Below are 53,883 nucleotides of genomic sequence, written 5' to 3'. Positions count from 1 at the left end.
GATCGCCAGCGACCTGACCAAGCTCACCGGAAAAACCGCCCCATGAGTCTGCTGACCACGCTCACCCATGCCCTGCCCCATCGGCTGCTGTCATCGATGGCGCGCTCGCTGGCCTATTCGCGCAACCCGCGCGTCTCGCGCTGGCTGATCGACACGGTGACGCGGAAGTTCGGCGTCAATCTGGCCGAAGCCGCCGACCCGGACCCGCGCAGCTATGCCAGCTTCAATGCCTTCTTCACCCGCTCGCTCGCGCCGGGCGCGCGGGTGGCCGATGCCGACCCGCGCGCGCTGCTGATGCCGGCCGACGGCCGCATCAGCCAGCTGGGCGCGATCGAGGGCGGCCGCATCTTCCAGGCCAAGGGCCAGTCGTTCACCGCCGCCGAACTGCTCGGCGACACGGCGGACGCCGAACCCTTCGCCGATGGCCTGTTCGCCACCGTGTACCTGTCCCCGCGCGACTACCACCGCGTGCACATGCCCTGGACCGGCACCCTGCGCGAGACCGTGCACGTGCCCGGCCGCCTGTTCAGCGTCGGCCCGGCCGCGGTGGCCCACGTGCCGCGCCTGTTCGCCCGCAACGAGCGGCTGGTGTGCCATTTCGACACCGACTTCGGCCCGATGGTGCAGGTGATGGTCGGCGCGCTGCTGGTCAGCGGCGTGGAAACGGTCTGGAGCGGCGAAGAAATCCCCGCCTACGGCGACCGCATCACCCGCAAGGACTGGCGCGGCAAGGGCATCACGCTGGAGAGGTTCGCCGAGATGGCCCGCTTCAACTACGGCAGCACCGTGATCGTGCTGCTGCCGCCGGGCGTGGCCGAGTTCGACCCGGCGTTGAAGGCGGAGAGCCCGGTTAGGCTCGGGCAGATGCTTGCGCGATTGAAGTAGCGCTTTCCAGAGCGGGCCTACGCGCCGCAGGTGGAACGGCAGCGCCAGAAACGAAACAGGAGCGACACGCGTCGCTCCTGTTTCGTTTCCAGTCCACGCTCACTTACGAGCAGTTCACCACTCCGGCTCGCGTTCCGGCAGCAGCGCGCGGATCACCTGCCCGTCGGCGCCGGCGGCGAGCTTTTCGGCTTCGGCGATGGGAATGTCCACCTCGATCAGCCAGCCTTCCTCGTCGGCCTGTTCGCTGCGGATGACTTCCAGCTGGTGCAGGCGCGAACGCAGCCGGCCGGCGCTGGGCGGCAGGCGCACGCGGCCGGTGACGTGCTGCAGGCCCAGGCGCTTGCCCAGCACCGACTGCAGCAGGTCCAGGCCGCGGCCGTCGCGCGCGGAGATCCAGACGCGTTCGCGCCGCGCTTCATCCGGCACGCCGTCCTGCGCGTCATGGCGCACGTCGGCGCCTTCGATGCGGTCGATCTTGTTGAACACCAGCAGCTGCGGAAGCTCGCCTGCCCCCACCGCCTCCAGCACTTCATCCACCTGGGCGATGCGTTCCTCGCGCAGCGGATCGGCTGCATCGACCAGGTGCAGCAGGAAATCGGCCTCGCGCGCCTCGCTCAGGGTGGAGCGGAACGCCGCCACCAGTTCGTGCGGCAGGTCGCGCACGAAACCGACGGTGTCGGCCAGCATCGCGTTGCCGCCGGGCAGCGCGATGCGGCGCACGGTCGGGTCGAGCGTGGCAAACAACTGGTCGGCGGCGTAGGCGCCGGCACCGGTCAGCGCGTTGAACAGGGTCGACTTGCCGGCGTTGGTGTAGCCCACTAGGGCCACGCGCGGCATCTCGCTGCGCACGCGCGCGCGGCGCATCTGGGTGCGCTGCACCTCTACCTTCTCCAGGCGCTTCTGCAGCTGCTCCACGCGCTTCTGCAGCAGGCGGCGGTCGGTTTCCAGCTGGGTTTCGCCAGGGCCGCGCAGGCCGATGGAACCGCCGCGCTGGCGCTCCAGGTGGGTCCAGCCGCGCACCAGGCGCGTGGCCAGGTGGCGCAGCTGCGCCAGTTCCACCTGCAGTTTGCCTTCGTGGCTGTGCGCACGCTGGGCGAAGATGTCCAGGATCAGGCCGGTGCGGTCGATCACGCGCCGCTCCAGGAACCGTTCCAAGTTGCGCTCCTGCACCGGGGTCAGCGCATGGTTGACCAGCACCAGGTCGGCGCCGGTGGCATCGGCCATGGCCTTGACCTCGTCCAGCTTGCCGCTGCCGATCAGGGTGGAGGGATTGGGTCGGTCGATGCGCGCGGTCACGGTGGCCGCGATGCTGGCCCCGGCCGAGCGGGCCAGGTCGGTGAATTCCTCCAGCACATCCTCTTCCAGCCGCCCCGCGTGCGGCTGGATCAACAGCGCGTGTTCGCCTCGTTTCGAACGGTCAAACACGCGCTACGTCCTGCTTATTCGTTGTCGTTGTCGTCATCGCCTGCCTGATTGCTGTCGGCCGATTGCACGTAGCCGCCGCCCGGTCCCACGCGCACGTTGCGCGCCGGCACCACGGTGGAAATGGCGTGCTTGTAGACCATCTGGCTGACCGTATTGCGCAGCAGCACCACGAACTGGTCGAACGATTCGATCGTGCCCTGCAGCTTGATGCCGTTGACCAGGTAGACCGAAACCGGCACGCGCTCGCGGCGCAGCGCGTTCAGGAACGGGTCCTGCAAGGATTGCCCCTTGGACATCTTCAACTCCTCGTTATTGTTCTTATCGACCCGGACCGTGCGGCTTCCCCTGCCTGTCCGGAACCGGGATGTTACACCGCCCGGCGCGCCTTCATCGCCCCAGGAACAGGGAAACCGCGTCCTGCAGGCGGTGCGCGTCGGTGGCCGGGTCGAACCAGCGCGCGTCCAGTTCGCCGCGCAGCCAGGTGAGCTGGCGCTTGGCGAGCTGGCGGGTGGCGAAGACCGCCTTGTCGCGGAAGCCGGCCGCGCTTTCCTGGCCGTCCAGAAACTGCCAGGCCTGGCGGTAGCCCACCGCGCGGATCGCCGGCAGGTCGAGCGGCGCCGGCACCTGCGCCATCTCCGGCAACGCGCGCAGGCGCCGTACTTCGTCGAGGAAGCCGGCTTCCAGCATCAGGTCGAAACGGCGTTCGATGCGGGCGTGCAGCACCGCGCGGTCGGCCGGCGCCAGCACCAGCTTGAGCACGCGCGCCGGCAGGCGAGCGACGCCGGGCAGCGCCTGCCAATGACTGATCGGCTTGCCGGTGAGCCGGTACACCTCCAGCGCGCGCTGGATGCGCTGCGGATCGGTGGCGTGGATGCGCCCGGCCGCGGCCGGGTCGACCTGCGCCAGCTGCGCGTGCAGCGCCGGCCAGCCCATGGCTTCGGCTTCGGCGCTGATCGCCGCGCGGATGGCCGGATCGGCCTCCGGCATCGGCGACAGCCCCTGCAGCAACGCGCGGAAATACAGCCCGGTGCCGCCGGCCAGGATCGGCAGACGGCCGCGCGCGACGATGTCGCGCACCGCGGCGGCGGCGTCGGTGGCGAACTCGGCGGCCGAATAGCTCTGCCAGGGATCGCGCAGGTCCAGCAGATGGTGGGGAACACCGGCACGCTCGGCTTCATCGGGCTTGGCCGCGCCGATCTCCAGCCCGCGGTACACCAGCGCCGAATCGACGCTGACGATCTCGCCGCCATGGCGCCGGGCCAGTTCGATCGCCGCCGCGGTCTTGCCCGACGCGGTGGGCCCCATCAGCGCGATGGCCAGCGGCCGCGTATCGGCCGCCATCAGTCCTCGTCCGGCCAGCGCGGCGCCGCCGGGCGGTCGACGCGCGGGGCCGGCACCGCGTCGAGCGCAGCCAGCACCCTGAGCGCATCGACCGTGGCGGCCACGTCGTGCACGCGCACGATCATCGCGCCGCGCTGCACTGCCAGCAGGTGCGCGGCGACCGAACCGGCCACGCGCCCGGCGGCGATGGCGCGGCCGGTGACTTCGCCGATGCAGCGCTTGCGCGACAGCCCGGCCAGCAGCGGCACGCCCAGCGCCAGCAGTTTTTCCTGCGCCGCCAGCAGCGCGAAATTCTGCGCGGTGTCCTTGTTGAAGCCGTAGCCGGGGTCGATCACCAGCCGGTTGCGGGCGATGCCGGCCATCTCCGCGGCGAAGAGGCGCTCGGCGAGGAAGCGCTGCACGTCGCCGGCGACGTCGTCGCTATGCCACGCCACGCCGGCATCGTGCGGGCCGCCGACCGCGTGCATCAGCACCACGGCCGCGCCGGAACCGGCCACCGCTTCCAGCGCGCCGGGCTGGCGCAGGGCCTGCACGTCGTTGACCATGCCGGCGCCGGCGGCCAATGCCGCGCGCATCACCTCGGGCTTGCAGGTATCGACGCTGACCGGCACCGGCACGCGCGCCACCAGCGCTTCGATCACCGGCGCCACGCGCTCGATCTCTTCCTGCGCCGACACCTGCGCGGCGCCGGGCCGGGTGGATTCGCCGCCGACATCGAGCAGGTCCGCACCCTGCTCCGCCAGCGCCAGGCCGTGAGCGATGGCCGCGGCGGTGTCGAAATGCTGCCCGCCATCGGAAAACGAATCCGGGGTGACGTTGACGATGCCCATCACCCGCGGGCGCTCCAGCCGCAACGGCCGGCCGGCGCAGTCCAGTATCGGCGAGGTGTCGAACATCAGCGCCGGCTCCTTGCGCGGACCCGGCTGCCTATCGCGCTGAGCGCCACGCCCAGCACGATGCCGATGAAGATGCCGGTCAGGTACTGGCCGGTCTTCACGCCGAAGGCGACGCCGGCCACGGTGGCGATGACCATTTCGGGGATGTGCCCCGGTGTGTTTGGGGAAGTTTCGTTCATGAGTACCTATAGTACGGCCGCATTTCCGATGGATGGAGCCGGAGTTAAAACCCCTCTCCCTGCGGGGCGAGACCGCACGGCCTGCGCGTCACGGCACGCGTGCGGTGGAGCGCCCACGACGCTGGCGTGGGCCGGGGCGCGGAGCGGGGGTTGGTGAAGGCAACGTAGCCCAGAGGGTCACCCCTCATGGAACACGTTCGTCCCTCATCCGCCTTTCGGGCACCTGCATTCGGCACATCCCTGTGCCTCACCCTTTGCGCGACTTCCCCGTGCAGCTGGCAATCCTGCCGAGCTGTCTCCCGGAGGGAGAAGGGCCATACACCAAAAACAAACGGGCCGGAAAAAACCGGCCCGTTCGTCCAACGCTGCATGCAGATGCCGGACTCAGTGCTGCCCCGCCGGATCGCTAATCGGCGCCACCGGGCGCTCGTCGCCGCCCTGGTCGCCGTCCGAGGGATCGCTCTTGCCCTTGTCCACCCAGCCGGCCGGCGGCGAGGGCTTGCGGCCTTCCATGATCGCCTTGACCTGCTCGGCGTCGATGGTCTCCCAGTCCAGCAGCGCGGCGGTCATGGCTTCGACGATATCGCGCTTCTCCTCCAGGATGCGGCGCGCCACGCTGTACTGCTCGTCGAGGATGCGGCGGATCTCCGCGTCCACCTTCTGCTGGGTGGCCTCGGAAATGGTCTTGCTGTGCATGCCGTAGCCGGCTTCCTCGTCGGCGTAGACCATGGTGCCCATCACGTCGGACATGCCGTACTTGGTGACCATGCCGCGGGCCAGCTTGGTGGCGCGCTCGAAGTCGTTGGAAGCGCCGGTGGACATTTCGCCGACGAAGATCTCCTCGGCGATGCGGCCGCCGAACAGGATCGCCAGTTCTTCCAGCATGCGGTCCTTGTACTTGCTGATGTGGTCGTGCTCGGGCAGCTGCCAGGTCACGCCCAGCGCCCAGCCGCGCGGCATGATGGTGACCTTGTGCACCGGATCGGCCTTGGGCAGCGACATGGCGACCACCGCGTGGCCCGACTCGTGATAGGCCGTGTTGCGGCGCTCGTCCTCGCGCATGACCATGCTGCGGCGCTCCGGACCCATGTAGATCTTGTCCTTGGCGTCCTCGAAATCCTGCATGCTGACTTCCTGCTTGCCGCGGCGCGCGGCGAACAGGGCGCCCTCGTTGACCAGGTTGGCCAGGTCCGCGCCGGAGAAGCCGGGAGTACCGCGCGCCAGCACTTCCGGGCGCACGTCGTCGGCGGCCGGCACCTTGCGCAGGTGCACGCGCAGGATCTGCTCGCGGCCCTTGATGTCGGGCAGGCCGACCATGACCTGGCGGTCGAAACGGCCCGGGCGCAGCAGCGCCTTGTCGAGCACGTCCGGACGGTTGGTGGCGGCGATCACGATCACGCCCTCGCCACCCTCGAAGCCGTCCATCTCGACCAGCATCTGGTTCAGGGTCTGCTCGCGCTCGTCATGGCCACCGCCCATGCCGGAGCCGCGGTGGCGGCCCACGGCGTCGATCTCGTCGATGAAGATGATGCACGGCGCATGCTTCTTGGCCTGCTCGAACATGTCGCGCACGCGGCTGGCGCCGACGCCGACGAACATCTCCACGAAGTCCGAGCCGGAGATGCTGAAGAACGGCACCTTGGCCTCGCCGGCGATGGCGCGCGCCAGCAGGGTCTTGCCGGTGCCCGGCGGGCCGACCATCAGCACGCCGCGCGGGATCTTGCCGCCGAGCTTGGTGAACTTGGACGGGTCGCGCAGGAACTCGACCAGTTCGCCGACCTCCTCCTTGGCCTCGTCGCAGCCGGCCACGTCGGCGAAGGTCACCTTGATCTGGTCCTCGCCCTGCAGCTTGGCGCGCGACTTGCCGAAGGACATCGCGCCCTTGGCGCCGCCGCCACCGCCCTGCATCTGCCGCATCATGAAGATCCAGAAGCCGATCAGCAGCAGCACCGGCAGGAACTGCAGCAGGATCGACCAGAAGCTCAGGCCGGTCTCCGGCTTCATGCGGACCACGTCCACGCCCTTCTGGTAGAGCTGGTCGATCAGCTTGCTGTCGCTGGGGCCGTACAGCGCGCCCTCGCTGCCGTCGGCGCGCTTGAAGCGGATGGCGTTGGCGGTGAGCGTGGTCTCGTTGGTGATCTCCACCGACTTGATCCGCCCGGCATCCACGTCGCGCAGGAACTGGGTATAGGTGTTGGCGTCGGTCGTCGGCGACGTGCCGCCGCGCGGGGCGAAGCTCTGGAACACCACCATCAGCACGACGGCGACAACCACCCATAGCAGGAGGTTCTTGGTCAGGTCGTTCATCCTCATCGGCTCCGGCGTTCCTCTAATTTCTGACGCGTTTCGTATGGTGTCGAGCTTACTTGATCTGCGTGCGCTTGCCCTGGCCCAGGGCATAGACCTCGGGCGAGCGCTTGCGCGAGGCTTCCGGCTTGCGGATCACGACCTTGTCGTAACGGCGGCGCATTTCCCGCACGTAGTCGTCAAAGCCGACGCCCTGGAACAGCTTGATCAGGAACGCCCCACCCGGCTTGAGATGGTTGTCGGCGAAATCCATCGCCAGTTCCGCCAGGTGCATCATCCGCGGCTGGTCCACCGCATCCATGCCACTCTTATTGGGGGCCATATCCGACAGGACAAGGTCCACCGGCTGGTCCCCGAGCATGGCTTCGAACTGGGATAGGACGGTTTCTTCCCTGAAGTCACCGTGAAGGAACTCCACCCCGGCCAGCGGCGGCATCTCCAGGATGTCCAGCGCCAGTACCCGGCCGCTGTCGCCCATCTGTCTCCGCACCTGCTGCGACCAACCGCCCGGCGCGGCGCCGAGGTCGACCACCACCATGTCCGACTTCAGCAGGCGGTCGCGCTTGAGCAGCTCCTCCAGCTTGTAGGCGGCGCGCGAACGCATGCCTTCCGACTGCGCCTTCTTCACGAAGGGGTCGGAGAAATGCTCCTTCAACCAGCGTTGACTGCTCTTGCTGCGGGACATCGGAATGGGGCCTGTAGGGGTGGGCATGATACCCTGAACCCCCTTGATAACCCGTAATCCCTGCATGTCCATCGTCCTCACCCCGGCCCAGAACCGATTCCTGCGCGGCATGGCGCACGATCTGAAAGCACTGCTGCAGATCGGCGGCAAGGGAGTCACCCCCGCCTTCCTGGCGGAACTGGACGAGGTGCTGGAACGCCACGAGCTGATCAAGGTGAAGATCGCCGCCGAGGACCGCGAAGCGCGCGACGCCATGGTCGGCGAACTGGTCCAGGCCAGCGGCAGCGCGCTGATCCAGCGCATCGGCCACGTCGCCGTCCTGTACCGCCCGGCCCGGGAAAAGCGCCAGATCGTGCTGCCCCGCGGCTGACCGCCGAGGAGCCGAAGATGTACCTGAGCCGCGAACTGCCCGATTACACCTACACCCTGCGCTCGGCCGACGGCCGCCAGGCCCGGGTCAACGACCGGACGCTGACGCGCAGCTTCATCCTCTCCCCCGACCTGCTGGTCGAGGACTGGGCGGTAAGCGCGGTCGGCCAGCTCGGCGTGGACGACCTGGCGCCCGCGCTGGAACAGAACCCGGCCGTGTTCATCCTCGGCACGGGCGAGCGGCAGGTGTTTCCGCCGGCGGCGGTCATGGCCGCCTGCCTGACCCGCGGCATCGGCATCGAGGTGATGAACAACGCCTCGGCCGCGCGTACCTTCAACGTGCTGGCCGGCGAGAACCGCCGCGTGGTCGCGGCGTTCATCCTGGAGTGACGCTCGGCGTCACGTGCGTGGGAGTGCTCCCGCACGTACCTTCCTGTTTCCTCATGCGGCGCAAGCCCCGCAGTTGCCAGCCGGCGTTCAGCGCAACGGCTCGCCCTTGAGCCAGCAGACGATCAGGACAAGCAGCACGACGCCGACGTTGCAGGCGAAGGAGAGGACCGGATCGGCCGCAGGCGGGAACATCACGAAACCGGCGACCAGCAGCACGGCCGCCGCCGCATAGGTGAGCCATCCCTGCCACGCCAGCGGCCATCCCCAGCCCCATCCCAGTTCCTTGGCGGCGAACCAGTAACGCGATTTCCCCACGCTCTTCCTCCTCGACCGGCACCGGGCCAGCCTATACGTCATGGTCGCGACGCGGCCGGAAACCTCCTGCCCGCGATGCCCCGCACACCGGCGGCGGCTCAGCTGCCTTGCCGCCGCGCCCTGCGCTCCAGCAGGCCGAACAGGTACTGGCCGATCCCGACCATCAGCGCCATCAGCAGGTAACGCGGCGCCACCGCCAGTTCCAGCTGCGCCGCGAGCGCGGCACCGGCCACGCATCCGGCCATGCCCCCCAGCGTGCCCGGCCCCTGCAGGCGACGCCAGCCGAATGTCCAGGCCAGCACGGTCAGTACGACATAAACGGGAAACACGGCGAAACACGCTTCCTTCATGGCGTCGACGAACGGCATCCCTGTCCTCCGTATCCCGATAGGGGGCCGCAGGCGGCGGCCCGGTGTCCGCCGGCTACTTCTGCGGCAGGTACTGCAGCGGATCCACCGGCTTGCCGTTGTAGCGGATCTCGAAGTGCAGCATGTCGCGCGACGTGCCGGTACGGCCCATTTCCGCGATCTGCTCGCCGGCCTTGACGTTCTGCCCTTCGTTGACCAGGCGCTTGCGGTTGTGGCCGTAGGCCGACAGCCATTGGTCGTTGTGCTTGATGATGATCAGTTCGCCATAGCCGACCAGGCCGGCACCGGAATAGACCACCACGCCCGGACCGGCCGCGCGCACCGCCTGGCCGCTGCTGCCGGCGATGTCGATGCCCTGCTTGGTGGTCTCGCCGGCGACGAAGCGCCCGACCAGTGCGCCATCGGCCGGCCAGCGCCAACCGATGCCGCTGTTGGCCGGCGCCGGCGTCGCCGCGGGCGGCGGCGCGGTCGGCCGCGTGGCAGTCCCGCTACCGCTACCGCTGCCGGTGGCGGGACGCGAGGCGGTGGCGCTGCCCGGATACAGCCGCAGCGTCTGCCCCGGATAGATCGCGTTCGGGTTGGACAGGCCGTTCCAGGCCGCCAGGTCGCCGGGCGTGATGTTGTGGATGCGGGCCAGCGCGTACAGCGTGTCGCCGCGACGCACCACCGTGGTCTGGCCCGGCTTGGGCACCGACGTGCGCGGCGTGGCCGCGGCGCGCGATGCGCTGCCCGAAGGCTTGACCACCGTGGCGGTGCCGCAGCCTGCCGCCATCGCCACCAGCAGCAGCGCCGCCATGCCGGCCACCGCCCTGGAAACGCCCTTGACCATCACCTCTGCACTCATGCGAATTTCGTCCTCCATACCAGCCAGCCCACCAGGCCGACGACCAGCGCGGTCGCGATCCAGCCCAGCGGTTCGATCCAGCGCCGCAGCGCCTCGGCCGCGCGCGCGCCACCGAAGCGGATCACCGCGGCCAGCACGTACACACGCTTGCCGCGCCCGACCAGCATGCTCAGCACGTACTGCGGCAGCGGCACGCCGACGATACCGGATGCCCAGGTGAATACCTTCATCGGGATCGGCATGAAGCCGCCCAGCACCAGGAAGGTGAACACCGCCCAGGGCGATTGGACCATCTTCGCCTGCAGCGTGGCGATGCCCGCTTCGATGCCCGGCAGCATGCCCATCGCGGCGAACAGCGGCTTGACCGCCTCGAACGCATAGTGGCCCAGCGCGTAACCGACCATTGCGCCGGCCATCGAGCCGGCCAGGCTCAGGGTGGCAAAGCGCCAGCCCTTGCGCGGCTGCGCCACGCACATCGGCATCAGCATCACCTCCGGCATCACCGGGAAGATGATGGCCTCGATGAAGCTGAGCACCGTCAGGTAGGTGGGCGCACGCGCGTGGCTGGCCCAGTGCAGGGCGCGGTCGTACAGCGGCCCGAATATCTTCATCGTCGCGGGGTTCCCGTGTCAGTCCAGCGTGTTCAGTCCAGCATGCCAGACAGCAGCGGCACGAAGCTGACCGGCGCCAGTTCCTCCTGCACGATGCCGCCGTCGGCCTGCCGGCTGAGTTGCAGCAGCATCTGCCCGCCCGGGCCGCCGACCGGCGCCACCAGGCGGCCGCCGACAGCCAGCTGTTCGACCAGCGCGTCCACCAGCGCCGGCGCGGCGGCGGTGACGACGATGGCGTCGTAGGGGCCATGCTCGGGCCAGCCGATGCGGCCGTCGTCATGCTTGCTGCGCACGTTCATGCCCAGCTGCCGCAGGCGCTTGCGCGCCTGGCGCAGCAGGTCGCCGATGCGTTCGACGGTGAATACCTCCAGCCCCACCGCCGCCAGGATCGCCGCCTGGTAGCCCGAACCGGTGCCCACTTCCAGCACCGTCTTCGGCGCCGTCTGCAGCACCGCTTCGGTCATGCGCGCCACCACCCACGGCTGGGAGATGGTCTGCCCATGGCCGATCGGCAGCGCGGTGTCCTCGTAGGCGCGCGAGGCCAGCGCCTCGTCGATGAACAGGTGCCGCGGCACCACGCGCACCGCGTTGAGCACGCGCTCGTCGCCGATGCCCGCCTCGCGCAGGCGGTCGACCAGCCGGTCGCGCACGCGCTGCGAGGTCATGCCGCTGCCGACCGCTTCGGGGGAAAGACGCAGGCGTGGCGTCATGCCGGGCGCTCCAGCGTCGCCGACAGCCCGCCGACCCAGCTGGCGACCTTCTCCAGCGCCTCATAGCGGGTCAGGTCCACCTGGATCGGGGTGATCGAGATATGGCCGGTGCGCACCGCGTGGAAATCGGTGCCAGGTCCGGCGTCCTGCTCGGAGCCGGCCGGGCCGATCCAGTACACGGTGTTGCCGCGCGGGTCGGTGGCCGGGATGCAGGCCTCGGCGCGGTGGCGGTTGCCCAGCCGCGTCACCTCGAAACCGCGGATCTCCTCCCACGGCAGGTCCGGCACGTTGACGTTGAGGATGGTGTCGGCCGGCAGCGGATCGGCCTTCAGCCGCGCCACGATCTCGATGGCCGCGCGCGCGGCGCTGAGGAAGTTCCTGGCCTCGTGGCGCTGGGTCACCAGCGACACCGCCACCGACGGCAGGCCGAGGAAACGCCCTTCCATCGCCGCCGACACCGTGCCGGAATAGATCACGTCGTCGCCGAGGTTGGCGGCGTTGTTGATGCCCGAGACCACGATGTCCGGCTCGTGCTCGAGCATGCCGGTCAGCGCCAGGTGCACGCAGTCGGTGGGCGTGCCGCTCACCGCGCAGGTGTAGTGGTCGATCCGGCGCAGCCGCACCGGCTGGTCCAGGGTAAGGGAGTTGCTGGCGCCGGAACGGTCGCGGTCCGGCGCCACCACGGTGACCTCATGCCCGGCATTGCGCAGTTCCTCGGCGAGCATCCTGATGCCGGGGGCGTCCACGCCGTCGTCGTTGCTTACAAGTACGCGCATTGAAGACCTGAATCGCTGAATCCATGACGGCGCTCCCGCTGCCTCGCCGTCCACCGCCATCCCGCCGGTGTGCTGCACACCGGCCGGCATGGCCCGATCCGGCATGATACCGGAATGCGTCCGTCGCCTTCCCGTGACGCCCTCCCCATCGCCGCAGCCGTTACGCTATGCGCATGTCGCACCCAGAAGACGAAGACGACGGCGCCCTGTTCCGCTCGGCCATCGGCGAAGTAAAGCCGCTGCGCAAGGTGGAAACGCCGGCCATCACCCGCCCGCGCCCGAAGCCGCGCGCGCGCATGGCCGAACAGGACGAGGCGCAGGCGCTGGGCGAATTCGCCCGGCTACTGCAGTCGGGTGCGCCGCTGGAAGCCGGCGACGTGGCCAGCTACCGCCGCGACACGCTGCCCGCGCGCATGTTCCAGCGGCTCCGGCGCGGCCAGTATTCGGTGCAGGACGAACTGGACCTGCATGGCGCCAACGCGGCCCAGGCCGAGCACCTGCTGCGCAAGTTCCTGCTCGAAGCGCATGCGCACGACCATGGCTGCGTGCGCATCATCCACGGCAAGGGCCTGCAGTCCGATGGCGGCGCGCCGGTGCTGAAGAATCTGGTGGACCGCCTGCTGCGCCAGCGCAACGACGTGCTGGCCTTCCATTCGGCGCCGCCGGCCCAGGGCGGCACCGGCGCGGTGCTGGTGCTGCTGGCGCGGCGCTGAGCGGCCTGCGACTGCCCTGATTCTGCAGGAGCGACGCAGGTCACGAGCGGGACTCTGCCGGCAGAACCCCGGCCGCTTACCTCGCTCCTGCAATGGCGGCATGTCGCTTCCGTAGAGGCGGCGCTTGCCCCGCATGAGCTTTCCCGGTGAAGCCTCGTGCCGGGCAAGCCCGGCACCTACGCGGGAAACCGCGCCGATCCTATGGAGGCGGTGCGCTCCTGCAGGCTCAGGCCTGCGAAGCGTCCTGCACCTCGCCCAGCTCGTGCAGCACCGCGGTGGCATAGCAGCCCGGCGGCAACGCGAAGGAAAGCTCCAGCACGTCGTCCTGCAGCCAAGCGTGCCGCATCAGCGCCGGCCGCAGCCGCAGCGCGCGCCGCTCCTGCTTCAGGGCGGCCTGTTCCAGGCCGGCGCGCAGCGCCAGCGCCTGTTCGTCGGCCAGCGCGGCCTGCTCCAGTTCCAGCGCCGCGCCGGTGGCGCGCAGTTCGCCCGCTCCCCACAACGGCCCGCTGGGATGGATGTCGAAACGCGCCAGCCGTTCGGCCAGCGCCTCGCTCATCGGTTCGGGGCCGAACACCGAGCGGCTGCCGTCGAGCATCCACACCTCGCCGTCCAGCGCGCCGTCCCAGCTGCCCTGCTCCACGCGCGCGGCGAGCACGCGGTTGAACAGCGCCGAGCGCGCCGCCGAGAGGAACATGGAGCGCTGGTCCTTGCGCACCCGGCGGCCGGCGAACATCGCCAGCGCGGCCGGCACGTTGCCGCCGTCGCGGCCGAACCGCTGCTCACCGAACCAGTTGGGCAGGCCGCGCGAGGCGATGGCCTGCAGGCGCTCGCCGATGGCGGTGCGCTCGCCCCGCACCTCGCGCAGCACCAGCGTGAAGCGGTTGCCGGCCAGCGCGCCGCGCTGCAGCTTGCGGTTGTGCCAGGTCGATGCCAGCACATGGACCTCGTCCGATTCCAGCAGCGCCAGGTCGGGGGCCACGCGCCGTGGCAGGTGCACGCTGAAACGCTGCGTGGTCACCGCGTGCCGGTCCTTCTGCCCTGCATAGCTGACGCCCATCTCCGGCACCCCGGCCCACTGCGCCAGTTGCCTGGCCACGGCCACGGTGTTGGCGCCGCGCTTGCGGATGTCCAGCAGCAGGTGCTCGCCCTCGCCGCTCGCCTCGAAGGCAGGCAGTTCGTCGACCTGGAAATCCTCCGGCACGCTGCGCATCAACGCGTTCAGCACCGGTGCGCCATAGGCAAGGGGAAGCGCGGGAATATCGGTCATGTCAGTCCTGTGGAACGATGTCGGGCCCGCATCTTCGTGGGAGCGGCTTCAGCCGCGAAGGGGCTGTCCCGAACAACCTCCCTGCCGGCCGCGGAAAGGCAAGGCTGCGCGAAAGCCCTTCGCGGCTGAAGCCGCTCCTACGAAGATGCGGGCGATGGGTGACGGCGGTTACGCGGCTACGAGCAGCACCGCCGCCTGAGCGGCGATGCCTTCCTCGCGGCCGGTGAAGCCCAGTTTCTCGCTGGTGGTGGCCTTGATGCTGACCCGGTCCAGGCCGATGCCCAGCAGCCCCGCCACCGTTTCGCGCATCGCCAGCGCGTGCGGGCCGACCTTGGGCCGCTCGCAGATCACAGTGATGTCGGCATTGCCCACCTGCCAGCCGCGCGCGCGCAGCAGGCCGTCGCAGTGGCGCACGAACTCGCTGCTGTCCGCACCCTTCCAGCGCTCATCGCTGGGCGGGAAATGCTGGCCGATGTCGCCCAGCGCCAGCGCGCCCAGCATGGCGTCGCACAGCGCATGCAGGATCACGTCGCCGTCGCTGTGGGCGAGCACGCCGCAGCGGTGCGGCACGCGCACACCGCCGAGCATGATGTGGTCGCCTTCGCCGAAGGCGTGCACGTCGTAGCCCTGGCCGATGCGGATGGGAGGAAAGGAAGGAGGATTCATGGCTTCGGACCGGATTGTCGTGTCAGGCCCGGCGTCGCGTCGCCGGACAGGGATTCAGCCGCGCCGCGACAGCTCGAACTCGAAGCGGGCCAGGTCGGCCGGCGTGGTGACCTTGAAGTTGCACTCGTCGCCTTCGACCAGCAGCGGACGCGCGCCCTGGCGCTCCATGGCCATGGCCTCGTCGGTCACTTCGATGCCGGCGCCGGTGGCTTCGGCCAGGGCGCGCGTCAGCTGGTGGCGGCGGAACAGCTGCGGCGTCAGCGCGCGCCACAGCCGCTCGCGCGGTTCGGTGCGGTCGATGCCGCCATCGTCGCCGGCGCGTTTGAGCGTGTCGCGCACCGGTGCGGCGAGGATCGCGCCGACCGGGTCGGCGCGCCCCACTTCCAGCAGGCGGCCCAGGTCGACCGCCGGCAGGTTCGGCCGCGCCGCGTCGTGCACCAGCACGAAATCGTCGGCGCGCACACTCTCCGGCAGCGCCTGCAACCCGGCCAGCACCGAGGCGGCGCGGGTATCGCCGCCGGTGCAGGTCAGCACCGGCTTGCCGGCGAAATCGCTCCAGCCGGGCCAGTCGGCATCGTTCTCGGCGATGGCCACCATCACCCCGGCAACGCCCGGATGCGACAGCAGCGCCGCCAGCGCATGCGCCAGCAGCGGCTCGCCAGCGGCCATCAGGTACTGCTTGGGCACCGGCCCGCCGAAGCGGGTACCGCGGCCGGCGGCGGGCACCACGGCCCAGACCTGGGTGGTCATGGCACGACCTCCTGCGCCGCGTCATGCGCGCCCGCCTGCGCGGCGGCCGCGGCCGGCCGGGCAGCCGGCGCGTTCTCGACCACGCGGTAGAACTTCTCGCCGGGCTTGATCATGCCCAGTTCGCTGCGCGCGCGCTCCTCGATGGCGGCCTCGCCTTCCTTGAGGTCCTTGACCTCGGCGGCGAGCGCGTCGTTGCGCTGCTGCAGGCCTTCGTTGTCGCGCTTCTGGTTGGCGACCTGGGCCTCGAGCATCATCACCTCGCCCGAATTGCCCGGACCGAACCAGAAGCGGTACTGCAGCAGCGCCAGCAGTACCGCGAGCACCAGCAGCAGCCAGCGCCAGTCACGCATCGGCGTCAGCGCTTGAGCGAGACGAACGCGTCACGCCCAGCGTAGCGCGCGTTGCCGCCGAGCGCTTCCTCGATGCGCAGCAGCTGGTTGTACTTCGCCACGCGGTCGCTGCGGCACAGCGAGCCGGTCTTGATCTGGGTGGCGGTGGTGGCCACGGCGATGTCGGCGATGGTGGTGTCCTCGGTCTCGCCCGAGCGGTGCGAGACGATCGCCGCGTAGTGCGCCTTGTCGGCCATGGCGATCGCTTCCAGCGTCTCGGTCAGGGTGCCGATCTGGTTGACCTTGATCAGGATCGCGTTGGCGGTGCCCGACTCGATGCCTTCAGCGAAGATCTTCGGGTTGGTGACGAACAGGTCGTCGCCGACCAGCTGCACCTTGCCGCCGATGCGCTGGGTCAGCAGCTTCCAGCCGGCCCAGTCGTTCTCGGCCAGGCCGTCCTCGATGGTGATGATCGGGTACTGCGCGGTCCAGTCGGCCAGGAAATCGACGAACTGCTCGGAGGTCAGGCGCTTGTTCTCGCCGACCAGGTTGTATTTGCCGTTCTCGTAGAACTCGCTGGACGCCACGTCCAGGCCCAGCAGGATGTCCTCGCCAGCGGTGTAGCCGGCCTTGCCGATGGCTTCCAGGATGGTGTCCAGCGCCTCGACGTTGCTACGGAAGTCCGGGGCGAAGCCGCCTTCGTCGCCGACCGCCGTGCTCAGGCCATGGCCCTTGAGCACCGACTTGAGCGCGTGGAAGATTTCGGTGCCGGCGCGCAGCGATTCGCTGAACGAACCGAAGCCGACCGGCAGCACCATGAACTCCTGGAAGTCCACGTTGTTGTCGGCGTGCGCACCGCCGTTGATGATGTTCATCATCGGCACCGGCAGCGACGGCGTGGCGCCGGTCCTGCCGGCCAGGTACTGCCACAGCGCCTGCTTCTTCGAGGCGGCGGCGGCGTGCGCGGCGGCCATCGAAACGCCCAGCAGCGCGTTGGCGCCCAGGCGGCCCTTGTTCTCGGTGCCGTCCAGGTCGATCAGGCGGCGGTCCAGGCCGGCCTGGTCCCCGGCATCGAAATCCTTCAGCGCCGCGGCGATCGGGCCATTGATGTTGGCCACCGCATCGCGCACGCCCTTGCCCAGGTAACGGGTCTTGTCGCCATCGCGCAGCTCCACCGCTTCCTTGGTGCCGGTGGAGGCACCCGAGGGCACCGCGGCACGACCGAACGCGCCGTCGGCCAGGGTGACTTCGGCTTCCAGCGTGGGGTTGCCACGGCTGTCGAGGATTTCACGTGCGTGGATCTTTGCGATGTTGGTCATGGTTGGGTCGGGTCGGGTCGGGGTGGGAGAGGGAGGATTCCACGGCGGCCAGTTTGGCGGCGTAGCCAGAGGTGTTTTCCAGCAGAAAGGTACCATCCATCGGCACGATGCGGTCGCCCGGCGCAGCTGGTTTCATTGCGAACAATACGTAATCCCGGCCTTCCGCCAGAGTGACCTCGCAACTGGTGGGACCATTGCGGATCAGCGCATCGTCCGGAATCGTGCCCTTGAGCAGACGGCGCACGGTGAAGCGCACCGAGGGGGCGGGCGGCACAACGGGCCCGCCGGATACTGTCGTGAAAAGGCGATGTGTCTCAGCCAGTTCCTCCGCGGTCAAGCGTGCGACATGATCGACATGGATGACGGCCACGATATCGGCGGCTTGCGCGGCTTCGCGAGGTTCCGGAGTGACAAGCCGCGGAAACGTGGAGCAGGCCGCTGCATGACCGGCAGCCAACGCACAGGCCACGGTCAGCGCAATCCGCTTCATGCACCCACCTCCCGCATTGGCTCGCCGCCGGTCATCAGATCGTGGATTCGAGGAACCCGTTCTTCTTGGTGATCGAATCCAGCGCCAGCAGGGTTTCCAGCAGCGCCTCCATCTTGTCCAGCGGCCACGCATTGGGACCATCGGACAGCGCCTTGGATGGATCGGGATGGGTTTCGGCGAACAGGCCGGCCACGCCGACCGCCACCGCCGCGCGCGCCAGCACCGGCACGAACTCGCGCTGGCCGCCGGAACTGCTGCCCTGCCCGCCCGGCAGCTGCACCGAATGGGTCGCGTCGAACACCACCGGGCAGCCGGTATCGCGCATCACGCTCAGCGAGCGCATGTCGCTGACCAGGTTGTTGTAGCCGAAGCTGGCGCCGCGCTCGCAGACCATGATGTCGTTGTTGCCGGTGGACTTGGCCTTCTCCACCACCGGCTTCATGTCCCACGGCGACAGGAACTGGCCCTTCTTGATGTTCACCGGGCGGCCGGCGCTGCACACCTTCCTGATGAAGTCGGTCTGGCGCACCAGGAAGGCCGGGGTCTGCAGCACGTCGACGACCGAGGCCACTTCGTCCATCGGCGTGTACTCGTGCACGTCGGTCAGCACCGGCACGCCGATCTGCTTCTTCACCTCGGCCAGCACCTTCAGGCCCTCTTCCAGGCCCGGGCCGCGGAAGCTGGTGCCGGAGGTGCGGTTGGCCTTGTCGAAGCTGGACTTGAAGATGAAATTCATCCCCAGCCTGTCGGTGATTTCCTTGAGCCTGCCGGCGGTGTCGAGCTGCAGCTGCATCGACTCGATCACGCAGGGGCCGGCGATCAGGAACAGCGGCTGGTCCAGGCCTACTTCAAATCCACAGAGTTTCATGCGGTTTCCCGGTTGATTGAGGCGTCAGGCGGGCCGCATCAGGCCCGCGCTTCCTTCAGCAGCTTGCCGCCGGCCTTCTTCTCGCGCGCGGCGCGGATGAAGCCGATGAACAGCGGGTGCCCGCCGCGCGGTGTGGACAGGAACTCCGGGTGCGCCTGGCAGGCCAGGAACCACGGGTGCACGTCGCGCGGCAGTTCCACCACTTCCACCAGCGTGTCGTCCATCGACTTGCCGGAGATCACCAGGCCGGCGTCCTCCAGCTGGGTGCGGTAGCGGTTGTTGAACTCGTAGCGGTGGCGGTGGCGCTCGGCCACCACGTCCTTGCCGTACAGCTCGCGCGCCAGCGTGCCCGGCTTCAGGCGCTGCTCCTGCAGGCCCAGGCGCATGGTGCCGCCCAGGTCGGACTTCTCGTCGCGCTTCTCGACCTCGCCGCTGGCGGTGCGCCACTCGGTGATCAGGCCGATCACCGGGTTCGGCGACTGGCGGTCATTCTCGGTGCTGTTGGCGCCTTCCAGCCCGGCCACGTGGCGGGCGTAGTCCACCACCGCCGCCTGCATGCCGTAGCAGATGCCGAAGTACGGCAGCCGGTGTTCGCGGGCGTACTGCGAGGTCAGCACCTTGCCCTCGAAACCGCGGTCGCCGAAGCCGCCCGGCACCAGGATGCCGTCCACGCCTTCCAGCGCCGACATGCCGGATTCTTCCAGGTCCTGCGCTTCCAGCCACTTGAGGTTGACGCGGGTGCGCTGGCGCAGGCCACCATGCTTGAGCGCCTCGCCGACCGACTTGTAGGCATCCTGGTGGTCCACGTACTTGCCGACCACGGCGATGGTCACCTCGTCCAGCGGGTGCAGCGCCGCATCCAGCACCGCCTCCCACTCGGAAAGGTCGGCCGGGCCGGCCTTGTCGGCGAGCTTGAGCTGGTTGACCACGATCTCGTCCAGGCCCTGCGCATGCAGGCCCATCGGCACGCGGTACAGCACGTCCACGTCCGGCACGCTGATCACCGCGCGCTCGGAGACGTTGGTGAACAGCGAGATCTTGCGCCGTTCCGAATCGGGGATGGCCTGCTCGGAGCGGCACAGCAGCACGTCCGGCTGGATGCCGATCGAGCGCAGCTCCTTGACCGAATGCTGGGTCGGCTTGGTCTTCAGCTCGCCGGCGGCGCCGATGTACGGCACCAGCGTCAGGTGCATGAACAGCGCCTTCTCCGGGCCGCGTTCGGTGCGCACCTGGCGGATGGCCTCAAGGAACGGCAGCGACTCGATGTCGCCGACGGTGCCGCCGATCTCCACCAGCGCCACGTCGTAGCCCTCGGTGGCCTCGTCGATGCAGCGGCGGATCTCGTCGGTGATGTGCGGGATCACCTGCACGGTCGCGCCGAGGTAGTCGCCGCGGCGCTCCTTGCGGATCACGTTCTCGTAGATGCGCCCGGTGGTGACCGAGTTTTTGCGGCTCAGGCGGGTATGGACGAAGCGCTCGTAATGGCCCAGGTCCAGGTCGGTCTCGGCGCCGTCATCGGTGACGTAGACCTCGCCGTGCTGGAAGGGACTCATGGTGCCCGGATCGACGTTGATGTACGGATCCAGCTTCATCATCGTGACCTTCAGGCCACGCGCCTCGAGGATGGAGGCCAGCGACGCGGCGGCAATGCCCTTGCCAAGCGAGGACACCACACCGCCGGTAACGAAAATAAGGGGGGTCATGGCTCACTTGCCTCCCGGAAAGCCCTAGTTTAAAGGTTGTCGCGCGAACACCCAAGCGCGGCATGCGGCGACATCGAAAAATCCGGCCCGGCGTCACGGCGACCCCGGCCAGGAGCCGTGGCGCCGCGGGGGCTTAACAAAAAAGACGCCCCGGCCTGCGCCGGGGCGTCCATCGACACCGGAAGACCCGCGTCAGCGACGCTTGCGGGCTTCCTCTTCTTCCTCTTCGCGCGGGGCGGACTGCTCGCCCTTGGCTTTTTCCTGGGCGGCGGCCGCGGCGCGGCGCCTGGCCTTCTGCTCGGCCTCGTTCTGCGCCTTGTCCACGGCCGCGTTCTGCGCGGCTTCGCCCGCCTTGCCCTTGTCGGCGGCGCTCTGCGCCATCACCAACGGGACCGCCAGCGCCGCGGCGACCGCAACGGCCAGAACCAGCAATTTCGACGATTTCATCTTCATCCTCCGGAGTTTCCACCGACGCACAGGGGCCGGTTGCGTACTTGTCCAGCCGGTACAGGATACCCCCGCCCGCCTCTCCCCGCACTGAACACCGGCGTGCAAATTCCGCCGGCAGACCGCAAACTTGCCCGTCGCATCAGCGCCTTATCGAGATACATGAACGCCCGCTACAACGCCGCCGACATCGAAGTCCTCTCCGGCCTGGACCCGGTCAAACGCCGCCCCGGCATGTACACCGACACCGCGCGCCCGAACCACCTGGCGCAGGAAGTCATCGACAACTCGGTGGACGAGGCGCTGGCCGGGCACGCCAGAACCGTCGAAGTCGTGCTGTTCAAGGACGGCAGCTGCGAGGTCAGCGACGACGGCCGCGGCATGCCGGTGGACATCCACCCGGAGGAGAAGATCCCCGGCGTCGAGCTGATCCTCACCCGGCTGCACGCCGGCGGCAAGTTCAGCAACCGCAACTACACCTTCTCCGGCGGCCTGCACGGCGTGGGCGTGTCGGTGGTCAACGCGCTGTCCACGCTGGTGGAGATCCACATCAAGCGCGAGGGCAGCGAACACCGCATCAGCTTCCGCGACGGCGACCGCGCCAGCCCGCTGGAAGTGGTCGGCACGGTCGGCCGGAAGAACACCGGCACCCGCCTGCGTTTCTGGCCGGACCCGAAGTATTTCGACACGCCGAAGTTCAACGTGCGCGCGCTGCGCCACCTGCTGCGCGCCAAGGCCGTGCTGTGCCCGGGCCTGACCGTACGGCTGACCGACGAGGCCACCGGCGAGACCGAGACCTGGCATTACGAGGACGGCCTGCGCGACTACCTCAAGGCCGAGCTGGGCGAACGCGAAATGCTGCCGGCCGACCTGTTCGTCGGCGTGCTGAAGAAGGAAACCGAGACGGTGGACTGGGCCGTGGCCTGGCTGCCGGAAGGCGAGCTGGTGCAGGAGAGCTACGTCAACCTGATTCCCACCGCCCAGCACGGCACCCACGTCAACGGCCTGCGCACCGGCCTGACCGAGGCGCTGCGCGAGTTCTGCGACTTCCGCAACCTGCTGCCGCGCGGCGTCAAGCTGGCCCCGGAAGACGTGTGGGACCGGGTGTCGTTCGTGCTGTCGCTGAAGATGACCGATCCGCAGTTCAGCGGCCAGACCAAGGAACGCCTGTCCTCGCGCCAGGCCGCCGGCTTCGTCGAGGGCGCCGCCCACGATGCGTTCAGCCTGCTGCTGAACCAGAACGTGGAGCTGGGCGAGAAGATCGCGCAGATCGCCATCGAGCGCGCCAGCGCGCGCCTGAAGACCGAGAAGCTGGTGGTCCGCAAGAAGGTCACCCAGGGCCCGGCCCTGCCCGGCAAGCTGGCCGACTGCATCAGCCAGGACCTGTCGCGCACCGAGCTGTTCCTGGTGGAAGGCGATTCGGCCGGCGGCAGCGCCAAGCAGGCCCGCGACAAGGATTTCCAGGCGATCCTGCCGCTGCGCGGCAAGATCCTAAACACCTGGGAAGTGGCCTCGGGCAGCGTGCTGGCCTCGGAGGAAGTGCACAACCTGGCCATCGCCATCGGCTGCGATCCGGGCAAGGACGACCTGTCCGGCCTGCGCTACGGCAAGGTTGTGATCCTGGCCGATGCCGACTCCGACGGCCTGCACATCGCCACCCTGCTCGCCGCGCTGTTCCTCAAGCACTTCCCCGCGCTGGTCGCCGCCGGCCACGTGTTCGTGGCGATGCCGCCGCTGTTCCGCGTGGACGTGGGCAAGCAGGTGTTCTACGCGCTGGACGAGGAGGAGAAGCGCTCGCTGCTGGAGAAGATCGAGCGCGAGAAGATCCGCGGCCAGCTCAGCGTCACCCGCTTCAAGGGACTGGGCGAAATGAACCCGGCGCAGCTGCGCGAATCCACCATCCACCCCGACACCCGCCGCCTGGTGCAGCTGACCGTGGACGACGACGAACAGACCCGCTCGCTGATGGACATGCTGCTGGCGAAGAAGCGGGCCGGCGACCGCAAGGGCTGGTTGGAAAGCAAGGGCGACCTGGCGTCGCTGGAAGTCTGATCCCGGCTGTTCACTGCTTCCCGTCGTGGCGACGGCGCGGGCATGCCGACGACGGTCATGCCTGCCAGACGCGGCGGGAAAGCGAGGGCGATCTGGCGTCGCTGGAGGCATGACGGCCCGCGTCATCGCTCGTCCTGCCGACGGACGGCATCTCCCTTCTCCCTGCGGGACGCATCGACAGGATTGTCGATGCGCACGGCGAAGCCGCCCGAAGGGTGAGGTACAAGGATGTGTCGAATGCAGGAGCCCCGCAGGGGCGGATGAGGGTACGTGCGAAGCCTTGCAAATCCGGGCTGCACGAGACTTCCTTCCCTCTCCCCAATCCCTCTCCCGTCGGGAGAGGGGCTTTGAGACGGCGAGACTTCGATAGAGTCCCATCGCGCACGGAAGTGCGCTCCTGCGGTCATGCCCTACATGGCTTTGGGCACATTTGCGCCTTCCTGCACGGGCATAGGATCGAGCGCTCCCTGATCCTGTGGTCGTCCGCATGAAACACCTGCTGTACGTGGCCGCGCTTGGCGCCGGCCTGCTGCTCGCTGCACCCATACCGGCCAAGGCGGATGCCGCCGCCGAAGACAAGGCCGCCACGGCCACGCCCGCACCGCTGCCGGCCGATGCCTCGGTCCGCCAGAGCATGCGCCTGGAAGGCCGCACGCTCGACTACACCGCCACGGTCGGCTCGCTGCCGGTGCGCGATGCGCAGGGCAAAGCCATCGGCGACGTGGTGTTCACCGCCTACACCGTGCCCGGCAAGGACCGCCCGGTCACCTTCGCCCTCAACGGCGGCCCCGGCGCCTCGTCGGTCTACCTGAACCTCGGCGCGGTCGGCCCGAAGGTGGTGGCCTTCGGCAGCGAAGGCGACAGCGCCTCGGCCCCGGCCACGCTGCGCGACAACCCCGGCACCTGGCTGGACTTCACCGACCTGGTGTTCATCGACCCCATCGGCACCGGCTTCAGCCGCTCGCGCATCGCCGACGACGAGGCGAAGAAGCAGTTCTTCACCCCCACCGCCGACGTCGAATACCTGTCGCGCACGATCTACGACTGGCTGCTGAAGAACCAGCGCATGACCTCGCGCAAGTACCTGGCCGGCGAGAGCTACGGCGGCTACCGCGGTCCGCGCATCACCCACTACCTGCAGACCCGCCTGGGCGTGGCGATGAACGGGCTGGTGCTGGTCTCGCCCTACCTGAGCCCGACGCTGGAGGACAACAGCGATGTCTCGCCGATGGCGTGGATCCAGACCCTGCCCTCGATCGCCGCCGCGCACCTGGAACGCCAGGGCCGGCTCACCGACGCGGCCATGCGCGAGGTGGTCGAGTACACCCGCGGCGACTACGCCACCGCGCTGATGAAGGGCCGCTCCGACCCGCAGGCGACCGAGGCGATGCTGCGCCGGGTCGCCGAGCTGACCGGCCTGGACCCGGTGTTCGTGCGCCGCGCCGGCGGCCGCCTGGAAACCCAGGCCTACCTGCGCGAGGTGTTCCGCGACAAGGGCACGCTGGGCAGCCGCTACGACTCCAACGTGACCGCCTTCGACCCGTTCCCGACCGATCCGGAGCAGCGCGCCAACGACCCGCTGCTGGACAGCATCATCGCCCCGACCACCACCGCGATGGTGGACTTCGTCACCCGCGTGGTCGGCTGGAAGGTCGACGCCCGCTACAACGCGCTGAGCTACGAGGTGAACCGCCAGTGGGACCGCAACGGCGACCTGCGCGCCGGCGCGGTCACCCAGCTGCGCCAGGCCGTGGCCATCGACCCGCGCCTGCAGGTGCTGATCGCGCACGGCTGGAACGACCTGTCGTGCCCGTTCATGGGCTCGATCCTGACCGTGGACCAGATGCCGGCCATGGGCAGCGACCCGCAGCGCGTGCAGGTGCGCAGCTACCCGGGCGGGCACATGTTCTACAGCCGCGCCGACAGCCAGGCCGCGTTCCGCCGCGACGTGCGCGCCATGTACCAGCGCAACTGACATCGCCGCCGCGCGCGCAAACGAAAGGCCCGCCGGGAACGGCGGGCCTTTCTTCATCCGTTCGACGGAAGGTTGCGGTCAGTTCCAGCCGAACAGCGCCAGCAGCTTCAGGATCAGGTAGGCGCAGCCGCCGGCCGCCGGGATGGTAAGGATCCACGCCCAGACGATGCGTTCGATCACGCCGATGCGCAGCGACTTGGGGTTCTTGGCGAAACCCACGCCCATGATCGCGGTGGAGATGCTGTGCGTGGTCGACACCGGCATGCCGAAGTGCGCGGCCAGGGTCAGGATGGTGGCCGAGCTGGTCTCCGCGGCGAAGCCGTGGATCGGGTGCAGCTTGACCATCTTGTGGCCCAGGGTCTTGATGATCTTCCAGCCACCGGAGGCGGTACCGGCGGCCATGACCACCGCGCAGGTCAGCACGATCCACATGGCGATGCCGTCGCCGGCATGCGCATCCGGGTGCATGAAGGCCAGCCACGACGGCAGGTCGTCCAGCGCGCCGGTGGCCTCGGCGCCGATCAGGGTCATGGCGATGATGCCCATGGTCTTCTGCGCGTCGTTGTGGCCGTGGGCGAAGCCCATGTAGGCGGCCGAGACGATCTGCGCCTTGCCGAAGAAGGCGTTGACCCAGCGCGGGCGCGCCAGCCGCCGCAGCAGCCCGCCCATGCGCGCCATGCCGGCGATGATCGCCCACAGCAGGCACATCACCACGATGCCGAGCAGGAAGCCGGCGATCGGCGAGGTGATCATCGGCACGAACACCTTCCACAGCAGGCCCTTGTTCTGCGCCCAGTTGCCCACGCTCTGCGACCAGATCAGCGCGTCCCAGTTGTTGTGCGCGGCCGCCAGGCCGGCGCCGCACAGGCCGCCGATCAGCGCGTGCGAGGACGAGGACGGCAGCCCCTTCCACCACGTGATCAGGTTCCAGACGATGCCGCCGAGCAGCGCGCACAGGATCACCTGCGGGGTGACCTCGACCACGTCGGTGTTGAGCAGGCCGTTGGCGATGGTCAGCGCCACCGCGGTGCCGGTCAACGCGCCGATCAGGTTCATGCCCGCGGCCAGCATCACCGCCCAGCCGGGCGAGAGCACCTTGGTCGCCACCACGGTGGCGATGGAGTTGGCGGTGTCGTGGAAGCCGTTGATGAACTCGAAGACGAGGGCTGCCAGGATCACCACCAGTACGAGGGTGAGCATCGACCGTCCCCGTCAGCTGTTCTTCAACACGATCTGGTAGACCACCACGCCGGCCTCGCGGCAGCGGTCGATGGCCTTTTCCAGGATCTCGAAGAACTCCTTGAGCAGGAACATCTGCAGGTTGTCCAGGCGCCCGGAGTAGATTTCCCGGTACAGCTCCAGCATCAGCCGGTCGGCCTCGTTCTCCAGCGCGCGCAGCTTCTCGTTCATCGCCGTCATGCGGTCGATGTTCATGTGGCGCAGGTCCTTGACCATGTCCACCACCACGTCGGCGGCCTGCTCCAGCATCGCCGCGCGCGGGGCGAAGTCGATCTGCGCCAGGTGCTGGGTGGCCAGCGAGTAGCGGTCGGCGAACTTCTCGATCTGCTTGGGAATCTTGTACAGCGCCGAGCCCAGCGCCTCGATGTCCTCGCGCTCGATCGGCGTCATGAAGCTGTCCACCAGCGCCTGGCTGATCTTGTCCGAGGCGGCGCGCTCGCGCAGGCGCGCCAGCTTGAACGCATCCAGAGCCGGCTGCCGGTCGGCCTCGCGCATCATCGCGTGCAGCGCCTTGGCGCTGTCCGCGGCGGCCTGGGCGGCCTCGTCGAGGTAGGTGTAGAACTGCTTGCCGGAGCCGAAAATGGTCTGCAATGAAAACATTGGGAATGCCTGTCCGCCGTCGCGGAAGGGACGGCACCGGGGCGGATTATGACGGCTGGATGACCTCTCGGGTATTCCCGCCGCCCCATCGGCGGTAAAAATGAATGGGCGGTTGCAGGCCCGGCACGCCGGTTTGCTAAGATGCGCCGGCGCCCCTCGGGCGCACCTTATGGACGACGACCCCTATCCCCCGCCGCGGCGCCCGGACACGCTCCAGGGCTCCTGCCGCCACCGCAAGCATCCCGCCCTCCCTGCCATCGACCCGGGGAGCGACCCGTGTTTGAACTGATCCTCATCGTTTTCGCCCTGATCCTGCTCAACGGCTTCTTCGCCATGTCCGAGATGTCGGTCATGACCTCGCGCAAGAGCCGGCTCAAGCAGATGTCGGCCACCAGCAAGCGCGCCGAGCGCGCCCTGGCGCTGGCCGAGAAGCCCGAGAACTTCCTGTCCACCGTGCAGATCGGCATCACGGTGATCGGCGTGCTGACCGGTTTCCTCGGCGGCGAAGCGCTGGGCGAGGCCATCGCCGCGTGGATCCAGGGCCTGATGCCCGGCTTCGCCTATGCCGGCGCGGTGGGCAAGGCGCTGGCGGTCACCCTGATCACCTTCGTCACGCTGATCTTCGGCGAACTGGTGCCCAAGCGGCTGGCGCTGACCCGTTCGGAAGACATCGCCGGCTTGGTGGCGATGCCGATGGGCTGGCTGGCCAGCCTCGCCTTCCCGTTCGTGTGGCTGCTGTCGCGGACCACGCGGCTGGTGCTGCGCCTGCTGGGGCTGGGCAATACCGACTCGGCGTCGGTGACCGAAGAAGAGATCCGCATGCTGGTGGCCGAGAGCCACGAGGCGGGCGTGATCGACGTGCACGAGCGCGACATGATGAACCGCGTCATGCGCCTGGGCGACCGCACCGCCGACAGCCTGATGACGCCGCGCAACCGCATCGCCTGGCTGGACACCACCGCCGAGGCGGAGAAGAACCTGGAGACCATGCACGAGCATGCGTTCTCGCGTTACCCGGTGTACCGCGGCAACGACCAGGACATCGCCGGCATCCTCGAGGTCAAGTCGCTGGTCACCCGGCGCCTGCAGGGCGACGGGCACGCACTGTTCGAGAACCTGCGCGAGACGCTCTATGTCTCCGAGTCCACCCACGCGATGAAGCTGCTGGAAATCTTCCGCGAGGAGCACCAGTCGATGGCGCTGGTGGTGGACGAGTACGGCGAGATCCAGGGCCTGGTGACGATCAGCGACCTGATGGGCGCGGTGGTCGGCCGCCTGCAGGCGCCGGAGAACACCGACGAGGACGCGCTGGTGGTCACCCGCGAGGACGGCTCGCTGCTGGTGGACGGCTCGCTGCCGGTGGACGACCTGCGCGAGCTGATGGGCGGGGTCGAGCTGCCCGACGCCGAGGAAGGCGACTACTACACGCTGGCCGGCATGTGCATGCACTTCTTCGGCCGCATCCCGCACGCCGGCGAGTATTTCGACTGGGCCGGCTGGCGCATCGAGATCGTCGACCTGGACGGCGCGCGCATCGACAAGCTGCTGCTGCGCCGGCTGCCGGAAGAAGACGCAGATGACACCACCGGCTGAGCGGGACAACGACGCCCAGGGCGGCAGTTACCGCAACGAGGGCATCCGCAGCCTGCTGTCGATGTTCGAGCATGGCGACCCCGACGAGCACCAGCCGCTGGGCAAGGTGCTGCAGGGCCTGCAGGAAAGCGCGTTCGGCGTGTTCCTGTTCATCGCCATCCTGCCCTCCTTCATTCCCATCCCCGGCATCGGCGGCGCGGTCAGCGGGCCGCTGGTGCTGCTGATCGGCCTGCAGATGATGGGCGGGCTGTCGCGGCCTTGGGTGCCGGGCTTCATCGCCCGACGCGGGCCGAAGCGCGGCACCATGCACCGTTTCCTCGGCCGCATCGAGCGGCCGCTGCGGCGCCTGGACCGCATGCTCAAGCCGCGCCTGCCGGCGCTGGTGGGGCCGCTGCCGGCGCGGGTGTTCACTGGCCTGCTGCTGGTCCTGGTCGGGCTCCTGCTGTCGCTGCCGATTCCCTTCACCAACTACCTGTTCGGCTTCCAGCTGCTGCTGTTCGCGCTGGCGCTGATCGAACGCGACGGCGCGCTGATGCTGTTCAACTGGGTCGCCGCCGTCGTCGCCGGCCTGTTCTTCGGGCTCGGCTCGGGGCAGCTGGTCGGCCACACCGTCGAGCTGTTCCAGCGCTGGACCAGCTGACCCGCAGGAGCGCACTTCAGTGCGCGATGGAGCTTTCGCTGGGATCTTTCAACACCCCGCCAAAGTCTCTTCGCGGCTGAAGCCGCTCCTGGGTATTTGCGGAGTTCAGTGGCGCGCCTGCCAGGCCTGCATCGCCAGTTCGAACGAACGCAGCCGCGCGGCATGGTCGAAGATGTTGGCGGTGAGCATCATCTCGTCGGGGCGATGGCGCGCGGCGAAAGCCGCCAGCCCTTCGCCGACCTGCGCCGGATCGCCCAGCACCGTGCAGGCCAGCGCCCGCTCCACGCCCGCCTTCTCGTGCGGCTCCCAGAACGCCTCGATGTCGTCGACCGGCGGCGGAATCCGCCCCGGGCGGCCGCGCCGCAGGTTGACGAAGCTCTGCTGCTGGGTGGTGAACAGCCGCCGCGACCGGGCCTCCGACTCGCTGGCCACGACGTTCAGCGCCAGGATCACCCACGGTTCGCGCAGGTGCGCGGAGGGACGGAAATCGCGGCGGTACAGCGCCACCGCCTCGTCCATCGCGTCCGGGGCGAAATGCGAGGCGAAGGCGAACGGCAGCCCCATCGCCGCCGACAACCGCGCGCTGAACAGGCTCGAGCCCAGCAGCCACACCGGCACGTCGATGCCCGCGCCCGGCACCGCCTGCACGGCCTGCCCCGGTTGCGCCGGCTCGAAGTAATGCAGCAGTTCGTTCACGTCCTGCGGGAACTGGTCGGCGCTGTCGAAATAGCGGCGCAGCGCGCGGGCGGTGGCGTGGTCGGTGCCCGGCGCGCGGCCCAGTCCCAGGTCGATGCGCCCCGGATACAGCGAGGCCAGCGTGCCGAACTGCTCGGCCACCTGCAGCGGCGAGTGGTTGGGCAGCATGATGCCGCCGGCGCCGACGCGGATGGTCGAGGTGCCGCCGGCGACATGGCCGATCAGCACCGAGGTCGCCGCGCTGGCGATGCCCGGCATGTTGTGGTGTTCGGCCAGCCAGTAGCGGCGGTAGCCCCAGCGCTCGGCATGCCGTGCGAGATCGAGCATGTTGGCGAAGGCCTGGCCCGGCGTGGCGCCTTCGCAGACGGGGGCCAGATCGAGAACGGAAAGGGGAATCATGCGGCGGCTTCCGGCAGGAGATCCCCAGGACATGGGGGGCGGGACGCGTTTTCCCATGCCTGCGCCGCGCCTGCCTGCCGAACACTGTTTTCCGGCCGATTCCCGCAGGAGCGGCTTCAGCCGTGAAAGGGCCTTGCCGTTGAACCCACCGAACGTGCCTATCCGGACTGCTGCGGCAGGAGCGGGGCGAAGGCCCCTTCGCGGCTGAAGCCGCTCCTGCCGGGGGGAGTGCAGTCAGGCCGCTGCGTCGTCCACCAGCGGCCGCAGCTGCGGGTCCAGCGCCACGCGCTCGTCGAACACGAAGCAGCGCCCGTCGTAGCCGTCGCCACCGACTTCCTCGAAATAGCCGAGGATGCCGCCCTCCAGCTGCAGCACGTTGTCCATGCCGTCGTTGCGCATCCACAGCGCGGCCTTTTCGCAGCGGATGCCGCCGGTGCAGAAGCTGACCACGGTGGCGTCGGCCAGGTCCGCGCGGTGCGGCTCCAGCGCCGCCGGCAGGTCGGTGAAGCGGGCGATCGGCAGGGTCAGCGCGCCGGCGAAGGTGCCGTGCTCGAACTCCTGCGCGTTGCGCGTATCCAGCATCACCACGCGCCTGCCGTCGTCGTCGTGCCCCTGCCGCAGCCAGCGCTGCAGCGTGGCCGGGGCCACGGACGGCGCGCGCGGGTAGTCCAGCGGCTGCCCGTCGTCGCGGCGGAAGCTGATGATCTCCGCCTTGACCTTGGCCTTGAGCCGCGCGAACGGCTGCATGTGGCTGTAGCTGTATTTCACCCGCATGGCGGCGAAGCGCGCATCGGCCTTCAGCGCGGCATAGAACGCGTCGATGCCGCCGCGGTCGCCGGCCAGGAACAGGTTGATGCCCTCCTCCGCCACCAGGATGGTGCCGCGCAGTTCGTGCGCCTGCGCCCGCTCCAGAAGGGTGGCGGCCAGGGCACCGGCATCGGCGACGGGAACGAAGTGGTAGGCGGCGGTATTGGCGATCATCGGCGTATTTTACGGCGTGGCCGGGCGTCAGCCGCGCAGCAGCATGAACGGCAGCAGCACCAGCGCCGCCGCGGCCAGCATGCCCAGCAGCACGGCGGTCACATACAGCGGCCGCCGCCGGAACAGCGAGCCGAACGTCTCGGCGGTGCCGTCGCGCAGCGCCGCCTCGCGCTCGGCGCGCACGCGCTGCGCGCGCCCGGCCTGGTAGTCCGCCATCAGTTCCTTCGCGCGCGCATGGTCCTCGCGGTCGCGCAACCAGATGCCGCCGAAGGAAATGCCCCAGGGGCTGGGTTCGGTGCGGTACCAGGCGATGCCGTGGCGGTCGAGCAGTTCGCCGACCTCGCGGCTTTCGTCCTCGTCGACATTGCGCAGATTGAGCAGCAGTTTCGCCATCGCGCCATGATACCCGCTGGCGATGCGCTACCCTTGCGCATCCGTGTGAGTCCCTCACAAGAGCACCGCACATCCCTGTGCGGGGATTCCACTTCCATGAGTTCCCGCAGAGCGCCGCGCGGAACTCCACTTCCTCCGCCTTCTTCAACCCTCTCATGGATCCCGCGCACCCGCCGGCCGTCCCCAACCTGGAGTCCCCCATGCCTCGCCTGCTCGCCCCGCTGCTGCTGTCCCTGCTCGCCGCCGGCTGTACCCCGCCCGGCCCGCCGCCCGGGGGCAGCATCGCCGCCTTCGAACGCATCGACAGCGTGCCGGGCACCGGCGCCGAGGCGGTCGCGGGCACCAAGGTCACGGTGCACTACACCGGCTGGATCTACGACGAGCGCACCGCCGACAAACACGGCGAGAAGTTCGACAGTTCGCTCGACCGCGGCGAGCCGTTCACCTTCGACCTCGGCGAGAAGCAGGTCATCCGCGGCTGGGACGAGGGCGTGGCCGGCATGAAGGTCGGCGGCAAGCGCACGTTGATGATCCCGGCCGACTACGGCTACGGCAATCGCCGCACCGGCCCCATCCCGCCCGGCTCCTCGCTGGTGTTCGACGTCGAACTGCTCGATGTCCAGCCACGCTGAACCCGGCCCGGCGGCGAAACGCGTCGCGGTGATCGGCGGCGGCCCGGCCGGGCTGTTCGCCGCCGAACGCCTGCGCGCGGCCGGCCTGGCGGTCGACCTGTACGAGGCCAAGGGCTCGCCGGGACGCAAGTTCCTGATCGCCGGCAAGGGCGGCCTGAACCTCACCCATTCCGAACCGCGCCCGCTGTTCGACAGCCGCTACCGCGAACGCACGGCGGAGGTCGCCGGCTGGCTGGACGGCTTCGATGCCGAGGCCCTGCGCCGTTGGGCGCAGGGGCTGGGCGTGGACACCTATGTCGGCAGTTCCGGGCGCGTGTTCCCGCTGGACCGCAAGGCCGCGCCGCTGCTGCGCGGCTGGGTGCGACGGCTGAAGGAACAGGGCGTGCGCTTCCACGTGCAGCATCGCTGGCTGGGCTGGACCGACGACGGCGCGCTGCGCATGCAGACCAGCGATGGCGAGATCGCGGTGAGCGCCGACGCCACCGTACTGGCGCTGGGCGGCGGCAGCTGGCCCGAGCTCGGTTCCGATGGCGCATGGGTGGACACGCTGCGCGCGCGGGACGTGGACGTGGCGTCGCTGCAGCCGGCCAACTGCGGCTTCGACATCGCCTGGAGCGGGCATTTCCGCCAGCGCCATGCCGGCAGCCCGCTCAAGCCGGTCGTCGCGCACTGGCGGGACCTGCACGGCGCCCCGCGGGAACTGCAGGGCGAGTGCGTCGCCAGCGAGTACGGCATCGAAGGCAGCCTGGTCTACGCCATCGCCGCCGACCTGCGCGAAACGATCAACCGCGACGGCCATGCGCTGCTGGAGCTGGACCTGGTGCCCGGCCGCGATGAAACGCGCCTGCGCGCCGACCTGGGGCGCCCGCGCAAGGGGCGCAGCTTCGGCGAGCACCTGCGTCGCGCCAGCGGCATCGACGCGGCCAAGGCCGCGCTGGTGTTCGAGGTGCTCGGCAAGGACGCCGGCAGCGACCTCGACGCGGTGGCGCGCACGCTCAAGCGCCTGCCGCTGCGCCTGCCGCGGCCGCGGCCGATGGCCGAGACCATCAGCACCGCCGGCGGCGTGCGCCTTGAGGCGCTCGACGCGGGACTGATGCTGCCGGCCCTGCCCGGCGTGTTCTGCGCCGGCGAAATGCTGGACTGGGAAGCGCCGACCGGCGGCTACCTGCTCACCGCCTGTTACGCCAGCGCGCTGCGCGCCGCCGAGGGCGTGATCGACTGGCTCGGGTGATCCCCGGCCCGCAGCTGCGGCGTGCGCCCGGCGCGGGGTTCGATGGAATGTACGGGCAAAGCGGATCAGGCTCGAAACGCGTGTGGCCTTGGCGGTGGATGCGTGTTTGCACTGCGCATGGTGCGTTCCCTCACCCCAACCCCTCTCCCGACGGGAGAGGGGCTTCAGGATGCTGGCTCGGGTGAAACCCGTCCGCAGCTGCGGCGTTCGCCCGGCGTGGGGTCAACGGAATGTACGGGTAAAACGGGTCCGGCTCGAAACACGCATAGCCTTCGCGGCGGCGGTGGGTGCGTGCTTGCCCCCGCGCATGGTGCATTCCCTCAACCCAACCCCTCTCCCGACGGGAGAGGGGCTTCAAGCTCAGTGCAGCTTGGTGCCGCGCAGCGTCGCCACGCGCGGCGGCGGCTCGAACGAATCGCTGCGCGCGTCGGCCCAGTACGCGCGGAACACCGCATGGCCCGGCACCTTGTCGAGCAGTTCGCCCGGCACGAGGTAGCGGTACAACCGCGCCATCGACCGGATCTCGATCGGCGATACCCGGCGCAGGATGTGTTCCGGCCCCAGCTCGGATGGATCGTTCAGCCCGGCCGCGCCCAGCAGGTCGCGCAGCGCGCGCAGGGTGTTCTCGTGGAAGTTGCGCACGCGCTCGGCCTTGTCGGTCGGATCGAGGTGGCGCCAGCGGCCCGGGTCCTGGGTGGCGATGCCGGTCGGGCACTTGTCGTTGTGGCAGCTCAGCGACTGGATGCAGCCCAGCGCGAACATGAAACCGCGCCCGGCGTTGCACCAGTCCGCGCCCAGCGCGATGGTGCGCGCGATGTCGAACGCGCTGGTCACCTTGCCGGCCGCGCCGATGCGGATGCGCTCGCGCAGGTTGAGGCCGACCAGCGTGTTGTGCACCAGGATCAGCGCCTCGTTCATCGGCACGCCGACGTGGTCGATGAACTCGGCCGGCGATGCGCCGGTGCCGCCCTCGGCGCCATCGACCACGATGAAGTCCGGCAGCAGCCCGGTCTCGTGCATGGCCTTGGCGATGCCGAACCATTCCCACGGGTGGCCGATGGCCAGCTTGAAGCCGGTCGGCTTGCCGCCGGACAACTCGCGCAGGCGCGCGACGAACTGCAGCAGTTCCACCGGCGTGGAGAACGCCGAGTGCCGCGACGGTGACACGCAGTCCACGCCCATCGGCACGCCGCGGGTGACGGAGATTTCCGCGCTGACCTTGGCCGCGGGCAGCACGCCGCCATGGCCGGGCTTGGCGCCCTGCGACAGCTTGATCTCGATCATCTTGACCTGGTCGTGGTTGGCATTGGCGACGAAGCGCTCCTCGCTGAAACGGCCATGCTCGTCGCGGCAGCCGAAATAGCCCGAGCCGATCTCCCACACCAGGTCGCCGCCGTTCTCGCGGTGGTAGGGCGAAATCGAGCCTTCGCCGGTGTCGTGGTAGAAGCCGCCCAGCTTCGCGCCCTTGTTGAGCGCGCGGATGGCGTTGGCCGACAGCGAGCCGAAGCTCATCGCCGAGATGTTGAACACGCTGGCCGAGTACGGCCGCGCGCAGCCGGCGCCGATCACCACCCGGAAATCGTGGTGCGGGATGCTGGTCGGCGCCATCGAGTGGTTGATCCACTCGTAGTCCACCGCGTAGGTGCTGCGCAGCGTGCCGAACGGCACCACGTCCATAACGTTGCGCGCGCGCTGGTAGACCAGCTGCCGCTGCTGGCGCGAGAACGGCACGTCCTCCAGGTCGCTCTGCACGAAGTACTGGCGGATTTCCGGGCCGATGGACTCGAAGCCGTAGCGGAAGTGCGCCAGCACGGGGTAGTTGCGCCGCAGTACGCTGCGCCGCTGCAGCACGTCCCAGGTGCCGAGCAGCGCCATCGCGCCGAACAGCCCCACGCCCCAGTACCAGGCAGGCCAGCGGTCGGCCAGGGCCAGCGACACGGGCAACAGGACCAGTGCCAGCACGTAGACCAGATAACGATGCATTGCCGTCCTCGCGACCGGTGATGCCGGATTCTACAACCGGTCGTCCACCACGTGCCGCGGCCACACCGACTTGACGTCGTAGACCACCATGTCCGCCACGCCCAGCGCGCGTATGCGCGCGGCGTCGAGTTCGCGGAACTGGCGGTGCGCCACGGCCAGCACCACCGCGTCGTAGTGCGCCTGCGCCGGCGCATCCACCAGCGCCACGCCGGCCTCGCGCTCGGCTTCCGCCGGATCGGCCCACGGGTCGAACGCATCGACCGCCGCGCCCTGCCCGGCCAGCAGCCGCGCCAGGTCCAGCGCGCGGCTGTTGCGCAGGTCCGGGCAGTCCTCCTTGAAGGTCACGCCCAGCACCAGCACCCGCGCGCCGCGCAGCGGCTTGCCCTTGCCTGCCAGCAGCGCGCCGACGCGCGCGACCACGTGCGCGACCACGCGGTTGTTGACCTGGCGCGCGGTGTGGATCAGGTCCGGGTGGTAGCCCACGCTCTCGGACTTGTGCAGCAGGTAATACGGGTCCACGCCGATGCAGTGGCCGCCGACCATGCCCGGCCGGAACGGCAGGAAATTCCACTTGGTACCGGCCGCTTCGAGCACGTCCAGCGTGTCGATGCCGAGCCGGTCGAAGATCAGCGCCAACTCGTTGACCAGGGCGATGTTCACGTCGCGCTGGATGTTCTCCACCACCTTGGCCGCCTCGGCCACACGCAGCGACGGCGCGCGCCAGGTGCCGGCGGCGATGATGCGCCGGTACAGCGCGTCCACCACCTCGGCCGCTTCCGGCGTGGAGCCGGAGGTGATCTTGCGGATGTCCGGCAGGCGCCGCTGGCGGTCACCGGGATTGATCCGCTCCGGGCTGTAGCCGCACCAGAAATCCTGGTTGAAGCGCAGGCCCGAGCCCTGTTCCAGCAGCGGCACGCAGACTTCCTCGGTGGTGCCGGGATAGACGGTGGATTCGTAGATCACCAGGTCGCCGCGCTTGAGCACGCCGGCGATCAGCTGGCTGGCGCCGCGCAGCGGCTGCAGGTCCGGCTGCTCCCAGGCGTCGATGGGCGTCGGCACGGTGACGATGAACACGTTGCACTGCGCCAGCTCCGCCGCATCGGCGCAGTAGCGCAGGCACGCGGCCGCCGACAGCTCGTCCGCGGAAAGCTCGAGCGTACGGTCATGGCCCTCGCGCAGCTCGGCCACGCGCGCGGCGTCGATGTCATAGCCCAGCGTGTCCAGCGTCCGGCCGAATTCGACCGCCAGCGGCAGGCCGACATAGCCCAGGCCGACGATGGCGATGCGCGGCGCGCTGGCTGCGGAAATATCGGCGCTCATCCCATCCCTCGAGGTTGCATGCTGGTGCCCGGAGCCGGAATCGAACCGGCATGGGGTTGCCCCCGGCGGATTTTAAGTCCGATGCGTCTACCAGTTTCGCCATCCGGGCATCGCGATAGCGTGCCTGATCGGCGCGCGCTTGTGAATCCAAGCCAGCCGCCTCGCCCGTAGGAGCGACTTCAGTCGCGAAGGGGGCTTACCCGGCAAATCCTGCTGGGACTCGGGGCTTGGGCGGGCAGCATCGCGCGCGAAAGCCCCTTCGCGACTGAAGTCGCTCCTACGGTTCTGCCATGGGGTGACTGACGCTCAGATCGCCCGCGAGTAGCGCGCCGGCTGCTGCGGCGCCTGCAGGTAACGGTCGAAGCACATGGCGATCAGCCGCAGCAGCGGCCGCCCCTGCCGGGTTGCGGCGACGACGCCGTCGCGGTAGAGGGCCAGGCCGTCGGCGGCCAGGTGCTGCAGCGCGGCCAGTTCGGCGGCGAAGTAGTGCTCGAAATCGATGCCATGGCGCGCGGCCAGGGCGTAACCGTCCACCCGGCCGTGGCACATCAGCTGCTGGATCAGCTCGGCGCGCAGCAGGTCGTCGGCATCCAGTTCCAGCCCGCGCCATACCGGCAGGTCGCCGGCGTCGATGCGCGCTTCCCAGTCCTTCAGGTCGCGCGGGTTCTGGCTGTAGCTGTCGTCGATCCGGCTGATCGCGCTCACGCCCAGCCCCACCAGGTCGGTATCGGCATGGGTGGTGTAGCCCATGAAGTTGCGGTGCAGGCTGCCGGCGCGCTGCGCGCGCGACAGGTCCTCTTCCGGCAGCGCGAAGTGATCCATGCCGATGTACTGGTAGCCGGCCGCCGACAGGCGCTCCACCGCCAGCCCGAGCAGCGCGAGCTTGCGTTCCGCGTCGGGCAGCTCGGCATCGACGATCTGCCGCTGCGCCTTGAACAGGTGCGGCATGTGCGCGTAGCCATAGATCGCCAGCCGGTCCGGGCGCACTGCCAGGACGGTTTCCAGCGTGCGCGCGAAGCCTTCCGGCGTCTGCCTGGGCAGACCGTAGATCAGATCGACGTTGACCGAGCGCAGCCCATGGCGGCGGCAGGCGTCGATGATCGCCAGCGTTTCCTCCACGCCCTGCACGCGGTTGATCGCCCGCTGCACCGCGGGGTCGAAATCCTGCACGCCGAGGCTGGCGCGGTTGAACCCCATTTGCGCCAGCAGGGCGATGTCGGCGGGCGACACCGAGCGCGGATCCAGCTCGATGGAGAAATCGCGGCCGGCCTCGCCGCTGAAACGGAAACGCCGGCGCAACCCTTCGACCAGGCGCGACAGCTGCTCCGGTTCGAGGAAGTTCGGCGTGCCGCCACCGAAATGCAGCTGGGTCACCTCCCGCGCCGGGTCGAACAGCGGCGCCACGCGGTCCGCTTCGGCCAGCACCCGGTCCACGTACGGCGCGCCCTTGTCGCGGTCGCGGCTGATGACGCGGTTGCAGCCGCAGTAGAAGCAGGGGCTGGTGCAGTACGGCACGTGCACGTACAGCGACAGCGGCCGCGCCGACGCATTGCTGCGCGCGATGGCGGTGCGGAACTGCCCGGCGCCATAGCCGTCGTGGAAATGCGGCGCGGTGGGATAGGAGGTGTAGCGCGGCCCCGGCCGGTCGTGGCGGCGCAGGATGTCCGGATCGAAGGTCCAGCCCAGCGGATCGGGAAATGCGGTGGTCGTGTCCATGCGGCGCAGCATGCACCGTGTCACCGGCTGACGCCTTGAGCCAGATCAATGAAGCAGGAGTGAGTGAAGAGAAGTGAGAAGTGAGAGAAGGCAGAGCCATCATCTCCGCGCAGGCGGAGATCGCTCTTGATCCTTCTCACGCTTCACTTCACTTACTCCCCCGCTACTGCCCCAGCACCGGCAGCGTGGGCCAGCGCGACATCTGGAAACGCCGCCAGAAATTGCCCGCGATGCGCTCGGCGGCATCGTCGGCCAGCCGCTGCATCGGCACGTTGCCCAGTTCGGCCGTGGTCTGCCGGAACAGCAGCAGCCAGCGCTCGAACAGCTCCTCGCGCAGCTCGTCGATCACCATGTGCTTCTGCATCGGCGCGCCCTGGAAACGGCGCGTGCCGCGCAGCAGCGCCGACCAGAAATCAACCAGATGGCGCATGTGCGCCTCCCAGTCGTGCACATGGGCCTCGAACACCGGCCCGAGCAGCTCGTCCTCGCGCACGCGCCCGTAGAAACGCCGCACCAGGCGGTCGATCTCCTCCTCGCTGCACAGGTCCGCCGCCGGTTGCGGCAGGCGCTCGTCGTTCATCGCTGCAAAGCTCCTCGCCTGCCCGCCATTGTGCTGAACGGCTTCCGGGCACGGCTTGATCCAGATCAAGGCTGCCCGCCTCCGGGCTGCCTAGGCTGACGGCAAGTCCACCCTTGCCTTCACCGCCGCTTTCGGCGAAGCGGCAAGCACTGATTGTACGCCTGCCAGGCTCCGCGTCCGATGCCACCATGATCGACCCCGACACTTCGTCCCTTCCGCGACGTTCCCCGGTACAGCAGCTGGGCGCGGTGCTGTGGCCGAGCTTCTTCGTCGCGGTGGTCGCATCGGCGCTGTTCTTCGCCTTCTTCGACCCGCTGGACCTGCAGCGCATCGGTTTCCCGCGCCACGCCATCAGCCGCCATCTCGGCTATACCGCCGGCTTCTTCCTGGCGTGGCTGGGCACGTTCTCCGCCTGCAGCGTGACCGCCCTGCTGCTGCGCGCGCCCGGCCGCGACGAAGAACCGCTGGAATGAGCGTCGGCCGCTCCGCCTGCCCCACCACACCCATGCGGCGGGCATCCATGAACCGGCGCCATGCCGTGCAGTGGCTGGCGCTGGCCGTGATGCTGGGGCTGTTCTACGGCCTGCCGTGGCTGCGCTGGCACGACACGGCAGTGCTCCTGTTCGACATCGAGGCACGGCACATCCACTTCTTCGGCCTGGACCTGCGTACCGACGCGATCCTGCCGCTGCTGTGGCTGGCGCTGGCCGCGCTGGCCGCGCTTTGCCTGGTCACCAGCCTGTGCGGCCGGCTGTGGTGCGCCTATGCGTGTCCGCAGACCGTGCTGACGCGGCTGCACCGTGCCCTGCGACGCGTCACCACGCTCGACGGCCTGGTCGGCGACCGCATCGAGCCGGTGCTGCGGCATGCGTTGTGGGCGGCGATCGCGCTGTGGACCGGCATCACCTTCGTCGGCTATTTCTCGCCGATCGGCGGGCTCGTCGCCGCGCTGCCCGCGTTCGCGCTGAACGGCTGGGAAGTGTTCTGGATCGCCTTCTATGCCCTGGCCACCTGGGCCAACGTGCTGTTCCTGCACGAACAGGTATGCACCTACCTGTGCCCGTACAGCCGCGTACAACCCTGGCTCACCGATGCCTGCACGCCGTCGATCCACTACGACGCGCGGCGCGGCGAGCCACGTGGCGCCCGCCCGGCCGGTGGCGGCAGCGTGATGCAGCGCGCGCGCGGCCTGCTGGACCCGGTGACCGCCCGCGACTACGTATTCCGCGCCGCGCATCCGGCCAGCGCCGGCCCGCGTCCGACCTTCGGCGACGCCCACTTGGGCGACTGCACCGATTGCGATGCCTGCGTCCGCGCCTGTCCCATTGGCCTGGACATCCGCAACGGCCGCACCGATGCCTGCATCGAATGCAGCGCCTGCGTGGACGCCTGCGACGACGCCATGGCCCGCAGCGGCTTCCCCGCCGGACTCATCCTGCGCGCCAGCAGCGCCCGCATCGAACAGCGCCCACCGGTGCCTTTGCGCGTGCGGCCCCTGCTGTTCGGCGCGTTGACGCTACTGTTCCTCGCCTTGGCCATCGCCGGCCTGCTCGCCGCGAACTGACGCAGCGCCGGCTCAGGGCGCTTCCACCTCGTAGCCGCGCGCCTGCAGCCGGGCGAGGTAGCCGTCGGCGGCCAGCAGGCTGTCGACCGGCAGCATCGCGAACGTCTCGCGGTTCCGGAGCAGCGCCTCCTCCGCGATGCTCATCCAGTGCTGGTGCCCCCGCTCGCGGAGATCGCCATAACCCCGGTTGCGGGCGAAGCCGGAGTCGGCCAGCGCGCGCAGGCAGGCGCCATCGGCGTCTTCCAGCGGCAGGCCGCGCAATGCTTCGATGTCGCCGAGCGCCCAGGCGTTGGCCCGCTCCACCAGCCGCGGCAGATCGTGTTCCACCGCCGCGAGTTTGTGCTCGAAGCACGCCGCGTCATCGAAACCGCCGGCGCGGAACTCTCGGATCGCCGCCTTCGGGTCGTCGATCTCGAACTTCAGCGTCGTCGAGGTCGGCTTGATGCCTGCCGCCTTGGCCGCTTTCTGCACGACCGGCCAGACCACCGGTTTCTGCCCCAGCCCGGTCGACTTGAGCGCCGCCGCATACAGCTCGTTCGCGGCGATCATCGGGCGCTTGCGCTCGACGCCGCCGTCGCGGCCCAGATACCGGCGCTTCTGCACCTGCCAGCGAGCATACAGCGCCGGCGGCAGCACATCCTCCAGCTTCGCACCATTCTCGTTGCGCATCGCCTTCCACGCGGCCGGTGCCAGCGCCAGCATGCCGAAGAAGCCCACGTCGGCGTTGAAGGACAACGCAGGAGGCAGCAGCACCTGCTGCGAGCGCGCGACGATCGCTTCCACCTCACCCGACTGCCACTGGATCCGGCCGGGCAGCGGCGACGCCGTCCCCAGGATCCACAGCACGTGCTCGCCCTTGCTGACCCTCCACAGTCCCGGCCCGGGCTGCACGCCGTGCACCACCAGGGTTTCCAGATCGCGGATCGGCGCTGCGCCTGCCGCATCCGCTTCGGCGGGCGGGTCGGCGTACAAGGGCGACAGCGGCAATAGCCAAAGACCCGCCAGCAAACTCCATTTCGCAACCCGCATGACCTTCCTGCCGCGTGGGAAAGGCGCGACCTTAGCCGGTTCCGCACGCGCTCGCGTTAGCGGATCGTTCGTCCCGGGCCGGGCCGCATCCGTTGGCGCGGCGTCAGATCTTTCATGCCCCGCTCCGTCGGGCATGTTGGCAAGGGCCGGCAGGGCAGCAACAGGACATATTGCCGCCCGGTGGACAGCATGTTAGAAGCACTTAGTCACATGGAGTGACGATCACGGAGCTACTGAATGAAGAGCATGGTGAAAGGAGCGGCCGTTGGGCTGCTTGTCGTAAGCATGAGCCTCGCAGTGCCTGTATTGGCAGCCGACGGAGATCCGCCGCCCCCTCCGCCCCCGCCGCCGCCACCGGCCTGCACGGGTGAGCCGATTTGCATCGGGACAGACGCGAACGGGAACTTGGTGATCTGTGGGCCTGGTGGAAATTGCATACCGTGGACCACCTCATTACCACCGCTTGAACCCTGAACCAACGGCCCAGTACGAGAGCCCCGCCCCGTGCGGGGCTTTCTGCCCCCGACGACAAGCACCGCCGCCCCATGACAGCTTCAGAAGCGGCGGCCTCATAGCGGGCCCGAAATACGCCGTTGCCCTTGGGAATCTGAAGCACACGCGCTCCTGAAGGGAGTTGGTCGAACAAGCACATCCAGCCTGTGGGACAAGGCGCCACACGATGACCGTGCACAAAGAAAAACGGCCTGCACTACAAGGTGCAAGCCGTTTTTTTCATCTGCAGTAATTGGTCGGGACGGCCGGATTCGAACCGACGACCCTCTGCCCCCCAGGCAGATGCGCTACCAGGCTGCGCTACGCCCCGATCGTTACTGCGTTCCGCCACCGCGGTGGCGAGCCGGCGATTATACGCGTATTGCCGTGGAAGCGGTCAACGCCGCAGCAGCTGCAGCACTTCCTCGAGCTCCATGCGGACCTGCTTGATGATCTGGTTGCTCAGCGCCGACTCCTGCCGCGCGCCCTCGCCTTCCAGGCGCAGGCGGGCGCCGCCGATGGTATAGCCCTGTTCGTACAGCAGGCCGCGGATCTGCCGCACCATCAGCACGTCGTGGCGCTGGTAGTAGCGACGGTTGCCGCGGCGCTTGGCCGGCTCCAGGCTCGGGAACTCGGTCTCCCAGTAGCGCAGCACGTGCGGCTTGACGTCGCACAGCTCGCTGACCTCACCGATGGTGAAGTAGCGCTTGGCCGGAATCGGCGGAAGCTCGCGGTTACTGCCCGGATCCAGCATATGCCTCCACCCGCTCCTTGAGCTTCTGGCCCGGACGGAAGGTGACCACCGTGCGGGCGGAAATCGGAATCTCCTCCCCGGTCTTGGGATTGCGGCCCGGGCGCTGGTTCTTGCGCCGCAGGTCGAAATTGCCGAAACCGGACAGCTTCACCTGGCGTCCCTGTTCCAAGGCATCACGCAGCACGTCGAAGAACGCGTCGACGAACTCCTTGGCCTCGCGCTTGTTCAAGCCGACCTCGTCGAACAACCGGTCGGCCATCTCCGCCTTGGTCAATGCCATGCCTGTTCCCTGTTACTTCCGCTTCAACCCCGGATCCTGGCGCCGTGTTCATGCTCGACGGCGGCCACCACGGAGGCGACCACGGCGTCCACGTCGCGGTCCGTCAGAGTGCGCGAGGTGTCCTGCAAAATCAAGCCCATAGCCAGACTCTTGAATCCGGGTTCGACCCCCTGCCCGACATAGCGGTCGAACAGCACGACCTCGCGCAGCAGGCTGCCCGCCGCCTGGCGGATCGTCGCCGACAAGGCCTCCCATTCGACCTGTTCAGCGGCCACCACGGCCAGGTCGCGGCGTACCGCCGGGAACCGCGACAGCTCGCCGGCACGGGGCAGCGCACGCGCGGCCAGCGGCTCCAGGTCCAGCTCGAACGCCAGCACTTCGACGTCGATCTCCATCGCCGCCGCCAGGCGCGGATGCAGCTGGCCGATCCAGCCGATGCGCTGGCCGTCGCGCCAGACGTCGGCCGAACGCGCCGGATGCGCGAACGGGTGCTGCGCGACGCGGAACTCCAGCTGCGCGCCGGAAGCGGCAGCCAGCGACTGCAGGTCGCCCTTCAGGTCGTGGAAATCGACCTTGCGCGCCTTCTCGCCCCATTGCAGTGCCGCCGCATCGCCGCAGACGGCCGCGGCCACGCGCACGGTTTCCTGCGGCGCCTGCCCGGCTCCGCCGGCCTGCTGCGCGAAAACGCGGCCCAGCTCGAACAGGCGCACGCGGCCCGCCTGGCGCGCGACATTGCGGCCCAGCGTCGCCACCAGGCCCGGCAGCAGCATCGGCCGCATCACCGCCAGCTCCGCCGACAGCGGATTGGCCAGCGCCACGCGCGCGTCCGTCAGCGCCCAGTGGTCGAGCAGCTGCGCATCGACGAAGGCGTAGTTGATGGTTTCCAGCATGTCGCGCGCCACCAGCTGGCGGCGCACGCTCAGATCATCCAGACGGGTTTCGCTGGGCATGGCAATGCGCGCGGCGCCGCCCGGCAGCGTGGTCGGGATCTTCTCGTAGCCGTGGATGCGCGCCAGTTCCTCGATCAGGTCCTCTTCGATGGCGATGTCGAAGCGGCGGCTCGGCGCGGTCACGCTCCAGCCGTCTGCCGCCGGCGCGACCGCCATGCCCAGCGCGCGCAGGATGCGTTCGACCTCGGCATCGTCGATCTGGATGCCCAGCACGCGTGCGATGCGCGCGCGGCGCAGCGCGATCGTCGCCGCCACCGGCAGGTCGCCCTCGCGCACCGCCTCGGTGACCGGCGCCGGCACGCCGCCGGCCAGATCCAGCACCAGGCGGGTGGCGTACTCGATCGCCGTGCGCGGCAGCTGCGGATCGACGCCGCGCTCGAAGCGGTGGCCGGCGTCGGTGTGCAGGCCCAGCTTGCGGCCGCGTCCCATGATCGCAGCCGGAGCGAAGTGCGCGGCCTCGAGGAACACGTTGGTGGTGGTGTCGGTGACGCGCGTATCGAAGCCGCCCATCATGCCGGCCAGCCCGACCGGGCGGTCGGCGTCGGTGATCACCAGGAAGCTGTCGTCCAGCGCGGCGTCGCGGCCATCGAGCAGCTTCAGGGTCTCGCCGGCGCGCGAGCGGCGCACGCCGATGCCGCCCTTGAGCGTATCCAGGTCGTAGGCATGCATCGGCTGGCCCAGCTCCAGCATCACGTACTGGGTGATGTCCACCAGCAGCGACACCGGGCGCACGCCGCTGCGGCGCAGGCGCTCGGCCATCCACAGCGGCGTGGCCGCACGCGCGTCGACGCCTTCGATCACCCGACCGAGGTAACGCGGCGCTTCGGCGCCGGCCTCCAGCGCGATGGCCAGTTCACGCGCGCCCTGCGCCGGCACCGCATCGGCGGCGAACGGCTTCACCTCGCTGCGGGTGGCGGCGGCGACATCGAAGGCGATGCCGCGCACGCTGAAGCAGTCGGCGCGGTTGGGGGTGAGCTTGATCTCGATGCTGGCGTCGGGCAGGCCCAGGTAGTCGACCAGCGGCGTACCCACCGGTGCGTCGTCCGGCAGTTCCAGCAGGCCGGAAGCGTCGTTGTCCAGGCCCAGCTCCTTGGCCGAGCACAGCATGCCGTTGGATTCCACGCCGCGCAGCTTGGCCGGCTTGATCTTCAGCTCGCCGATCTGCGCGCCGACCATCGCCAGCGGCGCGACCAGGCCCGGGCGCGCGTTCGGCGCACCGCAGACGATCTGCAGCAGCTCGCCCTTGCCCGCGTCGACCCGGCACACCTGCAGGCGGTCGGCCTCCGGATGGCGCACGGCCTCGACGATGCGCGCCACCACCACGTTGTCCAGGCCCTGGCCCAGCGCCGTCACTTCCTCGACTTCCAGGCCGATGGCGGTCAGCACCGCGCCCAGTTCATCGCGCGTGGCATCGGTGGGGACATGGCTGCGCAGCCAGCTTTCGGAGAATTTCATCGTTGCTCGATCCGTTGTGCGGGCCACCGCCCGCCGTGTATGCCTGTGGGGAACCCGCTGCCGCGCCTTACGCGAACTGGCGCAGGAAACGCACGTCGTTGTCGAAGAACGCGCGCAGGTCGTTCACGCCATAGCGCAGCATCGCGAAGCGCTCCACGCCCAGCCCGAAGGCGAAGCCGGTGTAGCGCTCCGGATCGATGCCGCAGTTGCGCAGCACGTTCGGGTGCACCATGCCGCAGCCCAGTACTTCCAGCCAGCGGGTGCTGCCATCGGGCTGCTGCCAGGCGATGTCCACTTCCGCGCCCGGTTCCACAAACGGGAAGTAGCTGGGGCGGAAGCGCATCTCGAAATCGCGCTCGAAGAACGCACGCACGAATTCGCTCAGCGTGCCCTTGAGGTCGGCGAAGGTCGAATGCTCGTCCACCAGCAGGCCTTCGACCTGGTGGAACATCGGCGAATGGGTCTGGTCGCTGTCGCTGCGGTAGACCTTGCCGGCGGCGATCATGCGCAGCGGAGGGCGGTGATCATCCATGTAGCGCACCTGCACGCCGGAGGTATGCGTGCGCAGCAGGCGGCCGTCGCCGAAGTAGAAGGTGTCGTGCATGGCGCGCGCCGGGTGATGCGGCGGGAAGTTCAGCGCCTCGAAGTTGTGCCAGTCGTCCTCGATCTCCGGGCCCTCGGAGAGCTCATAGCCGAGACGGCCGAAGATCTCGGTGATGCGCTCCAGCGTGCGCGTGACCGGGTGCAGGCCGCCGCGCCCGGCATCGCGCCCCGGCAGGGTCACATCGATGCGCTCCGAGGCCAGGCGCGCGTCCAGGGCCGCATTTTCCAGCAGCGCCTTGCGCTCGCCCAGGGCACCGGACACCGCGTCGCGCGCGCGGTTGATCGCTTCGCCCGCCGCCTTGCGCTCGTCGGCCGGCAGGCCACCCAGCTGCTTGAGCTGCGCGGTGATGCTGCCGTTCTTGCCCAGCAGGGCGACGCGCAGGTTTTCCAGCGTTTCCGGATTCTGCGCCGCGGCCACGTCGGCCAGCGCCTGTGCGGTCAGGGATTGGATGTCACTCATGGATCGACGGACCTCGGATCGGTGCCTCACACGTTCCGCGCCGGACAATGTTCCTGCGCTCTCAAGCCCCTCTCCCGCCGGGAGAGGGATTGGGGTGAGGGTACGGGCGAAGCCTCGTGATCTGGAACCAAGCGAGGCTTCGCCCCTACCCTCATCCGCCCCTGCGGGGCACCTTCTCCCGAAGGGAGAAGGGAACGGCCAGGCTGGAAAAAGAAATGGGGAAGGACTTGCGCCCTTCCCCATGCATTGTCTCATTCACCACCGCCGCGGGTGAATCGCGCCGGCGGAGGAAGGACTTATGCCGCCAGCGCGCTCTTGGCCTTCTCGGCCAGCGCGGCAAAACCCGCCGCGTCGTGCACGGCGATGTCCGCCAGCACCTTGCGGTCCAGGGTGATGCCAGCCTTGAGCAGGCCGTTCATGAAACGGCTGTAGCTCATGCCGTTGATGCGGGCAGCCGCATTGATGCGGGTGATCCACAGCGAACGGAAATTGCGCTTCTTCTGCTTGCGGCCGATGTAGGCGTACTGCTGCGCCTTGATGACCGCCTGCTTGGCGACGCGGAAAACCTTGCGGCGGGCGTTGTAGTAGCCCTTCGCCTGGCTGATGATTTTCTTGTGGCGGCGGCGCGCCTGCACACCACGCTTGACTCGTGCCATGGTTCAGTTCCTCAGAGGTAGGGCAGCATGCGGTCCAGACGGCCTGCGTCTTCCGCGCGGACGTGGTTCGTCTGACGCAGGTTACGCTTCCGCTTGGTCGCCTTCTTGGTGAGGATGTGGCTACGGTTGGCGTGGCCAGCCTTGTACTTGCCGGAAGCGGTCTTGCGGAAACGCTTGGCCGCCGCCCGGTTGGTCTTGATCTTGGGCATTGCTATGTCCTTGATGGTCTCTTTTTACTGGCCGGGGCGGCGCTTTCCGTGCTTTGCGACGGCGTCGCGAAGCGCGTGAAGCACGCTTTCCATCCTTGCCCTTGCCTGCTTGAAGCCCGCACTCCCGATGGAGGCAGGCAGGTCCTGTAGGTGATGCAAACAGCAAACCCGGCGAACCGGGCCGCCCATTATGCCTGTGGATCCGGGCACTTGCAATCGCAGGCACTCGACCGCCGGCACGCATGAACGCGGAACGGGGAACCGGCGCGGAGCCCCTCCCCGTCCTATACGCCTGCGGCCCGGGGCCGCGACGGCTTACTTCTTCTTCGGCGCGATCATCATGACCATCTGCCGGCCCTCGAGGCGCGGCCGCGATTCGATCACGATGTCTTCGCCCAGGTCCGCCTCGATGCGGCCGGCCATCTCGCGCCCCAGTTCCTGATGGCTCATTTCGCGGCCACGGAAGCGGATGTTGACCTTGACCTTGTCGCCCTCCTCGAGGAAGGCGCGCATCTTGCGCAGCTTGATCTGGTAGTCGCCCTCGTCCGTGACCGGACGGAACTTCACTTCCTTGATCTCGACCTGCTTGCTCTTCTTCTTGGCCTCGTTGGCCTTCTTCTGCTGTTCGAACTTGAACTTGCCGAAGTCCATGATCTTGCAGACCGGCGGATCGGCCTGCGGCTGGATCTCGACCAGGTCCAGGCCCTCATCCTCGGCCATCGACAGCGCTTCATCGCGCGACAACACGCCGATCATTTCACCGTCGCTGCCGATCACGCGCACGCGCGGCACGCGGATTTCGTGGTTGCGACGATTCTGCTTGGTGTCAAGGGTACTGATATTGCAATCTCCGGATGGAATCGAACCGGCCCCGACGGAGCGTCCGCGGGGGCCGGGGCTGGAAGCTTACTGCCTGTGTTCCGCCTGCAGGCGTTCGATGAAGGCCTGGAGCGACATGCTGCCCAGATCCTCGCCCGAACGGGTGCGTACCGCCACCGCGCCGTTCTCCTTCTCGCGGTCGCCGACGACCAGCAGGTACGGCACACGCTGCAGCGTATGCTCGCGAATCTTATAGCCGATCTTCTCGTTCCGCAAATCGGCGGTGACCCGGAAGCCTTGCTCCGCAAGGGTTTTGCGAACCTGCTGAACGTATTCAGCCTGGGCATCGGTAATATTGGCCACCACCACCTGCACCGGCGCCAGCCAGGTCGGGAACGCGCCGGCATGGTGCTCGATCAGGATGCCGATGAAGCGCTCCATCGAGCCGACGATGGCCCGATGCAGCATTACCGGGTGCCGTTTCTGGCTGTTTTCATCGACGTATTCGGCGCCGAGGCGGCCCGGCATCATGAAGTCCACCTGCATGGTGCCCAGCTGCCAGGTACGGCCGATGGCGTCCTTCAGGTGGTACTCGATCTTCGGCCCGTAGAAGGCGCCCTCGCCCGGCAGCTCCTGCCATTCCACGCCGCAGCTGGACAGCGCCGAACGCAGCGCGTCCTCGGCCTTGTCCCAGGTGGCGTCGTCGCCCAGGCGCGATTCCGGGCGCAGCGCGATCTTGATCTGGATGTCCTCGAAGCCGAAATCGGCATAGACCTTCAGCGCCTGCGCGTGGAAGGCGCGGACCTCGGACTCCACCTGCTCCTCGGTGCAGAACACGTGGCCGTCGTCCTGGGTGAAGCCGCGCACGCGCAGGATGCCGTGCAGCGCGCCGGACGGCTCGTTGCGGTGGCACGCGCCGAATTCGCCATAGCGGATCGGCAGGTCGCGGTAGCTGTGCAGGCCCTGGTTGAACACCTGGATATGGCCTGGGCAGTTCATCGGCTTGACCGCGTAGGTGCGCTTCTCCGACTCGGTGAAGAACATGTTGTCCTGGTAGTTGTCCCAGTGGCCGGACTTCTTCCACAGGCTCACGTCCAGGATCTGCGGGCAGCGCACCTCGCCGTAGCCGCTGCTGCGGTAGACGCGGCGCACGTACTGCTCGACCACCTGCCACAGCGCCCAGCCCTTGGGGTGCCAGAACACCAGACCCGGCGCCTCTTCCTGCAGGTGGAACAGTTCCTGCTGCCTGCCGATGCGGCGGTGGTCGCGCATCTCGGCTTCCTCGATGCGCTTGATGTAGGCCTCGAGCTGCTTCTTGTCGGCCCAGGCGGTGCCGTAGATGCGCTGCAGCTGTTCGTTCTTGGCGTCGCCGCGCCAGTAGGCGCCGGAGATGCGGGTCAGCTTGAACGCCTTGAGGAAGCGCGTGTTCGGCACGTGCGGGCCGCGGCACATGTCCACGTATTCCTGGTGGTAGTACATGCCCATGGCCTGGATGTCGTCGGCCATGTCCTCGATCAGGCGCAGCTTGTAGTCCTCGCCGCGCGCCTTGAAGATCTCGACGACTTCCGCGCGCGGCGTCATCTTCTTGATGACGTCGTAGTCCTGCGCGATCAGTTCGCCCATGCGCTTCTCGATCGCGGCCATGTCCTCCGGCGTGAACGGACGCTCGGAGTAGATGTCGTAATAGAAGCCCTCGGCGATGACCGGGCCGATCACCATCTTCACGTCCGGGTACAGCTGCTTGACCGCGTGGCCGACCAGGTGCGCGCAGGAGTGGCGGATGATCTCCACGCCCTCCTCGTCCTTGGCGGTGATGATGCGCAGCGCGGCATCGTGGCCGATGACGTCGCTGGCGTCGACCAGCACGCCATCCACCGCGCCGGCGATGGTGGCTTTGGCCAGGCCGGCACCGATGGACTGGGCCACGTCCATGACGCTGACCGGATTTTCGAACTGACGGACGCTGCCGTCGGGGAGAGTGATGTTGATCATGGCTTCACCTGGGTCATGGCCCGCCGGTCGTGGCGGGCCGCGGAGCGCGCGATGCGAGGGCACGCTGCCGGGAACGGGGGCAATAAAAAAGCGCCACGAAGGCGCCTGCTGCAGGGCCGTGGCGTGATCTGGCGTCAGGAGTGGGTAGTGCTCATGTCGCACGCTCGGCCGGCGTTTCCGCGGGCCACCTTTTCCGGAAGGAGGTCGGGCACGATGGTAAACCAATCGCGGACGTTTCGCCTCCATCCCGCGCGGATATCCCGCCAACGCTCAAGCGTCGCGGCCATCGGCCGGAGCATCATCGGGAACGGCCTTCGCGATTGCCGGCCGGCATGCCATCCGCCCTGGATGACGGTCACAAAAACAGCCGGGAGCGGTTTTTACATCGGCCAACTGGCTCGAAGGGTTGCCGCCCTGGAGCGCGGCCACAAAAAACCCGGCATCTGCCGGGCCATTGACCCACTCCTCACCGGAGTGGTGGGCGGTACAGGGTTCGAACCTGTGACCCCTACCATGTCAAGGTAGTGCTCTACCGCTGAGCTAACCGCCCTTCGCGTCGCAATCAATTGCTCGTTGCGAGGGCGCGTATCTTAGTCCAGCGATCAGGGGGAGAGCAACAGGTTTCTGTAAAAATTTTCACAACGCCCCCTCCGCCCCTCTTTTCCTGGACGACACGTACCGGCAAGCCCCGCCGCATCAGCCGAGGCTCGCCTCCTTCAGGCGGCGGATCTGGTCGCGCACCCGCGCCGCATCCTCGAACTCCAGGTCGCGGGCGTGCTGGTACATCTGCTGCTCCAGCGCCTTGATGCGGGCGGCGGCCTGGGCCGGATCGAGCGCCTTGTAATCGGCCTCGGGCTCCGCCACGCGGCGGGCCTTGCCCTTGCCGCCGGACTTGGCCGCTCCCTCCTCGTGCGCGCCCTCGAGGACGTCGGTGATCGGCCGCGCCACCGACTTGGGCACGATGCCATGCGCTTCGTTGTACTCGACCTGCTTCTGGCGGCGGCGGTCGGTCTCGTCGATGGCGGCCTGCATCGAACGGGTGATTTTGTCGGCGTAGAGGATCGCCTTGCCGCGCAGGTTGCGGGCGGCGCGGCCGATGGTCTGGATCAGCGAGCCGGTCGAACGCAGGAAGCCCTCCTTGTCCGCGTCGAGGATCGCCACCAGCGAGACCTCGGGCATGTCCAGGCCCTCGCGCAGCAGGTTGATGCCCACCAGCACGTCGAACTTGCCCAGGCGCAGGTCGCGGATGATCTCCACGCGCTCGACCGTATCCACGTCCGAATGCAGGTAGCGCACGCGGATGCCGTGCTCGCCCAGGTATTCGGTGAGGTTCTCGGCCATGCGCTTGGTCAGCGTGGTGACCAGCACGCGGTCGCCCATCTTGATCCGCTCGTGGCACTCGGACATCAGGTCGTCGACCTGGGTGCCCACCGGGCGGATCTCGACCTGCGGGTCGACCAGGCCGGTCGGGCGCACCACCAGCTCGGTGATCTCCTCGCCGGATTCGCGCAGTTCGTAGGGACCGGGCGTGGCCGATACATAGATGCTGCGCGGCGAGCGCGCCTCCCATTCCTCGAAGCGCAGCGGGCGGTTGTCCAGCGCCGACGGCAGGCGGAAGCCGAACTCCACCAGCGTCTCCTTGCGCGAGCGGTCGCCCTTGTACATCGCGCCGATCTGCGGAATGGTCACGTGCGATTCGTCGATCACCAGCAGCGCGTCCGGCGGCAGGTAGTCGAACAGGGTCGGCGGCGGTTCGCCGGCGGCCTTGCCGGTCAGGTGCCGTGAGTAGTTTTCGATGCCGTTGCAGTAGCCGACCTCGGCCATCATCTCCAGGTCGAACTGGGTGCGCTGCGCCAGCCGCTGCGCCTCGACCAGCTTGTTCTGCGCGTACAGCAGTTCCAGCCGCTCCTTCAACTCGGCCTTGATCGTCTCGATCGCCGCCAGCACCCGTTCGCGCGTGGTGGCGTAGTGGGTCTTCGGGTAGATGGTATAGCGCTGCATCCTGCGCAGGCTCTCGCCGGTGAGCGGGTCGAACATGCTCAGCTGCTCGACCTCGCCATCGAACAGCTCGATGCGCACCGCCTCGCCGTCCAGTTCGGCGGGAAACACGTCGATCACCTCGCCGCGCACGCGGAAAGTGCCGCGCTGCAGTTCGTACTCGTTGCGCGTGTACTGCAGCTGGGTCAGGTGGTTGATCAGGTCGCGCTGGTCGATGCGCTCGCCCTTGGACAGGATCAGGCGCAGCGACAGGTAGTCCTCGGGCGCGCCGAGGCCGTAGATCGCCGAGACCGTGGCGACCACGATGGCATCCGGTCGCGACAACAGCGTCTTGGTCGCTGCAAGCCGCATCTGCTCGATGTGCTCGTTGATCGAGCTGTCCTTCTCGATGAAGGTGTCCGACGCCGGCACGTAGGCCTCGGGCTGGTAGTAGTCGTAATAGCTGACGAAATACTCCACCGCGTTGTGCGGGAAGAACGACTTGAACTCGCCGTACAGCTGCGCCGCCAGCGTCTTGTTCGGCGCCATCACCAGCGTCGGCCGTTGGATCTGCTGCACCACGTTGGCGATGGTGTAGGTCTTGCCCGAACCGGTCACGCCCAGCAGCGTCTGCTTGGCGATGCCCGCCTCGAAATTGGCGACGAGCTTCTCGATGGCGGCCGGCTGGTCGCCTGCCGGCGAGTAGGGCGATACGAGCTGGAATCGGTCGGACATGGGAGCGCGCGCGGTATGGACCGGCAAGTATAGCCACCGCCCGGATGACGGCCGGCTGAGGACGCTTCCCATATCCGGGCGGCTTCCGGGCTGATTCCGGCCACCGCTCCGGTACGCAAGGATGCCTGCAACCCCACGCGACCTTCGCACAGGAAACCCCGATGGCACGGATGCCTTGCCTCCCCGCGGCGCGACTGCGCCCGCACACCCGCGGCATGAGCCTGGTGGAAATGCTGGTCTGCGTCTGCGTACTGGTCATCCTCGCCGGTGTCGCCACGCCCGCGTTGAATGGCCTGATCGAACGCCTGCGGACCGATGCCACTGCCCACACCCTGCTCAACAACCTGGCGCTCACCCGCCTGACGGCGGTGAGCAGGCGCAGCACCGCCGCTCTCTGCCCCTCCGCCGATGGCGCCTCCTGCACCTCGGGAACCGATTGGAGCGCCGGCTGGGTACTGTTCCTCGACCGCGACGGCAATCGCCGGCCCGATGGACCGGACGACATCGTGCGCGCGGATATCGCGCCCGTCACCCGCCACCTGCGGCTGGTCAGCTCGACGGGGCGGCGACAGGTCCGTTATCTGTCCGATGGGCGCAGCGCCGGCAGCAACCTGACCATCTCGATCTGCAACGCGAGAGGCGAGCTGCTCGGGTCGGTGGTCGTGAACAATGCCGGACGCGCCCGCAGCGCGCGCCCGAAGAAGCCGACAGCATGCCCGTATTGAGGCCGGTTCAGGCAGCTGCCTGCGACGCGACAGGCGTCCGGCAGGGGCTTGCGCGCCATGGCCACGCTGCGTAGAATGCGCCTCCCCGCCCGAATAGCTCAGCCGGTTAGAGCACTTGACTGTTAATCAGGGGGTCGTTGGTTCGAGTCCAACTTCGGGCGCCAGAATTGAAAGCCTGCGAGCGATCGCAGGCTTTTCTTTTTTGCGCGGATTCCATGGTTCCGGCATTTCGTTGCCGCTTGGAGATTCCTACTGGAGCGAACGACCAGGGGTTTCATTCCGTGGTGCTGGCATCTACCAGGATGATGCCGACCATCCCTGTCGGCAAACGATATCCGCGTGTCGTGCCCCGCCCCGAGGCACTACCAGCATCCTCCGGTGCTCGGGGACTTCACACCCAGCTGATTGATGCTCAAGGTGCCGCAGGAATCGCCGGATTGCGCCCCCTTTGGCGCGGCGGAAACCGTATACGTCCGCGCAGCGACATTCGTGTTCATCGT

General features: G+C 68.6%; 56 protein-coding genes and 4 tRNA genes (2 of these 60 only partly in view). 15 read left to right on the top strand and 45 right to left on the bottom strand.

Features of this window, described 5'->3' with window-relative positions; all coding sequences use genetic code 11:
* Together ABTV91_RS09465 and asd are read left to right on the top strand one after the other, a co-directional pair.
* Positions 1-46: the 3' portion of an SCO family protein gene (locus tag ABTV91_RS09465; RefSeq protein ID WP_433851204.1), read on the top strand. It extends 602 nt beyond the left edge of the window; 46 of the gene's 648 nt are visible here — the last part of the coding sequence; its start codon lies beyond the left edge, outside the window; the stop codon is at positions 44-46.
* Positions 43-885, top strand: coding sequence for an archaetidylserine decarboxylase (gene asd / locus ABTV91_RS09460; RefSeq protein ID WP_433851203.1), 843 nt, complete (start codon positions 43-45; stop codon positions 883-885). The genes ABTV91_RS09465 and asd overlap by 4 nt, the downstream gene beginning before the upstream one ends.
* Positions 886-999: 114 nt before the next feature.
* Here asd and hflX read toward each other — a convergent pair whose 3' ends face one another.
* The 7 genes from hflX to rlmE form a co-directional block, all read right to left on the bottom strand.
* On the bottom strand, positions 1,000-2,310 hold the full coding sequence (hflX, locus tag ABTV91_RS09455) for a ribosome rescue GTPase HflX (protein ID WP_433851202.1): 1,311 nt from the start codon (positions 2,308-2,310) through the stop codon (positions 1,000-1,002).
* A 14-nt stretch (positions 2,311-2,324) separates the two neighbouring features.
* Complete coding sequence (gene hfq, locus ABTV91_RS09450) at positions 2,325-2,606, bottom strand: RNA chaperone Hfq (protein WP_433851201.1); 282 nt, start codon at positions 2,604-2,606, stop codon at positions 2,325-2,327.
* A 91-nt stretch (positions 2,607-2,697) separates the two neighbouring features.
* Complete coding sequence (gene miaA / locus ABTV91_RS09445; protein WP_433851200.1) at positions 2,698-3,651, bottom strand: tRNA (adenosine(37)-N6)-dimethylallyltransferase MiaA; 954 nt, start codon at positions 3,649-3,651, stop codon at positions 2,698-2,700.
* A complete protein-coding gene (folP, locus tag ABTV91_RS09440) occupies positions 3,651-4,547 on the bottom strand; it encodes a dihydropteroate synthase (protein WP_433851199.1) in 897 nt (298 codons plus the stop codon). Before folP ends, miaA begins: the two co-directional genes overlap by 1 nt.
* Complete coding sequence (locus ABTV91_RS09435; protein ID WP_433851198.1) at positions 4,547-4,726, bottom strand: hypothetical protein; 180 nt, start codon at positions 4,724-4,726, stop codon at positions 4,547-4,549. The genes folP and ABTV91_RS09435 overlap by 1 nt, the downstream gene beginning before the upstream one ends.
* Before the next feature lie 384 nt (positions 4,727-5,110).
* Positions 5,111-7,033: an ATP-dependent zinc metalloprotease FtsH gene (ftsH, locus tag ABTV91_RS09430; RefSeq protein ID WP_433851197.1), complete on the bottom strand. Its 1,923-nt coding sequence runs from the start codon at positions 7,031-7,033 to the stop codon at positions 5,111-5,113.
* Between the two features lie 55 nt (positions 7,034-7,088).
* Positions 7,089-7,718 carry a 23S rRNA (uridine(2552)-2'-O)-methyltransferase RlmE gene (gene rlmE, locus ABTV91_RS09425; protein WP_433851196.1) on the bottom strand — a complete coding sequence of 210 codons (630 nt, stop codon included), beginning with the start codon at positions 7,716-7,718 and terminating at the stop codon, positions 7,089-7,091.
* Positions 7,719-7,782: 64 nt separating this feature from the next.
* Here rlmE and yhbY point away from each other — a divergent pair, with 64 nt between their 5' ends.
* Entirely contained in the window at positions 7,783-8,088 is a 306-nt protein-coding gene (yhbY, locus tag ABTV91_RS09420; protein ID WP_433851195.1) for a ribosome assembly RNA-binding protein YhbY, read from the top strand.
* Between the two features lie 17 nt (positions 8,089-8,105).
* Entirely contained in the window at positions 8,106-8,477 is a 372-nt protein-coding gene (locus ABTV91_RS09415; RefSeq protein WP_433851194.1) for an Mth938-like domain-containing protein, read from the top strand.
* Between the two features lie 87 nt (positions 8,478-8,564).
* Here ABTV91_RS09415 and ABTV91_RS09410 read toward each other — a convergent pair whose 3' ends face one another.
* The 6 genes from ABTV91_RS09410 to surE all read right to left on the bottom strand — a co-directional run bounded on the left by ABTV91_RS09410 (position 8,565) and on the right by surE (position 12,101).
* Positions 8,565-8,792 (bottom strand): hypothetical protein, encoded by a 228-nt coding sequence (locus tag ABTV91_RS09410; protein WP_433851193.1) that lies wholly within the window; start codon positions 8,790-8,792, stop codon positions 8,565-8,567.
* A gap of 98 nt (positions 8,793-8,890) precedes the next feature.
* Positions 8,891-9,160, bottom strand: coding sequence for a hypothetical protein (locus tag ABTV91_RS09405; RefSeq protein ID WP_433851192.1), 270 nt, complete (start codon positions 9,158-9,160; stop codon positions 8,891-8,893).
* Between the two features lie 55 nt (positions 9,161-9,215).
* Positions 9,216-10,022, bottom strand: a complete 807-nt coding sequence (locus tag ABTV91_RS09400; protein WP_433851191.1) for a peptidoglycan DD-metalloendopeptidase family protein — start codon at positions 10,020-10,022, stop codon at positions 9,216-9,218.
* Positions 10,001-10,615, bottom strand: coding sequence for a YqaA family protein (locus ABTV91_RS09395; protein ID WP_433851190.1), 615 nt, complete (start codon positions 10,613-10,615; stop codon positions 10,001-10,003). The genes ABTV91_RS09400 and ABTV91_RS09395 overlap by 22 nt, the downstream gene beginning before the upstream one ends.
* A gap of 32 nt (positions 10,616-10,647) precedes the next feature.
* Positions 10,648-11,325 (bottom strand): protein-L-isoaspartate(D-aspartate) O-methyltransferase, encoded by a 678-nt coding sequence (locus tag ABTV91_RS09390; protein WP_433851189.1) that lies wholly within the window; start codon positions 11,323-11,325, stop codon positions 10,648-10,650.
* Positions 11,322-12,101: a 5'/3'-nucleotidase SurE gene (gene surE, locus ABTV91_RS09385; protein ID WP_433851188.1), complete on the bottom strand. Its 780-nt coding sequence runs from the start codon at positions 12,099-12,101 to the stop codon at positions 11,322-11,324. The genes ABTV91_RS09390 and surE overlap by 4 nt, the downstream gene beginning before the upstream one ends.
* A gap of 173 nt (positions 12,102-12,274) precedes the next feature.
* Between surE and ABTV91_RS09380 the strand changes: the two genes are divergently transcribed.
* Positions 12,275-12,814, top strand: coding sequence for a Smr/MutS family protein (locus ABTV91_RS09380; protein WP_433851187.1), 540 nt, complete (start codon positions 12,275-12,277; stop codon positions 12,812-12,814).
* Between the two features lie 226 nt (positions 12,815-13,040).
* On the opposite strand, the gene truD is transcribed toward ABTV91_RS09380, so the two are convergent.
* The 9 genes from truD to ABTV91_RS09335 all read right to left on the bottom strand — a co-directional run bounded on the left by truD (position 13,041) and on the right by ABTV91_RS09335 (position 20,653).
* Positions 13,041-14,081: a tRNA pseudouridine(13) synthase TruD gene (gene truD / locus ABTV91_RS09375; RefSeq protein WP_433851186.1), complete on the bottom strand. Its 1,041-nt coding sequence runs from the start codon at positions 14,079-14,081 to the stop codon at positions 13,041-13,043.
* A 168-nt stretch (positions 14,082-14,249) separates the two neighbouring features.
* Entirely contained in the window at positions 14,250-14,747 is a 498-nt protein-coding gene (gene ispF, locus ABTV91_RS09370) for a 2-C-methyl-D-erythritol 2,4-cyclodiphosphate synthase (protein ID WP_433851185.1), read from the bottom strand.
* Between the two features lie 54 nt (positions 14,748-14,801).
* On the bottom strand, positions 14,802-15,497 hold the full coding sequence (gene ispD / locus ABTV91_RS09365) for a 2-C-methyl-D-erythritol 4-phosphate cytidylyltransferase (protein WP_433851184.1): 696 nt from the start codon (positions 15,495-15,497) through the stop codon (positions 14,802-14,804).
* Positions 15,494-15,847: a cell division protein FtsB gene (gene ftsB, locus ABTV91_RS09360; protein WP_433851183.1), complete on the bottom strand. Its 354-nt coding sequence runs from the start codon at positions 15,845-15,847 to the stop codon at positions 15,494-15,496. Before ftsB ends, ispD begins: the two co-directional genes overlap by 4 nt.
* A gap of 5 nt (positions 15,848-15,852) precedes the next feature.
* A complete protein-coding gene (eno, locus tag ABTV91_RS09355; RefSeq protein WP_433851182.1) occupies positions 15,853-17,145 on the bottom strand; it encodes a phosphopyruvate hydratase in 1,293 nt (430 codons plus the stop codon).
* Complete coding sequence (locus ABTV91_RS09350; protein ID WP_433851181.1) at positions 17,114-17,635, bottom strand: hypothetical protein; 522 nt, start codon at positions 17,633-17,635, stop codon at positions 17,114-17,116. Before ABTV91_RS09350 ends, eno begins: the two co-directional genes overlap by 32 nt.
* A 34-nt stretch (positions 17,636-17,669) precedes the next feature.
* Positions 17,670-18,503, bottom strand: coding sequence for a 3-deoxy-8-phosphooctulonate synthase (kdsA, locus tag ABTV91_RS09345; protein WP_433851180.1), 834 nt, complete (start codon positions 18,501-18,503; stop codon positions 17,670-17,672).
* A gap of 38 nt (positions 18,504-18,541) precedes the next feature.
* Positions 18,542-20,206 carry a CTP synthase gene (locus tag ABTV91_RS09340; protein WP_433851179.1) on the bottom strand — a complete coding sequence of 555 codons (1,665 nt, stop codon included), beginning with the start codon at positions 20,204-20,206 and terminating at the stop codon, positions 18,542-18,544.
* 192 nt (positions 20,207-20,398) lie between these two features.
* A complete protein-coding gene (locus ABTV91_RS09335; RefSeq protein ID WP_433851178.1) occupies positions 20,399-20,653 on the bottom strand; it encodes a hypothetical protein in 255 nt (84 codons plus the stop codon).
* A 162-nt stretch (positions 20,654-20,815) separates the two neighbouring features.
* Between ABTV91_RS09335 and parE the strand changes: the two genes are divergently transcribed.
* Both parE and ABTV91_RS09325 read left to right on the top strand, forming a co-directional pair.
* Positions 20,816-22,705: a DNA topoisomerase IV subunit B gene (gene parE, locus ABTV91_RS09330; RefSeq protein ID WP_433851177.1), complete on the top strand. Its 1,890-nt coding sequence runs from the start codon at positions 20,816-20,818 to the stop codon at positions 22,703-22,705.
* Between the two features lie 487 nt (positions 22,706-23,192).
* Entirely contained in the window at positions 23,193-24,680 is a 1,488-nt protein-coding gene (locus ABTV91_RS09325) for a S10 family peptidase (RefSeq protein WP_433851176.1), read from the top strand.
* 78 nt (positions 24,681-24,758) lie between these two features.
* Here ABTV91_RS09325 and ABTV91_RS09320 read toward each other — a convergent pair whose 3' ends face one another.
* Both ABTV91_RS09320 and ABTV91_RS09315 read right to left on the bottom strand, forming a co-directional pair.
* On the bottom strand, positions 24,759-25,880 hold the full coding sequence (locus ABTV91_RS09320) for an anion permease (protein WP_433851175.1): 1,122 nt from the start codon (positions 25,878-25,880) through the stop codon (positions 24,759-24,761).
* A 12-nt stretch (positions 25,881-25,892) separates the two neighbouring features.
* Positions 25,893-26,519 (bottom strand): DUF47 domain-containing protein, encoded by a 627-nt coding sequence (locus ABTV91_RS09315; RefSeq protein ID WP_433851174.1) that lies wholly within the window; start codon positions 26,517-26,519, stop codon positions 25,893-25,895.
* A gap of 276 nt (positions 26,520-26,795) precedes the next feature.
* Here ABTV91_RS09315 and ABTV91_RS09310 point away from each other — a divergent pair, with 276 nt between their 5' ends.
* Positions 26,796-28,112 carry a hemolysin family protein gene (locus tag ABTV91_RS09310; protein WP_433851173.1) on the top strand — a complete coding sequence of 439 codons (1,317 nt, stop codon included), beginning with the start codon at positions 26,796-26,798 and terminating at the stop codon, positions 28,110-28,112.
* A complete protein-coding gene (locus tag ABTV91_RS09305; protein WP_433851172.1) occupies positions 28,096-28,752 on the top strand; it encodes an exopolysaccharide biosynthesis protein in 657 nt (218 codons plus the stop codon). The genes ABTV91_RS09310 and ABTV91_RS09305 overlap by 17 nt, the downstream gene beginning before the upstream one ends.
* Before the next feature lie 105 nt (positions 28,753-28,857).
* Here the strand turns inward: ABTV91_RS09305 and ABTV91_RS09300 are convergent, their stop codons facing one another.
* The 3 genes from ABTV91_RS09300 to ABTV91_RS09290 all read right to left on the bottom strand — a co-directional run bounded on the left by ABTV91_RS09300 (position 28,858) and on the right by ABTV91_RS09290 (position 31,221).
* The gene (locus tag ABTV91_RS09300) at positions 28,858-29,847 is read right to left on the bottom strand and encodes an LLM class flavin-dependent oxidoreductase (RefSeq protein WP_433851171.1); all 990 of its coding nucleotides are present in this window, start codon (positions 29,845-29,847) and stop codon (positions 28,858-28,860) included.
* A gap of 234 nt (positions 29,848-30,081) precedes the next feature.
* Entirely contained in the window at positions 30,082-30,828 is a 747-nt protein-coding gene (locus tag ABTV91_RS09295) for a sulfurtransferase (RefSeq protein ID WP_433851170.1), read from the bottom strand.
* A 27-nt stretch (positions 30,829-30,855) separates the two neighbouring features.
* Complete coding sequence (locus tag ABTV91_RS09290; RefSeq protein ID WP_433851169.1) at positions 30,856-31,221, bottom strand: DUF6164 family protein; 366 nt, start codon at positions 31,219-31,221, stop codon at positions 30,856-30,858.
* 200 nt (positions 31,222-31,421) lie between these two features.
* Between ABTV91_RS09290 and ABTV91_RS09285 the strand changes: the two genes are divergently transcribed.
* Positions 31,422-31,853: an FKBP-type peptidyl-prolyl cis-trans isomerase gene (locus ABTV91_RS09285; protein ID WP_433851168.1), complete on the top strand. Its 432-nt coding sequence runs from the start codon at positions 31,422-31,424 to the stop codon at positions 31,851-31,853.
* A complete protein-coding gene (locus ABTV91_RS09280) occupies positions 31,837-33,084 on the top strand; it encodes a TIGR03862 family flavoprotein (RefSeq protein ID WP_433851167.1) in 1,248 nt (415 codons plus the stop codon). The genes ABTV91_RS09285 and ABTV91_RS09280 overlap by 17 nt, the downstream gene beginning before the upstream one ends.
* A gap of 360 nt (positions 33,085-33,444) precedes the next feature.
* Here ABTV91_RS09280 and ABTV91_RS09275 read toward each other — a convergent pair whose 3' ends face one another.
* From ABTV91_RS09275 to ABTV91_RS09255, 5 genes are all read right to left on the bottom strand, one after another.
* Positions 33,445-35,067 (bottom strand): FMN-binding glutamate synthase family protein, encoded by a 1,623-nt coding sequence (locus tag ABTV91_RS09275; protein WP_433851166.1) that lies wholly within the window; start codon positions 35,065-35,067, stop codon positions 33,445-33,447.
* 30 nt (positions 35,068-35,097) lie between these two features.
* Complete coding sequence (locus tag ABTV91_RS09270) at positions 35,098-36,387, bottom strand: nucleotide sugar dehydrogenase (RefSeq protein WP_433851165.1); 1,290 nt, start codon at positions 36,385-36,387, stop codon at positions 35,098-35,100.
* A gap of 22 nt (positions 36,388-36,409) precedes the next feature.
* A tRNA-Leu gene (locus tag ABTV91_RS09265) sits at positions 36,410-36,496 on the bottom strand.
* A gap of 197 nt (positions 36,497-36,693) precedes the next feature.
* Positions 36,694-38,103 carry an oxygen-independent coproporphyrinogen III oxidase gene (gene hemN / locus ABTV91_RS09260; RefSeq protein ID WP_433851164.1) on the bottom strand — a complete coding sequence of 470 codons (1,410 nt, stop codon included), beginning with the start codon at positions 38,101-38,103 and terminating at the stop codon, positions 36,694-36,696.
* 163 nt (positions 38,104-38,266) lie between these two features.
* Positions 38,267-38,683, bottom strand: coding sequence for a group III truncated hemoglobin (locus ABTV91_RS09255; RefSeq protein ID WP_433851163.1), 417 nt, complete (start codon positions 38,681-38,683; stop codon positions 38,267-38,269).
* Between the two features lie 188 nt (positions 38,684-38,871).
* Between ABTV91_RS09255 and ABTV91_RS09250 the strand changes: the two genes are divergently transcribed.
* Together ABTV91_RS09250 and ABTV91_RS09245 are read left to right on the top strand one after the other, a co-directional pair.
* On the top strand, positions 38,872-39,156 hold the full coding sequence (locus tag ABTV91_RS09250) for a hypothetical protein (protein ID WP_433851162.1): 285 nt from the start codon (positions 38,872-38,874) through the stop codon (positions 39,154-39,156).
* Between the two features lie 47 nt (positions 39,157-39,203).
* Positions 39,204-40,247 carry a 4Fe-4S dicluster domain-containing protein gene (locus ABTV91_RS09245; RefSeq protein WP_433851161.1) on the top strand — a complete coding sequence of 348 codons (1,044 nt, stop codon included), beginning with the start codon at positions 39,204-39,206 and terminating at the stop codon, positions 40,245-40,247.
* Between the two features lie 12 nt (positions 40,248-40,259).
* Here ABTV91_RS09245 and ABTV91_RS09240 read toward each other — a convergent pair whose 3' ends face one another.
* The 12 genes from ABTV91_RS09240 to uvrB form a co-directional block, all read right to left on the bottom strand.
* On the bottom strand, positions 40,260-41,276 hold the full coding sequence (locus ABTV91_RS09240; protein WP_433851160.1) for a TraB/GumN family protein: 1,017 nt from the start codon (positions 41,274-41,276) through the stop codon (positions 40,260-40,262).
* Between the two features lie 746 nt (positions 41,277-42,022).
* A tRNA-Pro gene (locus tag ABTV91_RS09235) sits at positions 42,023-42,099 on the bottom strand.
* A gap of 66 nt (positions 42,100-42,165) precedes the next feature.
* A complete protein-coding gene (locus ABTV91_RS09230; protein WP_055769947.1) occupies positions 42,166-42,522 on the bottom strand; it encodes a MerR family transcriptional regulator in 357 nt (118 codons plus the stop codon).
* Positions 42,503-42,802 carry an integration host factor subunit alpha gene (locus ABTV91_RS09225; RefSeq protein ID WP_054657702.1) on the bottom strand — a complete coding sequence of 100 codons (300 nt, stop codon included), beginning with the start codon at positions 42,800-42,802 and terminating at the stop codon, positions 42,503-42,505. The genes ABTV91_RS09230 and ABTV91_RS09225 overlap by 20 nt, the downstream gene beginning before the upstream one ends.
* Before the next feature lie 23 nt (positions 42,803-42,825).
* On the bottom strand, positions 42,826-45,207 hold the full coding sequence (gene pheT / locus ABTV91_RS09220; RefSeq protein WP_433851159.1) for a phenylalanine--tRNA ligase subunit beta: 2,382 nt from the start codon (positions 45,205-45,207) through the stop codon (positions 42,826-42,828).
* Between the two features lie 67 nt (positions 45,208-45,274).
* Complete coding sequence (locus tag ABTV91_RS09215; protein ID WP_433851158.1) at positions 45,275-46,270, bottom strand: phenylalanine--tRNA ligase subunit alpha; 996 nt, start codon at positions 46,268-46,270, stop codon at positions 45,275-45,277.
* 296 nt (positions 46,271-46,566) lie between these two features.
* Positions 46,567-46,926, bottom strand: coding sequence for a 50S ribosomal protein L20 (gene rplT, locus ABTV91_RS09210; protein WP_054664681.1), 360 nt, complete (start codon positions 46,924-46,926; stop codon positions 46,567-46,569).
* A gap of 11 nt (positions 46,927-46,937) precedes the next feature.
* A complete protein-coding gene (gene rpmI, locus ABTV91_RS09205; protein ID WP_010342861.1) occupies positions 46,938-47,135 on the bottom strand; it encodes a 50S ribosomal protein L35 in 198 nt (65 codons plus the stop codon).
* 315 nt (positions 47,136-47,450) lie between these two features.
* Positions 47,451-47,975 carry a translation initiation factor IF-3 gene (infC, locus tag ABTV91_RS09200; protein ID WP_433854164.1) on the bottom strand — a complete coding sequence of 175 codons (525 nt, stop codon included), beginning with the start codon at positions 47,973-47,975 and terminating at the stop codon, positions 47,451-47,453.
* A 66-nt stretch (positions 47,976-48,041) separates the two neighbouring features.
* Positions 48,042-49,946, bottom strand: a complete 1,905-nt coding sequence (gene thrS, locus ABTV91_RS09195) for a threonine--tRNA ligase (RefSeq protein ID WP_433851157.1) — start codon at positions 49,944-49,946, stop codon at positions 48,042-48,044.
* Positions 49,947-50,421: 475 nt separating this feature from the next.
* Positions 50,422-50,496, bottom strand: a tRNA-Val gene (locus ABTV91_RS09190).
* Positions 50,497-50,642: 146 nt separating this feature from the next.
* A complete protein-coding gene (uvrB, locus tag ABTV91_RS09185) occupies positions 50,643-52,658 on the bottom strand; it encodes an excinuclease ABC subunit UvrB (protein ID WP_433851156.1) in 2,016 nt (671 codons plus the stop codon).
* Positions 52,659-52,873: 215 nt separating this feature from the next.
* On the opposite strand from uvrB, the gene ABTV91_RS09180 reads away from it, so the two are divergent.
* A complete protein-coding gene (locus tag ABTV91_RS09180; protein WP_433851155.1) occupies positions 52,874-53,383 on the top strand; it encodes a GspH/FimT family pseudopilin in 510 nt (169 codons plus the stop codon).
* An 87-nt stretch (positions 53,384-53,470) separates the two neighbouring features.
* Positions 53,471-53,547: transfer RNA gene (locus ABTV91_RS09175), tRNA-Asn, on the top strand.
* A gap of 198 nt (positions 53,548-53,745) precedes the next feature.
* On the opposite strand, the gene ABTV91_RS09170 is transcribed toward ABTV91_RS09175, so the two are convergent.
* Positions 53,746-53,883, bottom strand: partial view of a type IV pilin protein gene (locus ABTV91_RS09170; RefSeq protein ID WP_433851154.1) — the 3' end only. Its footprint extends 267 nt past the window's final position; 138 of the gene's 405 nt are visible here — the last part of the coding sequence; the start codon falls outside the window, past its right edge; its stop codon occupies positions 53,746-53,748.

Source organism: Stenotrophomonas nitritireducens (assembly GCF_050984405.1).
Taxonomy (GTDB): Bacteria; Pseudomonadota; Gammaproteobacteria; order Xanthomonadales; family Xanthomonadaceae; genus Stenotrophomonas; species Stenotrophomonas nitritireducens_B.
This window is presented reverse-complemented; position numbering and strand designations above follow the sequence as displayed.

What these genes read in the sequence shown, in the direction of transcription:
- rpmI (WP_010342861.1), bottom strand. Translation starts at nt 47,135, where the DNA reads ATGCCCAAGATCAAGACCAACCGGGCGGCGGCCAAGCGTTTCCGCAAG.
- hfq (WP_433851201.1), bottom strand. Translation starts at nt 2,606, where the DNA reads ATGTCCAAGGGGCAATCCTTGCAGGACCCGTTCCTGAACGCGCTGCGC.
- thrS (WP_433851157.1), bottom strand. Translation starts at nt 49,946, where the DNA reads ATGATCAACATCACTCTCCCCGACGGCAGCGTCCGTCAGTTCGAAAAT.
- ABTV91_RS09320 (WP_433851175.1), bottom strand. Translation starts at nt 25,880, where the DNA reads ATGCTCACCCTCGTACTGGTGGTGATCCTGGCAGCCCTCGTCTTCGAG.
- ABTV91_RS09285 (WP_433851168.1), top strand. Translation starts at nt 31,422, where the DNA reads ATGCCTCGCCTGCTCGCCCCGCTGCTGCTGTCCCTGCTCGCCGCCGGC.
- parE (WP_433851177.1), top strand. Translation starts at nt 20,816, where the DNA reads ATGAACGCCCGCTACAACGCCGCCGACATCGAAGTCCTCTCCGGCCTG.
- ABTV91_RS09350 (WP_433851181.1), bottom strand. Translation starts at nt 17,635, where the DNA reads ATGAAGCGGATTGCGCTGACCGTGGCCTGTGCGTTGGCTGCCGGTCAT.
- ABTV91_RS09300 (WP_433851171.1), bottom strand. Translation starts at nt 29,847, where the DNA reads ATGATTCCCCTTTCCGTTCTCGATCTGGCCCCCGTCTGCGAAGGCGCC.
- ABTV91_RS09280 (WP_433851167.1), top strand. Translation starts at nt 31,837, where the DNA reads ATGTCCAGCCACGCTGAACCCGGCCCGGCGGCGAAACGCGTCGCGGTG.
- ABTV91_RS09325 (WP_433851176.1), top strand. Translation starts at nt 23,193, where the DNA reads ATGAAACACCTGCTGTACGTGGCCGCGCTTGGCGCCGGCCTGCTGCTC.
- uvrB (WP_433851156.1), bottom strand. Translation starts at nt 52,658, where the DNA reads ATGTCCGACCGATTCCAGCTCGTATCGCCCTACTCGCCGGCAGGCGAC.
- ABTV91_RS09295 (WP_433851170.1), bottom strand. Translation starts at nt 30,828, where the DNA reads ATGATCGCCAATACCGCCGCCTACCACTTCGTTCCCGTCGCCGATGCC.
- ftsH (WP_433851197.1), bottom strand. Translation starts at nt 7,033, where the DNA reads ATGAACGACCTGACCAAGAACCTCCTGCTATGGGTGGTTGTCGCCGTC.
- ABTV91_RS09395 (WP_433851190.1), bottom strand. Translation starts at nt 10,615, where the DNA reads ATGAAGATATTCGGGCCGCTGTACGACCGCGCCCTGCACTGGGCCAGC.
- ABTV91_RS09230 (WP_055769947.1), bottom strand. Translation starts at nt 42,522, where the DNA reads ATGCTGGATCCGGGCAGTAACCGCGAGCTTCCGCCGATTCCGGCCAAG.
- miaA (WP_433851200.1), bottom strand. Translation starts at nt 3,651, where the DNA reads ATGGCGGCCGATACGCGGCCGCTGGCCATCGCGCTGATGGGGCCCACC.
- folP (WP_433851199.1), bottom strand. Translation starts at nt 4,547, where the DNA reads ATGTTCGACACCTCGCCGATACTGGACTGCGCCGGCCGGCCGTTGCGG.
- ABTV91_RS09240 (WP_433851160.1), bottom strand. Translation starts at nt 41,276, where the DNA reads ATGCGGGTTGCGAAATGGAGTTTGCTGGCGGGTCTTTGGCTATTGCCG.
- ABTV91_RS09255 (WP_433851163.1), bottom strand. Translation starts at nt 38,683, where the DNA reads ATGAACGACGAGCGCCTGCCGCAACCGGCGGCGGACCTGTGCAGCGAG.
- rplT (WP_054664681.1), bottom strand. Translation starts at nt 46,926, where the DNA reads ATGGCACGAGTCAAGCGTGGTGTGCAGGCGCGCCGCCGCCACAAGAAA.
- ABTV91_RS09400 (WP_433851191.1), bottom strand. Translation starts at nt 10,022, where the DNA reads ATGGAGGACGAAATTCGCATGAGTGCAGAGGTGATGGTCAAGGGCGTT.
- pheT (WP_433851159.1), bottom strand. Translation starts at nt 45,207, where the DNA reads ATGAAATTCTCCGAAAGCTGGCTGCGCAGCCATGTCCCCACCGATGCC.
- ABTV91_RS09305 (WP_433851172.1), top strand. Translation starts at nt 28,096, where the DNA reads ATGACACCACCGGCTGAGCGGGACAACGACGCCCAGGGCGGCAGTTAC.
- surE (WP_433851188.1), bottom strand. Translation starts at nt 12,101, where the DNA reads ATGCGCGTACTTGTAAGCAACGACGACGGCGTGGACGCCCCCGGCATC.
- ABTV91_RS09415 (WP_433851194.1), top strand. Translation starts at nt 8,106, where the DNA reads ATGTACCTGAGCCGCGAACTGCCCGATTACACCTACACCCTGCGCTCG.
- yhbY (WP_433851195.1), top strand. Translation starts at nt 7,783, where the DNA reads ATGTCCATCGTCCTCACCCCGGCCCAGAACCGATTCCTGCGCGGCATG.
- ABTV91_RS09180 (WP_433851155.1), top strand. Translation starts at nt 52,874, where the DNA reads ATGAGCCTGGTGGAAATGCTGGTCTGCGTCTGCGTACTGGTCATCCTC.
- ABTV91_RS09225 (WP_054657702.1), bottom strand. Translation starts at nt 42,802, where the DNA reads ATGGCATTGACCAAGGCGGAGATGGCCGACCGGTTGTTCGACGAGGTC.
- asd (WP_433851203.1), top strand. Translation starts at nt 43, where the DNA reads ATGAGTCTGCTGACCACGCTCACCCATGCCCTGCCCCATCGGCTGCTG.
- ABTV91_RS09290 (WP_433851169.1), bottom strand. Translation starts at nt 31,221, where the DNA reads ATGGCGAAACTGCTGCTCAATCTGCGCAATGTCGACGAGGACGAAAGC.
- hemN (WP_433851164.1), bottom strand. Translation starts at nt 38,103, where the DNA reads ATGGACACGACCACCGCATTTCCCGATCCGCTGGGCTGGACCTTCGAT.
- ispD (WP_433851184.1), bottom strand. Translation starts at nt 15,497, where the DNA reads ATGACCACCCAGGTCTGGGCCGTGGTGCCCGCCGCCGGCCGCGGTACC.
- ABTV91_RS09390 (WP_433851189.1), bottom strand. Translation starts at nt 11,325, where the DNA reads ATGACGCCACGCCTGCGTCTTTCCCCCGAAGCGGTCGGCAGCGGCATG.
- ABTV91_RS09335 (WP_433851178.1), bottom strand. Translation starts at nt 20,653, where the DNA reads ATGAAATCGTCGAAATTGCTGGTTCTGGCCGTTGCGGTCGCCGCGGCG.
- ABTV91_RS09435 (WP_433851198.1), bottom strand. Translation starts at nt 4,726, where the DNA reads ATGAACGAAACTTCCCCAAACACACCGGGGCACATCCCCGAAATGGTC.
- ABTV91_RS09405 (WP_433851192.1), bottom strand. Translation starts at nt 9,160, where the DNA reads ATGCCGTTCGTCGACGCCATGAAGGAAGCGTGTTTCGCCGTGTTTCCC.
- ABTV91_RS09215 (WP_433851158.1), bottom strand. Translation starts at nt 46,270, where the DNA reads ATGAGTGACATCCAATCCCTGACCGCACAGGCGCTGGCCGACGTGGCC.
- ABTV91_RS09340 (WP_433851179.1), bottom strand. Translation starts at nt 20,206, where the DNA reads ATGACCCCCCTTATTTTCGTTACCGGCGGTGTGGTGTCCTCGCTTGGC.
- kdsA (WP_433851180.1), bottom strand. Translation starts at nt 18,503, where the DNA reads ATGAAACTCTGTGGATTTGAAGTAGGCCTGGACCAGCCGCTGTTCCTG.
- eno (WP_433851182.1), bottom strand. Translation starts at nt 17,145, where the DNA reads ATGACCAACATCGCAAAGATCCACGCACGTGAAATCCTCGACAGCCGT.
- ABTV91_RS09380 (WP_433851187.1), top strand. Translation starts at nt 12,275, where the DNA reads ATGTCGCACCCAGAAGACGAAGACGACGGCGCCCTGTTCCGCTCGGCC.
- ispF (WP_433851185.1), bottom strand. Translation starts at nt 14,747, where the DNA reads ATGAATCCTCCTTCCTTTCCTCCCATCCGCATCGGCCAGGGCTACGAC.
- ABTV91_RS09315 (WP_433851174.1), bottom strand. Translation starts at nt 26,519, where the DNA reads ATGTTTTCATTGCAGACCATTTTCGGCTCCGGCAAGCAGTTCTACACC.
- ftsB (WP_433851183.1), bottom strand. Translation starts at nt 15,847, where the DNA reads ATGCGTGACTGGCGCTGGCTGCTGCTGGTGCTCGCGGTACTGCTGGCG.
- truD (WP_433851186.1), bottom strand. Translation starts at nt 14,081, where the DNA reads ATGACCGATATTCCCGCGCTTCCCCTTGCCTATGGCGCACCGGTGCTG.
- ABTV91_RS09275 (WP_433851166.1), bottom strand. Translation starts at nt 35,067, where the DNA reads ATGCATCGTTATCTGGTCTACGTGCTGGCACTGGTCCTGTTGCCCGTG.
- ABTV91_RS09250 (WP_433851162.1), top strand. Translation starts at nt 38,872, where the DNA reads ATGATCGACCCCGACACTTCGTCCCTTCCGCGACGTTCCCCGGTACAG.
- ABTV91_RS09270 (WP_433851165.1), bottom strand. Translation starts at nt 36,387, where the DNA reads ATGAGCGCCGATATTTCCGCAGCCAGCGCGCCGCGCATCGCCATCGTC.
- rlmE (WP_433851196.1), bottom strand. Translation starts at nt 7,718, where the DNA reads ATGTCCCGCAGCAAGAGCAGTCAACGCTGGTTGAAGGAGCATTTCTCC.
- ABTV91_RS09245 (WP_433851161.1), top strand. Translation starts at nt 39,204, where the DNA reads ATGAACCGGCGCCATGCCGTGCAGTGGCTGGCGCTGGCCGTGATGCTG.